A 57,181-nucleotide genomic window follows, 5' to 3' on the forward strand; every position below is an offset into this window, starting at 1 on the left:
GAAGGGCTGGAGCCAATAGGTATTCAAGGGTGGACACGCGGGCGAGACATGCTACCCGATTGTGAGGAGACGCGTCATAGGGATTGCCACGTAAATGCACTGAAACCTGCCTGAAAACCCGTTAAAGTACGCGTCCTATTCATACGGATTGCGTTCATTATGGGACTCCTGGTTTTTGTAACTGTCCTCTGGGCATTCTCATTCAGTCTGATTGGCGAGTTCCTCGCCGGACAGGTAGACAGCGACTTTGCAGTGCTCAGTCGTGTGTTACTGGCAACCCTGATATTTCTGCCGTTTACCCGCTGGCGTGGTGTGCCTGGAGGGTTGAAGCTGGGTGTACTGGTTACAGGCATGCTGCAGTTTGGCATTACCTATCTGTGCCTGTACCGCTCGTTCAGCTATCTGACTGTTCCGGAAGTTCTGTTATTCACAATATTCACGCCTCTGTATGTAACCCTGATTGACGATGCCCTGTCCCGCCGGTTTTCGCCGGTTGCTCTGGTTGCAGCAGCAATAGCTACGGTTGGTGCCGGCATAATACGTTACGACGGCCTGGGCGAAGATTTTATAACCGGCTTCCTGTTACTGCAGGTTGCGAATTTCACCTTTGCTGCAGGCCAGGTGGGCTACAAACACGTTATGCAGCACTACCCGACTGATGTGCCGGCGTATCGCACATTTGGCTACTTCTTTATCGGTGCGCTGATCATCGCACTGCCGTCTTTTATTGTGTTCGGCAACGCCGAGCGGCTTCCGTCAACGGCCCTGCAATGGGGCATCCTGCTGTGGTTGGGCCTGGCAGCTTCAGGGTTTGGTCTGTTCCTGTGGAACCGCGGTGCCTGCCGTGTTGATGCGGGCACGCTCGCTATTATGAATAATGTTCTGGTGCCTGCCGGACTGCTGGTCAATCTGCTGATCTGGAGCCGGGACGCTGACCTGTTGCGGCTGGCAATGGGTGGAGCTGTGATAGCGCTTTCACTCTGGGTAAATGCCCGTCTTCACCCCCGCGCCCGGTTGAACGGAGCAGCATGAGTGCGGGTGCCAGCCATAGTAGAGGGGCCGTTGCAGATAAATTCTTTTACCCGGTTTTACTTTTGACGAATATCAAAAATGTGGCTGTATGTATATTGTGTAACAAAATTTGCACTTCCCTTACAGCCATAAGTAACAGGCACATGATATGCGCACTAACCTACCCGTAACCCAGCATGAAGTTAAAATGCGCACGGGCGGCCGGCTAATTACCACCACCGACCTCAAAGGCGTTATTACCTACTGCAATGAAGAGTTCGCAGAGATTAGTGGCTTCTCTGAGACAGAGCTGATTGGTCAGGCTCATAACATCATTCGCCATCCGGACATGCCGCAAGCTGTGTTCAGGGATATGTGGCAGTACCTCAACGCAGGCAAGGCCTGGATGGGTATTGTTAAAAACCGTGCAAAGAATGGCGACCACTACTGGGTGAGCGCATACGTAACTCCTATCCGGGAAAATGGCCAGATGGTTGGCTATGAATCGGTTCGTGTAGAGCCGGCCCGGGACGACATAGTCCGGGCCGAGAAACTCTACGCACGGATAGCTGCGGACAAGTCAGTTCTGACCACAGGGAACCGTATACAGTCAGCATTGAAGTCCGGATGGCCCCTGCTTCTGTCTCTGGTTCTGAGTTTCATTGCACTTGGGGTTGAGAAATACTGGGTAGCTGCCGGGCTGATTGTAGCCGGCCATCTGTTGGGTGCATTCCTCGTTCAAAAGTCTTTGACTGACCGGCTCAGGCGTCTCATGGAGATTCGTCCGGGCGGCTATCATGATCCGGTTGTCGCCCGTACCTACAGCAATGAGTCGGGAATCTTCTCGCAACTGGCGCTCTTGTTGATCAGCGAGGACGCACGGATTCGCACTGCGCTTGCCCGTATAGATGATCAGGCAGAGCTGCTTTATGAGCAGGCCCGTGCTTCTCACGAATATATCAGCAGCGGTGCCCAGGCTATTTGCCGCCAGCGCGCTGAAACGGATCAGACGGCCTCGGCTATTACAGAGATGGCGGCATCCATTCAGGAAGTGACAGAGTCCATGCTGGGCAATGCCCGGGCAGCCGAAGAGGCCGATCGCCTTGCTGTAATTGGTAGTGAACGCAGCTCAGAAGCGCTGGTTGCGATCGAACAACTGGTTACCCGTGTGAATGGGATTGGTCAGACCATCAGCGCCCTGGGCGAGTCCACCAGAAGCATTGGTGAGGCTGCCAGTTTGATTTCCGAAATTGCAGACCAGACGAACCTGCTGGCTCTGAACGCGGCAATTGAAGCTGCCCGCGCGGGTGAGCAGGGCCGGGGATTCGCCGTTGTTGCTGACGAGGTACGTTCGCTGGCCAGCCGTACCCGGGAGTCCACAGTGCGTATTCAGGAAGTTATTGACGACTTCCGGTTACAGGTGGATTCGGCTGTTCAGGCCATGCAGGACGGAGAGTCAGTTGCCGGGCAGGGGCTGGAGAAAGTGCGTGAGGCCGAGAACTCTCTGCGAGACATAGTTACGTCCATCAAAACGATTTCTGACAGTTTTATCAGCATGTCGGCAGCATTTGAGGAACAGAATCAGGTATCTGAGGAAATCAATCGCCAGATTATCAATATCGCCGAACTTGCGGATCACAGTGAAGAGCAGGCTTCTTCAGCCAGACAGAGCAGCGATCACCTCAGTGCTATGTCCCGGGGGCTGAAGGGTCTGGTTTCGCGCTTTCTCAGGAAAACCGATTAAGCAGGCCGGATTCGTTGTTTGCAAGGAAGCTGTTGCCGGTGCTGGCATCCCCGCGCCAGTGCTGGCAGAATCTCCCCCCATTCGCCGGGGAGCACTTGCAGAGCAGCTCCTCCTATTCTTTGATTCAAAGCACAGATACATACCATGACTCAGTTCAATCCGGCCCCGGAGAGTGACTCCGGGGTGTCTCGCGGCCTTTGGTCTTCCCGTTTTGCCTTTATTCTCGCAGCCACAGGCTCGGCCGTTGGGCTCGGCAACATATGGAAGTTTCCTTATGTGACAGGTGAGAACGGGGGCGGAGCATTCGTTCTGGTTTACCTCCTGTGTATCGCCATTATTGGTGTGCCCATCATGATGGCGGAAGTATTTGTTGGTCGCAGTGGTCGTCATAACCCGATTACCAGCATGCGCCTGGTTGCTGTGCGTAACCTCAGCTCACCAGCATGGCGTATTTCTGCGATTATTGGCATGATCGCGGCTTTTGCAATTCTGTCCTTCTACTCTGTTATTGGTGGCTGGGCTGCTTCTTATATTGGCCATGCGGCTATGGGTGACTTCACCGGGGGTACTGCTGACTCTATAGGTGAACTGTTCAGCGCCCTTCTGGCCAGCCCTGAGCAACTTCTTGCCTGGCACACGTTGTTTATGGCACTGGTCATTCTGGTTGTATCCCGCGGTCTGAAAGGTGGTCTGGAGCGCGCAGTCACTATTCTGATGCCGGCGCTTTTCGTACTGCTTATTATTGCGGTGGGTTATGCCACAACTACGGGGCATTTTGGTGAGGCTGTGAGTTTCCTGTTTACCCCTGACTTTGGTGCGCTGACCATCAATGGTGTGCTGATTGCACTGGGTCATGCCTTTTTTACCCTCAGTCTGGGCATGGCCATCATGATGGCCTACGGTTCTTATCTGGGGAGTGATGTGGCTATAGGGCGCACTGCGGTCAGTATTGCACTGATGGACACAGTGGTTGCTCTCCTTGCTGGCCTGGCCATTTTCCCGGTGGTCTTTGCCAACGGACTTGAGGCCAGTGCCGGCCCTGGTCTTATCTTCCAGACTCTGCCTCTGGCGTTTGGCAACATGCCCATGGGCAGCCTGTTTGGAGCCCTGTTCTTTATCCTGCTGCTGTTTGCGGCCTGGACTTCCGGCATTTCTCTGCTGGAGCCGGTTGTTGAGTGGGTAGAGGAAAATTCAGGTATGGGGCGTTCAGGCAGTGCCATTGTCGTCGGCGTACTCTGCTGGTTGCTGGGTGTTGCGTCTATTCTGTCACTGAACGTGTGGTCTGATGTTACGCCATTGGCGATGTTCGAGCGTTTTGAAGGGAAAACCATTTTTGATTTGCTCGACTTCTTTACCGCCAACATTCTGCTCCCCTTGTCAGGGTTGCTGACGGCCATTTTTGTGGGCTGGTTTGTAGCGAAGGAATCACTGAAAGCCGATCTGGACCTGAGCGATGGTGCATTCGCGTTGTGGCTTACTTTGTTGCGCTTCGCGACTCCAGTAGCGGTAGTGATTGTGTTTATTTATAACCTGCTGGCTTAAAGCAGCGAAAAAAAGCCCGGCAGGCAGTGATGCTCTCCGGGCTTTTTTTATGGGCGGGATTTAGTCTTCTTCGTAATCTGTTGCGGTCCGCAAAGCTTGCAGATGGGGCTTGATGGCTTCGATATCGGCAGAAGGTATGTCAGTGGCTTGTTGCATTTGGCTTATAGAGGTTTTTATTGAATCCCGCATCAACGCCTTTTGCTCAGCGGTTATATGAGGGTTTTTCTCGACCTCGGCCAGCATGTTCTCCATCTCCTCCCTGAACTTCGGGCTCTGGTTCGATATTTCGAGCGCGATCCAGGCGCCGTAGATCCGGTCGCCTGTGGCTGCCCACTCTGATATGTCGCTGAAGCCATTGTCCTGAACAAGGTTCTCCAGGCGGTCGTACACCTCCTCGCCTTCGAGTTCTTCAATGGAGGAGGACAATATCCGGGAAAGATCAGGGGCTCTGGTGCTTTGCTGGTCAACCACCTCCTCAAACTCCGATTCCATAGCCTGGACTTTTTCCAGCGTCTTGATGAAAGCGCGGATTGTATTATCAGTAAGCTTCTCTGCGTGAGCGTTGAATGACATGAGGGATAATATCAGCGCCAGCATGACACTCAGCTGGCGTGCATGGGAGTAGTGAAAGTGGGGGGGGATTATGTGCATCGGGCTCTCCTTGTTAGCCTGTTTCCGGGTCCATCTGTCCGGAAGTCTTTTAATCGTTGATCCAGAATAACCAAAATACCAGGTATCTGCTTCCTGTTATGGAGTTCTGGTGTGACAGATTCGTGAAGTTTTCGCGTTAGACTGAGAACAGGAGTCCCAGCATGACGGGCTACTTTATTGTACAGCCAGACAAATGAGCCAGAACATCATGACACGAACAATACTGATTGTTGAAGACAACCCCGGGATAGGTGAGTTGGTTAGTATGCAGGTCAAGGACCTGGATATGGAGCCGGTTCTGGTGGGGCGTGGGGATGATGGCCTTGAGAGGTTTCGTCAGGGTGGTATAGATCTGGTTGTTCTTGATCTGATGCTGCCGGGGCTTGACGGCCTCTCAGTATGCCGGGAAATTCGTGCGATCCCGGGCTATGTTCCAGTGCTCATGCTGACCGCCAAAAGTACAGAGCTGGATCGGGTGCTTGGCCTGGAGATGGGGGCAGATGACTACCTGACCAAGCCTTTCAGCGTGGCTGAGCTTTCCGCCCGGATCAAAGCCTTGTTCCGCCGGGTAGATGCACTTTCTTCTCGCAGTTCCGAGCAGTCAGAAGCTGAAGAGGTGGATGTTGACGGACTCCGGATAGATCCTGTGCGGCGGCGGGTGTCTGTTCATGGCAAGGAAGCAGAGCTTACGGCCCGTGAGTTTGACCTGCTCTGGCATTTTGCCTGCCACCGGGGGCGTGTATTCAGTCGGGCACAGTTGCTGGATGCGGTGTGGGGGTATAACCATGAGGGCTATGAGCACACAGTGAATACTCACATAAACCGCTTGCGCAACAAAATCGAAACCAATCCGGCAGAGCCTCTGTACGTGCAGACGGTCTGGGGTGTTGGTTACCGGTTTATGGACTGATCCATGACACGACCTTTGTTCCAGACACTGTATGCGCGCCTGGCCCTTGGCCTGTTTCTGCTGCTGGTCATTGTTGGCGGGCTGTTTACTGTGCTCAGCCTCTACTCCGTACGTGAATACAGTGCAGCCGTGAGCCAGGAACTTAACCGTGATCTGGCCAGTAACCTGGTTTCAGACCGCAACCTGGTCACCGATGGGCAGATCAATCACAGCGAGCTTAAGCGCCTGTTCGATCTGTATATGAGCATCAATCCCAGTATCGAGATATACCTGCTGGATAATGACGGGCGCATTCTTTCCTATTCTGCAAGTCCGGCCAAAATCAAACGTAAGCACGTATCTCTGGAGCCTGTTCACAGGTTACTTGAGAACCCGGATGCCTACCCTCTACAGGGCGATGACCCGCGCAGTCATGACCGTCACAAGGTGTTTTCTGTCACTCAGGTACCTGACGCCGAGAATCCCACGGGTTATCTGTACGTTGTGCTGCGTGGCGAGGAATATGACTTTGCTGAAAGCATGGTACACAGTGATCGCTTGCTGCAGATGGGCGGTGGGGCTCTGGCAATCAGCCTCTTCGTCGGGCTTCTGGCAGGCCTTTTGTTTTTCCGGCTTCTGACACGACGACTGTCGCGGCTTACGGCCCGTGTGGAGGCTTTTGAGGCAGGGGTAAAGAATGCTGAAGACACGGACGCTGCGGGCGATGCTGGTGTTCCCGGTGATGATGTAGATTATCTGTCAGCCCGGTTTGATCAGATGGCAGCCCGCATTGCCGGGCAACTGGTGTTGCTCAAAGATAAAGATCATCAGCGCCGCCAGTTGGTGGCCCAGGTGTCCCATGATTTGCGCACACCGCTGGCGTCGATTCAGGGATATCTGGAAACCCTGGGGATGAAACAGCAGGAGCTGAGCCCTGACGAGCGCCGGCGGTTTCTGAACGTGGCTCTCGCTGAAACCCTTCGGCTCAGCAAGCTGGTCGACGAACTCTTCGAACTGGCTGCCCTGGATGCCCGCGAACGGCAACCTTTTGCAGAGCCGTTCATGCCGGCGGAACTGCTGCACGATGTGGTGCAAAAGCACAGGCCGAAGGCAGAACAGGCAGGTGTTACGCTTAATATCGTCACTGTTCAGCCGGCAATGGTGCATGCAGATATCGCGATGACGGAGCGGGTGCTGGATAACCTGATTGGTAACGCTGTGGATCATTCGCCGGCGGGTGCAGAGGTAAAACTGAGCGTGACAGCAGACAACTGCGGGGTTGAAATCTGCGTTCGGGATGCTGGCGAAGGAATCGGGCAACAGGATATTGATCACGTGTTTGACCCGTTTTATCAGGCGCCGGGTGCCAGCCGCAGTGGGCATGCCGGGCTGGGACTGGCAATCGCGCGCAGGATGGCAGAGTTGCAACAGGGCAGGGTCTCTGTAGAAAGCCAGCCTGGAGAGGGTGCAGAGTTCCGTTTCTGGTTGCCGCTCGCTGATTCAGCGGCAAAAGAATCCACAGAGTTATAGATTCGTAAGAATTAGAGAACGTTTTGGTGAAGTCACAGCGATAGGATGGCTTACGATCTTACTCTCAGGAGAGTTGTTATGAACCGAAAAACATTTGCTATGGTCGCCGCGCTGTTTATTGCGGCTACCAGTGCCTTCTATGCCGCTGTTGCCTCGGCTGAGAAGACCGGGGTCAGTGCCAGTGAGTATGCGCCATCAGATCCTGGCCTTAAGGTTGCGACCTTTGCTGGCGGCTGTTTCTGGTGTGTTGAAGCTGGGTACGAGAAGATCCCCGGCGTGGTAGAAGCCGTTTCCGGCTATGCCGGAGGAGATGAAACCAGCCCCACCTATAAGCAGGTGGCTTCCGGCAGCACCGGACACACAGAAGCTGTACAGGTTTACTACGACCCGAAAGAGATTACTTATGAAGGCTTGCTGCAGGGCCTTTGGAGAATAATGAACCCGACAGATGCCAACGGCCAGTTTGTTGACCGTGGCAGGCAATATCGCCCGGCGATTTTCTACCATAATGACGAGCAGAAGCGTCTGGCAGAAGTGGCGAAAAAAGAGCTGCAGGCCTCAGGTCTTTATGAGAAGCCGGTAACCATCGAGGTCACCCCCTTCAAGACCTTTTATGCCGCAGAGAAGTACCACCAGGATTACTACAAAAAGAATCCTGTACGCTACAAGTTTTACACCCATAACTCTGGCCGTTACCAGTTCATCGAGAAGGTTTATGGTGAGAACTATGAGCTTGATTTCAGCCAGTTCAAGCCAGATGGCATGACTTCGGATGCTATGGAAACAGGTTCCGGAGATGGCCATGCGGGCGTCAGCGGATTTGATCCGGAAACCTTCGTCAAGCCGGGATCAGAAACCCTGAAACAGCAACTGACCAGCACCCAGTATGAGGTAAGCCAGAACGACGGCACCGAACGGGCCTTCAGCAACCCGTACTGGGATAACAAGCGCCCCGGAATTTACGTGGATATTGTTTCAGGCGAACCGCTGTTCTCCTCACGGGACAAGTATAAATCCGGTACCGGCTGGCCCAGTTTTACCCGCCCGTTGAGCGCGGACATGGTTGTGGAGAAAGACGATAGCAGTTTTTTCATGACACGCACTGAAATACGCAGTCGTTATGCCGATTCACACCTGGGGCACCTGTTCAACGATGGCCCGGCACCTACTGGTTTGCGTTACTGCATGAACTCAGCGGCCATGAAGTTCATCGCTCTGGAAGACATGGCTGAGGCCGGGTACGGCGACTGGATCGCGGAAGTGGAAGCTTCGGAGTAAAAGCAAAGCCTGAGGCCTTCCTCAAACCCACAGGTCGCCAACCGGTGTTTGCGGGCTGAAGTGATGAAGTATCTGTGCCTGAAGCAACTCTGCAGTAGCAATGGCATCAATCAGGGCGTTATGGGCAGCATAGTGAGGCAGCCCATAACGCGTTCTGCTGTCAGCCAGACGGATGGATAGAGACTTTTTCCCCATCAGACTCTTCAGGAATGACGGGTGCCTGTCCGGGTGCAGGTGTGCCTCAATGGCCATGGTGTCTATCACCGGAAAACGAATCCCCTCACCAAGACGCCATTGCAGCGCCACATTCAGGAAACGTCGCTCGATATTCCTGAAGTGCACCACTGGAATGCGACCATTCAGGCTGGCAAACACATCCTCAAGTACTTCTGACAGGTCCGGAGCTTCATCAATGTCGGCGTGAGTGATGCCGTGAAAGGTAACTGATGTCTGGTGCAACGGCAGCCGGGGCCGGACCACCCAGTGTTTGGCCTGATCAAGCTGAATGGCATCCAGCGTAAAAGGCACCAGCCCGATGCTGACTATGGAATGCGCTTCTGCGTCGAGGCCGGTGGTCTCAAAGTCGAGCGCCACCATGGGAACCTCGGAGACAGGTGTTTGTGGAGAAGGACAGCCGGCTTCGTAAAAGTGCTTCAGTACCGGAGCCTTGGTGTGTCTGGCCAGAGCCTGGTACTGCTCTGGCCACGGCAGATGTTTGATTGCATCGGGTACAGGGTGGTGCTCAGACATTCCGGGTTACCTGGGTGTTGTAACGGAAGCGCAGAAATTTCTGGGCATTGCTGACAACCTGGAAAGCATCTTTGAGATGGCTACGCTCAAACGGTGACAGGTCTTCTGGCCGTACGTTGTTGTCTGGCTCTTCACCGGCTTCGATAGACAGTGCCTGATGGCGGATACGGACAATCGAGATAAATTCCAGTGCGTCTCTCAGATTGCCCAGGTCATCTTCAATAATAAGTTTGGTTTTGCTGATGCTCTTCAGGCGTTCGAAGGAATTCTGTGCCAGGGAGCCACAGGCCAGAGAGTGAATCCGGATCAGGTCAGACAGCGGTGCTGTCCCCCGTCGCTTCAGGTTGAAGGTTTTCTGGTGCTTGCCATCTTCCTCAAGCACGAATGTGCGGAAAAATCCGAGGGGCGGTGTCCGGTTGAGCGCGTTTCGCGCCATCATGGTCAGGAAGCGCTGGCTGTTGCTGGCTTTGTCTGCAACCAGGGCTTTGAGCTCCTCTGCAAACTCCGTGCGGCCATAAATACCATCAAGATCAAAGAAGATATTGCTGTTCAGGAGAGCTTCCGCTTTCGGGTTTTCAATCCAGTCGGTGAAGTAGTTCCGCCATACCTTCAATGGCTGACGCCATTTCGGGTTGGTGGCCATGATATCCCCGGTGCAGTAGGTGTAGCCGCACTCTGCAAGTCCGTCGGAAACAAATTTTGCCAGTGCCAGGAAGTAGGCATCGTGCTCTTCCGGTACAAAGCGGTCATCCAGAATCATGGCGTTGTCCTGGTCCGTTACGACCAGTTGCTCGTCCCGGGCCATGGAACCCAGAGCCATAAAACAGTAGGGCACAGGTGGCGGGCCCAGTTTTTCCTCGCCCAGCTCCAGAAGCCGCTGTGTAAAGCTGCGGCCAATGCCGGCCATGGCGCTGCCTATCATGTGCGAGTTGGCGTCTTCGTTGACCATACGAACGAAGCTGTCGCGAACGTCCCGGCTGATCTTCTTCAGGCCTTTTACATTCTGCTGGTGATAGATATTACTCACCAGATACAGGCTGCTCTGGCTTTCATATTTCACAATGTCTGCAAGCGCAACCACGCCCCGGACTTCGTGGCCGTCCATCACAGGAAGGTGGTGTACATTGTTATGCAGCATGGTGAGCATGGCTTCGAAAATATAGCTGCTGGCACGTATGGTTATCAGCCCTTCAGACATGATTTCGCTGACAGGTGTTTCCGAGGGCAGGGCTTCAGTCACTGCCCGGGTGCGAAGATCACGGTCAGTGATAATGCCTGCCGGACGTGCGTTCTCGCCTTCACCGTCCATCAGCAACAGCGCGGATACACCCTTATCTGTCATGATGCGTGCGGCTTCCTGTAGCCGCACGTTTGTCGGTGCCGAAATCGTTTTTCTGGAAATCAGGCGGGTAACACGGGATGTCATCAGTTCGTTGGATTTTTCCCTGCGTGACAGTGCCGAGCGTAACCGGCTGCGATCTTCAATTTCCACAAAGTCCGCAAAGTTCTCGTCGTTTTCAAATAGATAATGAAAGGTATCCGCTGGAATACGGTAAAGCAGGCTGTCTTCCAGAGCCTTTGCAGGAAACCGCACCTTGCGGTGCATGAGCAGACCAAACTGGCCGAAGATCTCGCCTTCACCTATACGGTTGTACAGTTCGCCGGAGCGCCGGAAGATCTCCACTGCGCCGCTGCGCACGTAATACATATAGGCACTGGCTTGTCCGGCTTCGAGTATCTGGGTTCCCGCCCGTACATAACTGATTTCAATGCTGGTCGTGAGCTGATTGACCAGCTCCTCCGGCATGTCGTCAAACGGCGAATGCTGGACAAGATGGTTACGGATGTCGATCAGTTCAGCCTGCATGCTGTCTCCAGATTGGAATAGAAATGGCCCTGGCAAAACTATAGCAGAAACCTGCGGTTGGGCGGCGGAGCCCGCGCAGAAAGCTAGTGCAGCAGCCCTGTCAGGTTTTTTGCTTTAGGGTACAGCCTCCGGTTAGCATTCGTGTCTGGTTTTCAGGGAGACACCCCAACATCATGCATACTCTGGTTCTTGGCGGCATCCGTTCGGGAAAAACCGCGCTTGCGGAGCGGCTGGTATCTGACACAGATAACTCAGTCGTATACCTGGCTACAGCAACTGCGGGGGATGACGAGATGCGGCTGCGCATCAAGCGTCACCAGCAGCAGCGTCCTGCTGACTGGGGGCTGGAAGAAGAGCCTCTTGCTCTGGCGCAGGTGCTGACACGCTATGGACAACAAAAGGCGGCGCCTTGTCTTCTGGTGGATTGCATGAGCCTGTGGTTGAGTAACCTGCTGCACGCAGGTGATGACACCTTTGCCCGGGAACGGGAAGCGTTTCTGAAGCAGGTGAGCTGTTACCCCGGCGAACTTGTGATCGTCAGCAACGAAGTAGGGCTTGGTATTATCGGAATGGACCCGCTTACACGCCGTTTTGCGGATGAGCTGGGGTGGATGAACCAGGCGCTGGCGACACGGTGCGACAGGGTGATCATGAGTGTTGCCGGGTTGCCCATGGTTCTGAAGCCGTGAAAACCGGGGCGGCTTAACAGGCTCCGTGCGCTACAAGACTCTGAAATGTCCCGTAATCCGAGACATCAACCTGAATCCTGCTACGGCAGGCATAGGGTGTGGTCAGGCTTGAGAACGCGTGTTCCAGCGGGATGTTCATGGTGTCAGCAACGATCATTCGTATGGTGCCGCCATGGCAGACGATCAGTACGTGCTGGCCTGCCATCTCTTGTTGCCAGTAATGCCAGCTTTCAATAACGCGCCGGTTGAAGTCCACAACCGGTTCACCACCCGGAGGTGTATTGTTCACCGGATCGGTCCAGAACCGGCTTAGTCTTTCCCCGTCACTCGCCATTACATTTTCCGCAGTGCGTCCTTCCCACTCTCCGAAATTGAGCTCTCGCAGTCGCTCATCCTTGTGCAGGGGGATTTCGTAGCGATCGGCCAGCTCCCGGGCAAAGTGAACGCAACGCAGCATGGGGGAGGTGACAATGGCATCCCAGGTATCGGCTTTGGTAATGGCACTACGCATCTGCTGCCAGCCGGTTTCGCTCAGCGGGTCGTCTTTGCTGCCGCGATACATGGGCCCGCCCTCGGGTTCCCCGTGACGGATGAGGTCGAATATCGTTGTGCTATCCATTGTTTTTGTACTATTCATTGCTCTTCTTTTTTACTGACACCGGCGTCTGCAAAGCTGGCCATGTCGTTGTGCAGATTACAGGCCAGTCTGAGCAAGGGAACTGCGACCGCTGCGCCGCTCCCTTCACCAAGGCGCATTCCCAGGTCAAGCAGTGGTTCGGCGCTCAGGGCATCAAGAACGGCCTGGTGGCCAGGTTCTGCAGAACGGTGGGCGAACAGGAGCCAGGGGCGGATGTCGGGTTGCTGGCTGACGGCAATCAGTGCTGCAACCGAAACAATATAGCCGTCAATCAATACCGGAATGGACCGTGCCGCACACCCGGCAATGGCACCTGCCAGAGCCGCAATCTCAAAACCACCGAAGGCTTTGAGAACAGCCATCGCATCCTCTCCTTTATCGTCGTTATCGTGGCGCTGGAGCGCACTGATAATAACTTCGGCTTTGTGGCGAACGCCGGCGACATCCATGCCGGTGCCGGGCCCCGCCAGCTTCATGGGATTCTTGTTCATCAGTGAACATGCAATGGCCGTTGCCGAGGTGGTATTGCCTATGCCCATTTCCCCGCCAATAAACAGCTGGCAACCTTTGTCAGCCGCCCGCTGAGCCGCAGAATCACCGTGATTCAGGGCTTCGGACACCTGCTGGGTGCTCATGGCATCAGTTGCCGAAAAGTTACGTGTGCAAGGGGCTATGCGGGCGTCAATAACGCCGGGCAAATCAGGAGCAACGTCCGATACAGTGCCAAGGTTCACAACCTCCAATTCCGCATCCAGGGATCTGGCCAATACGCTTATTGCCGCCCCCCCGTGGGCAAAGTTTGCAATCATTTGGGCAGTAACTGCTTGAGGGTACGCGGAAATGCCTTCTTCACAAATTCCGTGGTCACCGGCAAACACACTGATCTGGACCTGGTCCAACCCGGGCTTTTCTGTGCCCTGCAGGCCTGCAAGCTGAACGGCAACCGTTTCCAGCCTGCCCAGGGAGCCTGCTGGTTTGGTCAGCACACTCTGTCGTTGTGCGGCCAGCTCAAAAAAACGGGCTTCGGGTTGTCGGGGAGGGGTGGTCCAACTGCTGGGAAATGACATTGCACATACCTTCATACATCGACAGATCGAAACACAGGATCTGATTGCGGAGAGTGGAGCTCGAATTCAATATAAGGCGGGATCATACTCCGGCTGGGTGCAATCAGGTAGGCTTGAGGGCATCACTTTTTATTTGGTCTGGAACTTCCTGTGTTGTTATTTGCTCCGCTCATCGTGTGTGTGTCTGCTCTTGCCCTTGATTATCTGCTAGGTGAGCCCCGGCGCCTGCACCCGGTTGTCGGGTTTGGGCGATTGGCCACTGTTTTGGAAAAAAGGCTCAATACTGCACCTGACATGCCTTTACGGGCTCTTTTTTCGGGGATGCTGGCCGTTCTGTTGGCCACAGTGCCCATGCTGGCCCTGACCATCTGGGCTTCTGTGAGGCTGGATGGGCTGCTGTTGATGCTGGTACAGGCGGTAGCGCTCTGGCTCGCTGTTTCGCTCCGTGGGCTGTCTGAACACGGAAGGGCAGTGGCTGCACCGCTCGCTGAAGGTAACCTTGAAAGCGCCCGTGAGCAGGTCAGCCGCATTGTCAGCCGAAAGGCCAGTGAGCTTGACGGGCGCGGTGTGGCGGCTGCTGCTACGGAATCCATGCTGGAAAACGGAGCTGATGCCGTCTTTGCCAGTTTATTCTGGTTTCTGGTTGCAGGTATTCCCGGTGTGGTGATGCACCGGATGGTAAATACCCTGGATGCCATGTGGGGCTATCGTAACCCGCGGTTCCTGTATTTCGGCCGTGCTGCTGCGCGGCTGGACGATCTTATGGGTTGGATTCCCGCGCGGCTGACAGCACTTACCTATACGTTGTCAGGGAATCGCAGGCTCGCCTGGCAGTGTTGGCGAAAGCAGGCGCCACAATGGGACAGCCCCAATGCAGGGCCTGTCATGGCGGCGGGGGCGGGGGCCATGAATGTCCGGCTGGGAGGGCCTTCGCCGTATCCCTCCGGCGTTAAACAGCGCCCGACTCTGGGCGGCGCGCAGGAGGCGAACTCAACAACTATTGAAGCTGCGATCACACTGGTCAGGCATGGGGTCTGTCTCTGGCTTGTGGTGGTCTGGGTGGTCACAACACTTATTTTTGTAGTGGTGTATCTGTAATGATGCTGGAACATGGCGGGCGGCTGAATGAAGCTGCAGAACGCTGGGGTATTCCCCGCTCAGAATGGCTTGATTTGTCCACTGGTGTAAATCCGGTTGGCTGGCCGGTCCCGGTTTTACCGGCTGAGGTGTGGCAAAGATTACCGGAAGCCGATGACGGGCTTGAAGATATTGTCCGCCATTGGTCAGGTGCCTCGTCAGCCGCCGCCTGTGTTCCCGTGCCAGGCACTCAGGCAGCGATTATGGCTTTACCCCGGTTGCGCAAACCCTGTCGCGTCGGCATACCTGTACCGGGTTACAGGGAGCACGGTCATAGCTGGCGGCAGGCGGGTCACAGGGTTATCCCTGTAGGGTCAGAGCAGACCTGTGGTGGCTTTTCAGGTTGCGATGATCGCTGGCTTGACCAGCTCGATGTGCTGGTCTGGATCAATCCCAATAACCCCACCGGAAAAATCGTTCCGCCCTCCACATTGTTGCGCTGGCATCAGAGGTTGCAGAAGCGCGGCGGCTGGCTGGTTGTTGATGAGGCGTTTATGGACACTACGCCGGCGTTTAGTCTCTGTACTCACGCCGGACAGCCGGGTTTGATAGTTCTTCGTTCGCTCGGGAAGTTTTTTGGCCTGGCGGGGGTGCGGGCGGGATTTGTTCTTGCGGATAATCAAATCGCGGAACGCCTGAAACAAATGTTGGGCCCCTGGGCGCTTAGTGGGCCTGCCCGCTATGTGATGGGCAAGGCGTTGACCGATGAAGGCTGGCAGCGCGAGACTCGCATCAGCTTGCAGCGGAATGCCGGCTCTCTGCGAGAAGTGCTGCAGAAAGCCGGGCTCACTCTTATGGGTGGCAGTGCCTTGTTTCAGACAGTCCGTACAGACAACCCGAAGATCCTGGCAGATCAACTGGCTGCCCAGGCGGTGCTGGTCAGAGTTTTTGATCAGCCGGGAATGCTGCGGTTTGGCGTGACGGCAGATGAGATGCAACTGCGACGATTGACAGAGGCACTTGTGGCCCGGACTTGTGATTAGTCATTGACCAGACATTAACTCATTGTTAGCCTTGGCATTCGTTTGTAGGTGCTGTTGTAGCGCAATCATCGTCGCTGCCACAGTGAAACGGGAAGCCGGTTAAAGTCCGGCACTGCCCCCGCAACGGTAAGTGAGAGAGCGGCGAAGAGAGATGCCACTGTGCGCAAGCATGGGAAGGTTACGCCGGTCAGATTTATAAACTCACAAGTCCGGAGACCGGCCTGTAAACACACCGAGCGCTGCGGAGGGCAGTTACGGTGGGTAAACACCGGCCTGTTATACGGATTTCCCCACCTCAGAAAAAGCTTCATCCTGGTCTCCTGCCAGAATCAGCCTCCCTTTGCAGAGCACCTAACAATTGGCCATGCGGGTGCGCGTGGTGAGTCTGTGAGTGCATTGAATGAAAATTCCCCTGTCAGTTTCCAGTGTTCTGGTTATCCCTTTTGCATTTAGTCCCCTCTCAATTGCGGTCGCGCAAGAAGCTCAGGTTTCCCGGTTAGACCCGATTGTTGTCACAGCAACCCTCGGCCCCAAGACGGTGGGCGAGAGCCTTGCATCCGTTACTGTGGTGGATGAAGAAGAGATTCGTTCGAAAGCCCCGGCTGATTTTTCAGATCTTCTGCGTGGTCAGCCAGGCATCAGTGTGACCGGTAACGGTTCTTTCGGGAAAACCACGAGTGTGTATACCCGTGGCGTCCAGAATGCCGGTACGGTTTTACTTGTTGACGGTGTGAAGCTGCATTCTGCAACTGGCGGCGGTGCACCATGGCAGTATTTCCCGACGGAACTCATTGAACGAGTGGAAATTGTGCGGGGTCCCCGCAGCTCACTCTATGGCGCAGATGCCATGGGTGGGGTGGTACAGGCGTTCACACTGGATCCCGGGCAGGGCACGCAAGGCTGGGTTGAGGCAGGTGCAGGGAACTTTGATACCCAAAAGGCCAGTGCAGGTGCGTCTGGCTCGGTTGGAAATACAAGCTTCAGCCTGAGCGGTCTGCATAAAGAAAGCGACGGCACAGCAATTGTTGAAAACGGGGAAGACAAGGGGTTCCGTAATACCGCCGGGCTTGGCCGGGTAGTGCACGCTCTGGAGAACGGTGGTGAAGCGAGCATCATGCTGATGCAATCTGAAGGGAACACAGAATACGAGGGCGGTAATATTGATTACATGATCCGTACCATTGGTCTCGGACTGATGACACCGCTGAGTGAAAGCTGGCAAATGGGCGTCCAGTTTGCGGAATCACGTGATGAGTCGGATTCGTTCAGCGCTTATGGTGAAAGCACCTATAACACCCGGTTGCGAGAAGCCAGGTGGGATAATACCTTTTCTTTCGATGTCCATGAGCTGGTTGTGGGTACTGAGCTGCAGCAGGATGAGGTCAGCAGTTCACAAGCCTATAATGAAACCTCCAGAACCAATACGGCACTGTTCAGTCAGCTGCGCCTGAATTTTGGACCAGTTGACGCGCAACTGAGTCTTCGCGGCGATGACAATGAAGCATACGGAACCAATGAAACCGGCGGTTTGGCCCTGGGTTACAGTATTGACCGGTCTCATCGCCTGCGTGCCAGCTACGGCACCGCGTTCAGGGCTCCCACGTTTAATGACTTGTACTGGCCCCTGGCATTTAACTACCAGGGCAATCCGGACCTGGAGCCGGAGGAGTCCGAAAGCTATGAACTTGGTGCCAGCGGTAACTATCAAAGATGGTTTTGGAATCTTGCCGTGTATCAGATGGATGTAGATAACCTGATTGGTTCTGGAACGATCGGGGGGGTAAGTACACGGGTTAACGTTGATGAAGCGAGAATTCGTGGTGCAGAGTTTGGCGGCGGTTATGAACATAACGGCTGGCGAGCAGGGGTGGCACTGACGTATATGGACCCTGAAGACCGTGAAACCGGTAATCAACTGGCGCGCCGCACCAGGCAGTCTGCCCGTATTGATCTGGACAAAGACGTTAATAACTTTACGTTTGGTGGCTCTGTCATAGCTGAGGGTCATCGCTATGATGACGCGGCCAATACCGACCGTCTGGCCGGGTTTGGAACCTTTGATCTGCGCGCTGGCTGGAATTTCGCACCCAGCTGGAGCAGCCGCCTGACCCTTGCCAACGTGCTCGATAAGGAATACTCAACTGCGAGATATTTTGATGGTCGGGAGTACATTGCCGCAGGTCGAACAGCCATGTTGTCGGTTCGTTACGACATACAGTAAACCTCGAAGACGGGAGTAAGTGTGTGAGTGTTCACCGGCTGAGCGTCAGAGTTGCACTGGGCTTTTTGATAGTGATGGTAGTGCAGACTCTCTCAGCCGGCGAGATACAACGTTGTGCTGTTGATGATGTGGGCCAGGAACTCTGCATCCCTGCTCCTGCTCATCGTATAGTCACTTTGTCGCCGGGGGCGACGGAACTTATATTTGCGGCCGGCGCCGGTGACAAGGTCGTTGCGGTCGTTAATTACAGTGATTATCCCCCGGAAGCACTCAAACTGCCCTTGGTTGGCAGCCACACCCGGGTGGACATGGAAGCGCTGCTGGCCCTCAGGCCGGACCTGGTGATTACCTGGGTAACGGGTAATCCACCGGCTCAGATGGAGCTGATCGATGAGCTGGGTATTCCCACGTTTGCGATCGAGCCCCGCACCTTTGAGGGGGTTTCCAGTGTTATTGAGCGGTTGGCTACCCTGGCGGGAACCGAGCAGGAAGGCCTGGCTGAAGCCGAGCGTTTCCGCGTGGGTATTACCGCTTTGGCGGAGCAGTACCGCAATGCCAAGCCAATACCTGTTTTTTATCAGGTCTGGGAGCAGCCTCTGATGACCATCAACAACGACCACCTGATTGGTAAGGTGCTTCAGTTGTGTGGTGGAGTAAATGTATTCGGCGACATGCCGCGGCTGGTTCCCCGAATCAGTGCGGAGGTTGTGTTGCAGGCCGATCCCCACGCCATTCTCACGGGAAGTGTTGAGGGTGTCAGTGATGATCAGCTGGATAGCTGGAAGCAGTATTCGGAGCTGACTGCCGTTAAAAAGAACAATCTCTTTTTTGTGCCAGCCTCACCCATTTCACGGCCTACGCCCAGGTTACTTGAAGCCACAAGAATTGTTTGTGATTATCTGGATAGTGCACGTGAGCGTTGATAACACAAGGATGAACTGTCAGGTAGCTGAGCGATGATCCGCCCGTTGCTGAGCCTTGGATTTCTGGCTTTGGCCGCAGTTGTGCTGGCTTTGTGCCTGGGTAGCGTGACTGTCCCGCTGTCTGGGATCTGGCAGGTCATCCAGGGTGAAGGCAGTGCGCTGAACCGTGCGTTGTTATTGGATTTGCGCCTGCCCCGTACTCTTGCGGCGCTTGCGACAGGGGGGCTGCTGGCAGTGGCTGGCGCGCTGATGCAGGTGTTGTTGCGCAATCCTCTGGCCGACCCCTACGTGCTCGGGCTATCTGGTGGTGCTGCAGTAGGCGCACTACTGGCCATGCTGGCAGGAATGGGGACGATCCTGATATCCGGGTCCGCCTTTGCTGGCGCCATGCTGGCAACCCTTCTGGTCTTCGGTCTCGCCCACGGCACCGGCAGCTGGACCCCTTCCCGCCTGTTGCTGACTGGTGTGGTAGTGGCGGCTGGCTGGGGCGCTGTGATTACGCTTATGCTGGCAATCACGCCCTCATACAAACTCCCCGGTATGCTTTACTGGTTGATGGGTGATGTCTCATACGCCCGCACGCCCTGGCCTGCGTTGATTGTTCTGGTTTTTTCCGTTGTGCTGATTATGCCTCTTGCCCGTAATCTTAATGTGCTTGCGCGGGGGCCTCTGCAGGCCGCTGCACTGGGCGTCTCAGTGCGCCCGCTGGAATGGACGATTTACCTTCTTGCCAGCCTGCTGACAGCTACTGCAGTGACCACCGCTGGCAGCATCGGGTTTGTAGGCCTGATTGTCCCCCATATGCTCCGGCTGGTTCTGGGGAATGATCAGCGCATTATTCTGCCCGCCAGTGCTCTGGCTGGCGGGACCTTGCTGGTGCTGGCGGATACACTTGCACGTACGGCGATTGCCCCGGAGCAACTGCCTGTTGGCGTAATCACCGCATTATTAGGCGTGCCCACATTTCTTTACCTGTTACACCGGAGCCGATGATGAGCAGGCTGCGCAGTCGCGATCTGGTCATAAATGTACCGGGCAGATCAGATGGCTATTCTCTGAACCTGACCATTGAACCCGGCCAGACCTGGGGTGTTCTCGGTCCTAACGGCGCCGGGAAAACCACCTTGTTACATACACTTGCCGGTCTGCTGCCTGCCCGCCGTGGTGAGGTGGTACTTGATGAGATTCCTCTGAAAGATCTGAAGCGACGGGATATTGCCCGGCAGATGGGCCTTGTTTTCCAGGAGCGCCAGGATAGTTTTCCGGCAACGGTTATGGAAACTGCGCTTATTGGTCGTCATCCGTGGTTGTCGCCCTGGGTGAGCGAGCAGGGTGAAGGTCTGACTCTGGCGGAGCAGGCGTTGGTAGCACTGGACGTAGAACATTTGTCCGACCGGTTGCTGACCACATTGTCAGGTGGTGAGCGTCAGCGCGTTGCCATCGCCACATTGATGACTCAAAACCCTGGTATATGGCTGCTGGATGAGCCTACCAACCATCTGGATCTGCATCATCAGGTCAAGGTGATGAACCTGCTTCAGGCGCAGGCTCATTCCGGAAAAGCTGTTTTTATGTGTTTGCACGATCTCAATCTGGCTGCTCGATGGTGTAGTCATGTTCTGCTGCTATACACCAACGGCGACGCCTGCTGGGGGCCTGCAGATTCAATGCTGGTACCTTCGGCTCTCGAGAAGCTTTATAACCAGAAACTCATCACCGTAGAGGCCGATGGCGCGCCCATATTTGTACCAGTGCGTCCCGGGCCGACACCCTGAACAGGGCTAATTAATGACTATACCCGTACCCGCAGTGATGATTACGGCCCCGGCCTCCGGGCAGGGTAAATCCATGGTGACTGCGGCCTTGGCCCGGCTGCACCGGAATGCCGGCCGCAAGGTGCGGGTGTTCAAGCATGGTCCGGATTATCTCGACCCTATGATGCTTGAGGTGGCATCAGGCCAGCCGGTATACCAGCTGCACCCCTGGATGACCGGTGAACACGAATGTCGCTGGCGCGTGGCGGAAGCCGCCCGTGAGGCTGGCCTGATTCTGATTGAAGGGGCGATGGGGCTGTTTGATGGCGACCCGTCCAGTGCTGATCTTGCCAAACTGCTGGGTATTCCAGCGTTGCCGGTGATTGACGCTGGCGGCATGGCGCAGACCTTTGGCGCTCTGGTGCAGGGACTGGCCCATTTTGACCCGGAGTTGTCGGTGTATCAGGTCATCGCCAACAAAATCGGCAGTCCCCGCCATGGCGATATGCTGAAAGAAGGCCTGCCGCAGGGCATCAGTCTGCTGGGTGCCATTCCCCGAAGTGAGGCAATGCACATTCCGGATCGGCACCTGGGGCTGTTGCAACCGGCTGAACTGGACAATCTTGATCAGCAGCTTGATGCGGCGGCTGCGGTGCTCGAAGCTGCTGGCCTTGCTGAGTTACCCAAGGCTGTTACGATTGCCCCGGTTGAGCCAGTCAAACCAGAGGCTTTGCTTAAAGGCGTGCGCATTGCGATTGCCCGCGATCTTGCGTTCAGCTTTATCTACCGTGCGAACACAGACCTGCTAACGGCCATGGGTGCGGAGCTGTACTATTTCTCCCCGCTGGCGGATTCGCAGCTACCCCAGGCAGATGCCCTTTGGCTCCCCGGTGGTTACCCCGAACTTCATGGCAGTACTCTGGCCAACAATATCGCTATGACTGAAGCGATCCGCGAATTCTATGAGTCCGGCAAGCCGATACTTGCAGAGTGTGGCGGGCTGATGGCCTGTGCTGAAGAGTTGTCCGATAAAGAAGGCGTTGTGCACCAAATGCTGGGGCTGATCCCCGGCCGTTCGACCATGGAAAAGCGCCTGCAGGGCATAGGGTTGCAAAGCGTGACCACCGATGAAGGTGAGTTGCGAGGCCACACCTTTCATCGCTCCTCACTGGATACGCCCTGGCAACCTGTGGCGCGGGCCTGGAAACAGGCAGGCACAGTTGGGGAGGCCGTATTCTGTGAAAAAGGTCTGGTCGCGAGCTACTTCCACGGTTACTTCCCATCGGCACCCGCTCTTGTTGCTGCGCTGTTCCGAGGCCAGCCACTGACATTTCACACTGATACGGAGAAGACACATGCGTGATCGCGCAAAAGACCCGGAACGTCATGCTAAACGTATGGCCGCCAAGCAGAAAATCATGCACGAGCGAATTGCGAGCGCCCAGAATGAACAGGGCGTATTGCTGGTACTGACCGGCCCCGGTAAAGGCAAGAGCAGCTCCGGCTTCGGTATGGTTGCCCGGGCCCTTGGTCACGGCATGAAAGTGGGCGTTGTGCAGTTCATCAAGGGTGCGTTCAGCACCGGCGAAGAAGCCTTCTTCCGTGATCTGCCCGGAGTGGATTATCACGTTATGGGGCAGGGCTACACCTGGGAAACACAGAACCGGGAGCAGGATGTTGCCTCCGCCACTGCTGCCTGGGAGATCGTTGCGGGCATGCTGCAGGATGAAAGCTATGATCTGATTTTGCTGGATGAGCTGAATATTGCACTGAAGTATGAATATCTGGACCTGGACAGAGTACTGGACGACCTGCAAGCCCGGCCTGCCATGCAGCATGTGGTCGTCACTGGCCGTAACGCGCCGCAGGAACTGATTGATCTTGCAGACACAGTCACTGAAATGGGTGTGGTAAAACACGCCTTCAAGGATCAGGGCATTAAAGCCCAGAAGGGTGTCGAGCTCTGACCATGGCCACAACACTGATGATTCAGGGCACCACCTCAGACGCGGGTAAGACTACCGTGGTTGCGGCTTTGTGTCGCTGGCTTGCCCGGCAGGGTGTTTCAGTGGCTCCGTTCAAGCCGCAGAATATGGCCCTGAACAGTGCAGTGACCACAGACGGTGGCGAAATTGGCCGTTCTACAGCGCTACAGGCGCTGGCTTGTGGCCTTGAACCCCATAGTGATATGAATCCAGTGTTACTGAAGCCGCAAAGCGACTGTGGCGCTCAGGTGATTCTGCGCGGACAGGTACACGGCAATATGGATGCGCTGGATTATCACGCATACAAAGCCGAAGCCAAGGTTGCGGTCATGGACGCCTGGCGTGCACTCAGTGAACGCTATGACGTGATCATTGCCGAGGGCGCTGGCAGTCCTGCGGAAATTAACCTGCGCGCCAACGACATTGCCAACATGGGCTTTGCAGAAGCGGCTGATTGCCCTGTGTTATTGGTCGGTGATATTGACCGGGGTGGTGTGTTTGCCCAACTGGTGGGTACGCTGGAGCTGATTTCCACAACCGAAAAAGACCGTACTGAAGGCTTTATTATCAACCGTTTCCGCGGTGATATCAGCCTGCTGGAGTCCGGTCTGGAGTGGCTCACTGAGCGCACCGGAAAGCCGGTGGTTGGTGTACTGCCGTACCTTCATGGCCTCATCGTGGATTCCGAAGACAGTATTGGTACCGCTGGAACCTGCGAAGCCGAGGCGCTGAATGTGATTGTGCCGGTGCTGCCGCGCATCAGTAATCACAATGATTTTGATCCCTTGCGCCTGCACCCGGGTGTAAATCTTCAGTTCATCGGCCCGGATCAGCCCATTCCGGCGGCTGATCTGATTATCCTGCCCGGTAGCAAAAGCACCCGCACTGACCTGGCCTTTCTGCATGCTCAGGGCTGGGCGCAGGCAATTCGCAAACACTTGCGCTACGGCGGCAAGGTATTTGGTATTTGTGGCGGTTTTCAGATGCTGGGAGAGAGTGTTGACGATCCGGAAGGGCTGGAAGGCCAGAAGGGCACAGCTGAAGGTCTCGGACTGCTGGAAATGACCACCACCATGGTTGCCGGCAAACAGCTGAGGAACGTCAGCGGCACCCTGATCTTTCTGGCGGCCGACTCCAGCGGGAAAAGTGCGGTTTTCAAAGGCTACGAAATGCACAACGGTGTGAGCGAGGGCGCGGCGCTTCTGCGACCGTTGGGGCGGATGAATGACAACAACGAAGGTGCCATGAGCGCCGACGGCCAGGTGGCCGGCACTTACGTGCACGGAATATTTGACGAGCCGACTGCGTGTGAAGCCCTGCTGCACTGGGCCGGGCTGAACCGTTCAGGCGCCGCTGTAGACTACCAGCAGCACCGTCTTGCCCAGCTTGACCGGCTGGCGGACCAGGTTGAGCAGCATCTGGATACAGACTGGCTGCGCGAGTTGCTGGGGCTATAGGTAATCGCGACTGCGGATGGAAAGGTGCGGCAGCCAGAGGCTGACACACAGGCCGGGTTGTCCGTCAGGTCGTGCATTCAGGGTGAGCTGACCGCCATGAAGCTCTGCAATCCGGCGTGCAATTGCCAGCCCAAGCCCTGCCCCGCCACCGTGCCGCTGGTCGAGGCGGACAAAACGGCTGAGCGCCCGCTCCCGGTCTGCGGTTGCAATGCCTGGGCCCTGATCGCATACAGTAACGTGATAGCCGTTACCGGAGGCCTCCAGACGGGTTTCTATCCGGGTGTGCTGAGGGCTGTACTGAATCGCGTTGGCCAGCAGGGATCGCATCAGGGTATTGATCAGGGCGTCGTGACAACTTACCAGAGCCTGGCCGGCATCGTTATGCAGCACTGGCTCGATATGCTTTTTCAGCGCCAGGGGTGTCACATCCGCAATACTTTGTTCGATGATCCCGGACAGGTCGTGGTTTTGGGGTGAAAAGCCGGCGCCTGAGTCTACCCGGTTCAGCAGCAACATTTGCTCCACCAGATGTGTCATGCGGTCAACTGACTGAATCAGTGGCTGGAATTGCTGCGGATCTTTGTCCCAGGCTTTTTCCAGATTCAGTCGCAAAGCTGCCAGCGGTGTCCGCAGTTCATGGGCTGCATCGGCTGAAAAGCGGCGTTCCCGTTCCAGAGCCAGGTTCAGACGCTTGAGCAGGCTGTTCACGGCTTGTACCAGACCAGCTACTTCCTTGGGTGCCTGTCTGTCATCAAGGGGGTGGATGCGTTCCGGAGCCATATGGCGTATGGGCTGTTCCAGCCGGCGCAGGGGGCGGAACCCGATATGAATGGCGGCACCGGCAGCCAGCAGCAGGAGCGGCAAGGCAACCAACAAAGGCAGAACGTTGCCCAGGGCCAGTTCCTGGCTCAGTTCCTCGCGAATATCTTCCCGTTGGGCTGTCCGGATCCAGAAGTCGGTAGCTGGGTCCTGGAGCGTGAACGTCCGCCAGTTGTACCCCCGGGATTCGGCCCATGAGTAGCCTGGCGTCAGGCCTTCGGTGTCATCGGCCTTAAGGGTGTCCAGCAGAGGCGTGCGGTCGGGCGTCCAGACCTCAAAGGCCAGCTTCTTCTCGTATTTGTGCCCCGCGCCGCCGGGCAGAATTTCGCCATTATCTGCTTGAGACTCAACGTCCTTGTCGAGTGGCAGCGCCAGTGTTTCACTGAGGGTTTGCGATAACAGCTCGAGGGATTGCGTGTCTGCAAGGTGGCGAACCAGCCCCTGGACAATCCGTGTGCTCTGCGCCAGTTCGGCGTCGAACAGCTCTTCCAGTTCATGATTGCTTTCAATGTAGCTCAATGTAGCGGCTATCAGGGCAAATAGCAGAACTGTGGAAGTAACCAGTAGTGTGAGGGTGCGGGTCAGGGACATTCCGGAGCTCCACAAGCTGCCTGGCTGTCCAGCAGATACCCAACGCCGCGGATAGTGCGGATTGTGGTTTTGCCGATCCGGCGCCGGAGATGGTGGATATGCACTTCCAGAGCATTGCTTTCAGCTCCCGGCTCCCAGCCATAGAGCTGTTCTTCCAGACGCCGGCGAGTGGCAACCTGGTCGGGATGGCGCATCATGTACTGGAGAATCTGGAATTCACTACGGGGCAAGGTGTCTGTCGCTGAACCGACGGTTAGCTGGGCAGAAGCCGGGTCAAGCGTGATCTGGCCTAGGGTCAGTGCATCGCTGGTTGTCGATGACCTGCGACGGGTAACGGCCCGGATCCGGGCTTTGAGTTCGGCCATGGCAAACGGCTTGGTCACGTAATCGTCTGCACCAGCATCCAGGCCCTGCAGTTTTTCTTCCAGTTCAGCGCGGGCAGTCAGGATGATAATGGGTAGTTGGTTGCCTTGTTGCCGGGTCTGCCGGACAATCTCAAGGCCATCGACCCTTGGCAGGGTCAAATCCAGTATGGCCAGGTCAAAATGATCGTCTGCCAGGGCATTCAGCGCCTGTTGACCATCATCCAGCCAGTCTACGGTGTGCTGATCTGCCCGCAGCATGTCCAGCATGGTGCTGCCCAGAAGGTGGTCGTCTTCTACCAATAATATGCGCATCAAGCGGGATCCGTGTTGGGGGAAGCCTGTGCAAATTCACACTCGCCAGACTGTATTCTACACCGGCTTTCTTAAGCCACCCTTAACTGGTGCTGGCAACCGGTGATAGCGGGGAACCTTAACGTGGCTTAAGAATTCTCTGCTCCAGCCTTAAGTCTGACTTAAGGGTTGCGCTCTAATCTGATCGCTCACTATATCGGGAGTCTTGCCCGAAAGCTGTTGGAGAGCGTTTATGACCGACCCGCTAACTATGTCCACACACTGCCCGCCAGATTCACCGGAGCTGGTTCCTGCCCTTCGTTGTGCAGGGCGCTGGTTGAGCGAGATTACCCCCGATACTTTACTGGCGGCTACGGTTACGGAGTTCATCCGGCGACGGTTTCTGCAGGCCTATGGCGCCGAGCCCTCACTGCGGATTCCGCTATTGCTGGCTCTGACATCAGCACAGGGCGCGTTGCTGGCTGCGGTGGGCGTTCGAAGTGCTGCGCAGGAGCGTCTGTTTCTTGAGGATTATCTGACAGTTCCTGTGGAATCTGTGATGCCGGTGCCGGATATAAGGCGTAACCGGATTGCAGAGATTGCCCATCTTGCAGGTGTTGAGGCCGGTGTCAGCCGGCACCTGTTTGCTTCCCTGACCGTCTGGCTTCATGCCGCTGGTTACGACTGGGTTGTCTGCACTGGAACCGATCAGCTGCAAAACAGTTTCCACCGTATGGGGATTGCTACCCGTGTGCTGGCGAGGGCTGATCCGGCGAGTTTGCCGGATGGTGGTGCCGGTTGGGGTCGTTACTATGACCATCAACCCGTGGTGATGGCCGTTAAAGTAGCTGACAGCCTCAGCGCCCTGCGACAAACGGGGCTTCTGCGACGGATTGAACCGGTGCGTCCTGATACAGGTTCAGATGTTTCCGGACAGGGAGGCTTGTATGGCTACCTTGCCTGAACTTCTTAAGGGCCGGGCAATGGCACACCCTTCGCGCATTGCGTTGCGCGAGCCGGAAGCAGAATACAGTTATAGGCAGATGGTGCAGGCGGCAGAGACAGTCGCCGCGCAACTTGAATTGAGAGGCATCAGGCGAGTCGGTATATGCGGAGACAACACTCTGGCCTGGATACTGGCGGATCTTGCCTGCCTGTTCGCTGGTGTTGTTTGTGTACCCGTGCCAGGCTTTTTTTCTGAATCCCAGACGGCCCATCTGATCAGGCAGGCCGGGTTGAACGGCTTGTTGCACAGCGAATCAGTCAATGAAAGCGATACCCTGGGGCACGGTATCTGGCTGCGTACATTGCCTGCTGCAACGGTGACGGCCGGAATGCCGGTCGATACGGCCAAAATCACTTTCACCTCGGGTAGCACCGGCACGCCAAAAGGTGTGTGTCTGTCAGTGGAGCAGATGACTGCAACCACGCTTGCCCTGAAAGAGCGGCTGGCAGGCATCGAGTTGCAAACACATCTGTGCATCCTGCCTCTGGCCACGCTTCTGGAGAATATCGCCGGGGTTTATCTGCCGTTACTCATGGGCGCTTCAGTGAAGGTAGAACCACTGGCCAGTCTGGGGATGACCGGGAGCAGTGGTCTTAATCTGGGCAGGCTGGTTGAGGGAGTCAATCGGAATAGCCCCCAGTCGTTGATTCTGGTGCCAGAACTGGCCATGGCGCTGGTCGGAGCCGCAGAGCAGGGCCAGCTCAACAGCAGCTCACTGCGGTTTCTGGCCGTTGGTGGCGGCAGGGTTTCAGCGGAGCTGTTGAGCCGTGGCAGGGCCGCCGGATTACCACTATACGAAGGCTACGGTTTGTCGGAATGCAGCTCTGTTGTAGCACTGAACGTGCCGGCCGCCGGGCGTGAGGGCAGTGTGGGTAAGCCATTGTCCCATGTCGATATCAGGGTGGGTTCTGACGGTCATATTCTCGTTCGTGGCAATACGCACCTGGGCTATCTTGGCGAAGATCTGAAACAGGATGACTGGCTGGATACCGGTGATCTGGGCGCACTCAGTACGGATGGCTTCCTGTCGGTCAACGGGCGCTCCAAGAATCTGCTGATCACCACCTTCGGCCGCAATATCAGCCCGGAGTGGCTGGAGAGTGAGCTGGTTCAGGGGCTGGGTATTCCCCAGGCTGTGGTGTTCGGCGATGGTGAGCCTCAGCCAATGGCGCTGATTACGGTGACAGATGGGCGCTCACCCTCCGTCCTGGCTGCTTCATTGCGGCAGCTCAACCAGCATCTGCCGGATTATGCTCGCCTGGCCACTGTGTATGTCCGCCGGCAACGGCTAAACCAGGCCGAAGGCTTTATTACCGCGAATGGCCGTCCGGTACGGGCATGCATTCAGGATCATCTGCCGACTCTGTTGGCGCAAGCTTTTCCCATATTCCTTTCAGCACCATGGATCAACCAGCCAGGAGAATCTCATATGGCATTTTTTGACAGATTGCAGCAGGAAACCGCTGAAGCACGCGCCCATGTTACTGGTGCGCCCGTTGTTAAAGCTATCGGCGAGGGCAGTTTCAGCCTTGAGTCATATAACTGGTTCCTGACCCAGGCTTTTCACCACGTCAGGCATACAGTGCCATTGATGATGGCCTGTGGCGCAAGGCTACCTCAGCGGCTGGGGTTCGTCCGCAAAGCACTGGTTGAATACATCGATGAGGAGTATGGCCATGACGAGTGGATACTGAATGATCTGGAGGCCTGCGGTGCCGACAAGGAAGCAATCCGCGGGGGGAAGCCGGACCTGTCCATCGAACTGATGGTGGCCTATTTGTATGATCAGATCAGCCGGGGTAATCCGGCGGCATTCTTTGGCATGGTTCAGGTGCTTGAGGGCACCTCGATCGAGCTGGCTACACCCCTCGGAGAGCAGATTCAGAAACTCCTTGGGCTTCCGGATCAGGCTTTCAGTTATCTGTATTCCCATGGTGCTCTCGACCAGGATCATTTCGAGTTTTTCCGCAACCTCATGGACGGCCTTACCGACCCGAGTGATCAGCAGGCGGTAATTGATGCGGCTCGCGTAGTTTATCGGCTATATGGCGATATGCTGCACAATATTCCTTTGCCGGATCGCCGTCAGGAGCAGAGCCATGAGGCTGCATGATCGTGTGTTTCTGCTGTTGGGCGGAACCGGCGGGATTGGTAAGGCACTGGTGGACTCACTGGTTCAGGAGGGGAGTCGTGTCGTTGTGGCTTCCCGGCACCCGGAGAGCATCGGCCACCGGGAAGGGGTTGTTCCGGTGTCCCTGGACCTGGCAGCCAGCGATCTGGATCAACAGCTGGAGCGCCTGACGGAGGCCTACCCGGATATTGATGGTGTGATCCATTGTGCCGGGCAGAATCGCTTTGCCGGGCTGGCAATGATGTCTGTTGCAGAGTTCGATGCCCAACTTAATGTGAATCTGCGTTCTGCGGTACTGGTCGCCAGGCATTTCGCTCCCCGGTTCGAGAAGGCTGGCAGCAGTGCCCTGGTGTTTGTAGGCTCGACCTTTGGCAGCATTGGCTTTCCCGGATACACCGCCTATTGTGCTACCAAATTTGGCCTGAGGGGGTTCACTGAGGCTCTGCGCCGTGAGCTGGCGGACACCTCCGTGCAGGTGGTTTATATAGCGCCGCGGGCCACAGATACAGATATGAATCCGGAGGCAGTTAATGCGCTGAATCGTGCACTGGGGAATCGTGTTGACACGCCAGAAGCAGTGGCGGCGGCCATTATCAAAGCTATGAAGCGCGATGAGCGCCGCCGGTTCCTTGGCTGGCCCGAGAAGTTATTTGTGGTCATCAACGGGATACTGCCACGTGTTGTTGATAAAGCCATGCTGAAACAACTGCCGGTGATCCGGCGGTTTCTCTACGCCAGAACAGAATCATGATTTGCGTGTTTTTTTTAACGCTTCGAAACCGGTGATCACATCCATCAGTTCGCTGGTGATTTCTGTTTGTCTTACCGATCGAAGCTCGCCTTTTACGTCTTCGATACGTTCATCCACGGACTGCTCGGCCTGCTGCATCAGAGCGAGGCGGGCGGAGTTTTCGGTGACCATGGCCTCTGCCGAGGCGCGGAAAACGCTGGCGAAGATATGGCTGCGAATCAGCGATGACAGCAGGGCTTCGGCACCCATTGTGTAATCCGGAAGCGAACGGGAATCCCAGTGTTCCTGGCGCTGTAACAGCGCAGGTTCCAGAGGCAGAAGCCTTAGTGTCACCGGCTCCCGCATACCCTGCTCGCCGCGCTGGGTAAACGCCAGGGTGACGTCCAGATGATACAGCGGCTGGCCCCGGCTGAAACGGTCTATGCGGGTAACAATGTCACCTGCGAGCCGGCCGATGCCGTCGGCTGATGCCGGTGGTAGCAGAACAGCGTCTGATGCCAGGCCCTGATCATCGAGAGCATCGTTCATCTGTGCTCCGATGCAGAGAAGCCGATGCTTGCCGGTGATTTTTGCCTGGCAATGCTGTTTTACCACCTCGGCCAGAATCTCATTGTAATTGCCGCAGAGGCCGTGGTCGGAGCCGAAGACGATAACCAGGTGCTCCAGTGCCTCGTCCTGCCGCAGGGTGATTTTTCCGGTACGGTAGGCGAAGGCAGCGAACCCCTGAAGTATGGTCTGGTGATAGGCTTCGATTGAGCGGGCAGCGTGTTCATAGGGCGTCGCGTTAATCGCAGACAGAGTCTTCATGGTGTGGACGATGCCGCGAATGCTTTTCAGTGTATCGCTGTGACGGGTCAGGGTTTCAAGCGTCTGGGCCATTGCAGACCTCGCGTGCGGTAGCAACGATCAGTGCCCGGTCTTCGTCGCTTAACCCTTTGTTTTCACTGATGCGCTCGTCAATCACCTGTAACTGCTTTTGGGCAGCGGCACGGATACGTGTCATGGCGCCGGCCAGTTGTTGTTCTGACATGGCGTCAAAAAGGCCTTCCATTGCTGCGATCAGGACGGCCAGTTGTTCGGCCGCAGGCATGGGGTCACGTTCGGCCTGGCGCAGGGCATTGCGTACAGCTGCGCCACGGGTCAGGCGTGCACGCGTGGCATCGTCCAGCCGTGTACCAAAGCGTGCAAAGTCTTCCAGTTCCTCAAACTGCGACAGGGTTACCCGCAGGTTGCCGGCCACTTCGCGCAGAGCACGGGTCTGTGCCTTACCGCCTACCCGGGAGACAGACAGCCCCAGATCAACGGCAGGGAACTGGTTTTTGCGTACCAGCCGTGGTGACAGATAAATCTGGCCATCCGTTATGGAAATCAGGTTTGTCGGGATATAGGCCGACAGATTCTCTGCCTGGGTTTCCACCACCGGCAGGGCGGTAATCGAGCCGCCACCAGCTTCTTCTGTAAATTGCCCGGCCCGTTCCAGAAGGCGGGCATGAACGTAGAAAATATCGCCGGGAAAAGCCTCTCGCCCTGGTGGCCGCCTTAGCAGCAGTGATAATTCCCGGTAGGAGCGGGCGTGGTGTGTCAGGTCATCAAAAATGACCAGTACGTCCTGGCCCTGATCGGAAAAATACTCCGCCATAGCCATGGCGGCATAGGGCGCGATGTAGGCCAGCCCGGGTGTTTCTTCATCGCCGGCTGACATAACCACGCTGCGGGCCATCATGTTGCCCTTTTTCAGCGCCCCGATCGCCCGGGAGACTGCGTCCCCCCGTTGACCAATGGCGCAGTAGATGCAGGTAACGGCGGAACGCACCTGATTGAGTATGGTGTCTATGGCAATGGAGGTCTTCCCGGTCTGGCGGTCCCCGATGATCAGCTCCCGCTGGCCGAGGCCCACGGGTACGGCGGCATCAATGGCTTTGATGCCGGTGGCCAGAGGCCGGAAAATGGCTGAACGGCTGAGAATGCCTGGCGCTTCCGCCTCAATGGGATGCTCGGCTACTGCTGCAATTGGCCCCAGACCGTCCCTTGGGCGGCCCATGGCATCTACCACGCGCCCAAGTAACGCAGGGCCAACCGGTACGCTCACCACCTTACGAGTGCGCCTTACATCTTCGCCCAGAGTAATGAGCTCTGAAGGTCCGAGCAGGATCACACCGAGCCTTCCAGGCTCCAGATCCAGGGCAATGCCCCGCACGCCGCAGTCGAACACCAATAGTTCATCCGCCAGTGCACGGGCCAGGCCGGTGACGACCGCAACTCCGTCGCCCACTTCTGTGACGGTTCCGACTTCGGTCATTACCGGTGCGGGCGCGGGTGTTGCCAGCAGGGCTTCCCGCCAGCTGTCAAAGGGGTCAGTTACAGGCAGTTCAGAACGGTTCTCCATCTTGGTTTATCTACCCCTCTCAGGCATTACCTGGCTGAATCCGGCCGGACGCACCGGCGGCGAGGCGCTCGCTCAAAAGCGCATCAAATGCCTCAGTGTAACTGTCGACCGTCCAGGCAACCTGGGCGCTGCCGACACGCAGAACCAGGCCGGGTGCCTGTTTCTGGTCGGTTTCAAAACGCAGGCTTGTGCCTGGCAGCAGGCTTTCAATATCGGCTTGAATCTGTGTCTGTGCGGCCTCCGGCAAGGTGTCGCGTGTGGTGGCTACGGCTTCTTTGCTGTTACCGGCGGCGTCGGAGAGCTCGCCGGCAATCGGACGCAGGCGTGCGCTGACGTGGCGGGCAATCGCTTCCTCCAGTGATTCGTCCGCAAGGTCCCGAAGAGCTTTCCGGGTCAGTTCCAACAGGGTTTCTTCTCCGGCGCGCTGCAGTTGGGCGGTGAACTTCTGGCGTTCACGCTCAAGGTGTTTGTGCCAGTCTTTCTGCTCCTGTTCAAGTTTGGCTCGAGCCTCGGCCAGCAGAGTGTCACGCTGGTTTTCTGATTCCCTGAGCGCCCGTTCGACCACTGCATTCTGGTCGGATAACAGCTGTTTTCGCTGTTGTTGGTAGGCTGCTTCAGCTGCCTGAGCTTTTTTCTGAGCCTCCCCGGCTTCGGCCATACTACGTGCGATCTCAGCCTCCCGGGCATCAATACCGTCGAGGATCGGACGGTAGAGAAAGCGTTTCAGTAGCCAGACCAGAACCAGAAAGTTGGCGATCTGCGCAATAACGGTAATCCAGTCAATGGACATGATCGGTTCTAGCCTCCTGGGGCAACCTGTACAGCGGCCCAGAACGGGTTGGCGAAAATAAGAATCATGGCTACCACAAAACAGTAAATGGCCGTGGATTCGATCATCGCCAGGCTTACGAACAGGGTTCGGGACAGAGTTGGCGCAGCATCCGGTTGCTGGGCCATAGCGGCAATTGCGGCGGCGGCCGCCCGGCCTTCACCGAGTGCCGGGCCGAGAGCGCCGAAGGAAACGGTCAGGCCTGCCGTGAAAATTGATATGACTGCGATAATGGCAAAATCTGTCATGGCTTGTCCTCGTGCTTTTTCAATGAAGGGTCAGGCTCTGCGGTGGCAGATGAGATGTAAACCGTGGCAAGCATGGCGAATATATACGCCTGAATCATGCCGGTCAGTAATCCGAGCATGTCCATGGCCACGGGAAAGAAAAATGGCGCGATGGTCAGAAGAATAGCGGCAATAACCGCGCCACTCATTATGTTGCCGTAAAGGCGGATAGCCAGTGATATCCCCCGGGAGAACTCGCCGATAATATTGAATGGCAGCATGATGACCGAAGGCTGGATAAACGTTTTCAGATAGCTTCCCAGCCCGCCATTGGCAATGCCGAATACCGGTACCGCCACCAGCACTGATAAAGCCAGAGCCGCTGTGGTGGATAAGGATGAGGTAGGTGGCGAAAATCCCGGTATCACCAGCATCAGGTTTGATAAGGCGATAAACAGGAACAGTGTGCCGGAAAAATACATGACATGGCGGGCAGAGTTGCGGGTAACTTCCTCAATCTGGCCCTGAATCAGTTTAACGATCACTTCCAGCGCCGTACGCCAGCGATTGGGGGGCACATCGGCACGGAGGTTGCGGGTAATCAGCATGGAAGTGCCTACCAGCAACGCCATAACGATCCAGGTATTAACGATGGTGGCGTTAATATCCCAGCCTGCCAGAGTGAAAACAACGACATCATCGGGAGTCAGCTGCATTATGTGCCCTCCTGTCCTGTGGTGGCGGCCGCTTTGCCCGTTCTGGCCCAGAGTACGGCCATCAGCCGTGCCAGAAAAAACGCCAGCGCATAGCCGGCTACTGCCCAGTTACTTCCTGCGGTTGAGGTTACCCAGAAACCAACGGCCAGGAGTATCGCAATCCTGCTGAAGGAGCTGAGCATAAGCCATAGCCCGGGTTTTCCGGAGCTGAGGGCTCGCTGCATTCCCCAGGCCAGGCCCGCAAAGAACAGGGCGCTGACAGGAATACCTACTGATAACCCCAGCAGAGCTGCATGCCAGTTGACTGTTATCACTGTTTGTCTCCTTTCTGGTCCGGACCTTCTTTGCCTATCCAGCTCCAGGCAATAATAGCTCCGACCACAACACCACCCAGAATAAGCGCGATGGGCCAGGAAAAGTCCTGGGGTGCTACCCGGTTCAGCCATAAACCCAGAAATGCCCCCCCCACTGTTGGTACAGCAATCGACCAGCCAACAATCCCGAATGCCCCCAGCCCCCGCAATGGACTCAGGCCCGGAGAACTGCGCGCCAGCTTCATGCGCTCGGCAGTGCGCCGGATGTTTTCTGCTGAGCGATCGTCGTTCCTGTTCACACTGTGGGTTTCCGCAAGTCGCCAAAGTGCCGGACGATGCCGGCTTCAAGGCGGGACAGTGCTGACCTGGCCACTCGTTCTTCTTCATCTACTTCGATAAACGCGGCCTGTATGGTTTCGTTCAGAGAGTTAAGGTCCTCGCCCTGAACACCCCGGCGTATGGCAATATCCACTCGATGGCCTTTTTTCATCAGCACACCTTCATCAATGCCAAAAAAGAGTTCTTCGCCGTCGGCTGAAGTGAGAACAAGTACCGAGGGCACCAGCGCCGTAACGAAGTCGACATGGTTGGGAAGCATTCCGAAAGCGCCGTTCTCCGCCGTGGCAAATAGCTGCTTTACTGTGCCTTCATAGAGTGTGCGGGTAGGTAGTCGAAGCGCTACCTGCATGGTGTCGGCCAGGCTCATGACCTCACCTCCAGATCCTTCAGGGAACCAATCATATAATAGTCGGTTTCGTTATCGTTGAACTCGGTCTGGTTCAGAATGGTTTCACAGCCATCGAGGGTATCTTTGATGGGCACACGTTTGCCGCCGGTACCGGTAAAAGAGCCGGTGGTAAAAAACGGCTGGGTAAGAAAGCGTTCGAGCCGCCGGGCTCGGGCAACCGTGGCCCGATCAGCGGCTGAAAGCTCCTCCATGCCCAGCATGGCAATGATGTCGCGCAGATCCTCATACTCTGCCAGAGTGCGCCTCACTGCCCGGGCGATATCGTAATGGCGCTGGCCAACCACGGCGGGCGTCAGCATCACCGAGGCGGAGCCCAGGGGGTCGACCGCCGGGTACAGACCCTCGCTGGCGCGCTTGCGGGAAAGTACCACTGAGGCAGAGAGGTGCGAGAAAATATGCGCTGCCGCCGGGTCGGTGAAGTCATCGGCGGGTACGTAGACTGCCTGGATGGATGTTATCGCTCCATTGCGGGTCGAGGTTATGCGCTCCTCAAGAGAGGCCAGTTCGGTAGCCAGGGTAGGTTGGTAGCCAACCCGTGAAGGCATGCGCCCCATCAGTCCGGAAACCTCTGAGCCGGCCTGCACAAAGCGGAAAATATTGTCGATAAGAAGCAATACGTCCTGTTTCTGGTCGTCGCGGAAATACTCAGCCATGGTGAGCGCGGTTTTGCCCACAAGAAAACGTACACCCGGAGCTTCGTTCATCTGGCCGAACAGCATGACGGTTTTGTCCCGCACACCGGCATCGCCCATTTCACGGTAGAGTTCTTCCGCTTCCCGGGAGCGTTCGCCAATGCCACAGAACAGACTGACTCCCTGATAGTGCTGAACGGTGTTGTTGATCAGTTCGGTGATCAGAACAGTTTTCCCGACCCCCGCGCCACCGAAGAGCCCGGTTTTTCCGCCGCGCTCGATGGGCGACAGCAAATCAATCGCCTTGATTCCGGTTTCCAGAATGTCGCTGTGGACAACGCGGTCTTCGAGGGCCGGAGGAGGTTGATGAATGGAGCGCCTTATTGTCGTGGCAGGAGCGGGCTTATCATCAATTGGCTCGCCAAACACATTGAGCATTCGGCCCAGTACGGTATCACCTACGGGAACCTGAATGGGCGCGCCCGTTGCCTGTACTGGCATTCCCAGACCCAGCCCGCGCACGGGGGCCAGCGCCATGCAACGTACTGCGCCGTTCTCAAGCAGTGAGCTGACCTCCAGGTCAAGATTGCCAGCCCGAAGCAGGTCCTGGATGCGGGGGGCGACGCCGGGGAATTTAACATCGACAACGCCTCCGCGAATGCCCACGATCTGGCCGACTCTGCCAGAGTCCTGCATGGAATCCCCTTTGTTAACATCCGGATTAGACATGATAACGTGCCTGAACGTTTAGGAGTTTCAAGAGCCTGCTCGTGTAATGAGCGTACCTGCGTGTCCGGCCAGAATAGCGAGAGCGTCTTCCAGGCGGCCAATGCCGCTGATGCCCCCGGTATCCGCGAAATCTGCGCCGGCTGTTACCTTTGGCCCCATGGAACCGGCCGGCATATCCAGTCTTCGCGCCTGGTCTGCTGTAATTTTGTGTATTGGGGCCGCAGCCTGAGTGTCCAGGTCGCGATAAACCGCGTCTACGTCAGTCAGCAATAACAGTGCGTCGGCACCTAACTCACGTGCAAGCAGGGCACTGGCAGCGTCCTTGTCGATAACCGCTTCAACACCGGTCATGCTACCATCATTACGACGCAGCACCGGGATGCCGCCACCTCCAGTACAGATCACAATTACGCCCTGATCCAGTAGCAGTTTCAGCACATGAATATCCGGAATTTCTTTGGGAACCGGCGATGGCACTACTCTGCGCCATTTGTCGCCATCGGCTGCAATGTGCCAGCCGGCGGCGGCAGCTCTGGCTTCTGCCTCTGCTTTACTATAGACGGGACCGATGAATTTGGTCGGATTTGCAAAGGCCGGGTCATTCCGGTCAACCACTACCTGGGTGAGCAACGTTGCCACAGGGCGGTCATGGTCAAGGGCGTTTTCGATTTCCTGTTCGATCATATAACCGATCATGCCACCGGTCTCAGCGCCCAATACATCCAGAGGATAAGCTTCCTCAGGTTTGTAGGCGGCACCCTGCAATGCCAGCAGGCCCACCTGGGGACCGTTGCCATGGGTAATAACAAGCTGATGTCCGGCCCGCACCAGTCCGACCAGTGATTTTGCTGCGGTTTGGACATTGGCGCGCTGAGTCCTGGCCGTCAGTGGCTCTCCGCGTCTTAACAGGGCGTTGCCGCCCAGAGCTGCAACAATCAGCATAGGGTGCATCCTTTATCTACAATCAGCTCCGGAGTCAGGCCCCGAGCGTGGCTACCAGCACCGCTTTGATGGTATGCATACGGTTTTCTGCCTGATCGAACACAATCGATGCCGGGCTCTCGAAAACCTCTTCAGTTACTTCCATGGCATCAATGCCAAACTCTTCCTCTATCTCTTTGCCTACAGTTGTTTCGGTATTGTGGAAGGCGGGCAGGCAATGCATGAAACGGGCCCTGGGATTACCGGTTTTTTTCATGGTTTCAGCGTTCACCTGGTAAGGCATTAACAGCTTGATGCGCTCTCCCCACTTTTCCTTTGGTTCGCCCATGGACACCCACACATCGGTATAAACGAAGTCGGCTCCTGCCAGGGCTGCATCCAGGTCATCGGTGATAGTGATGCGTGCTCCTGTTTCCCGGGCTATCACCTGAGCTTCGTCCTGTACTGACTGTCTTGGCCAGCAGGCTTTCGGGGCGCAAAGACGAACATCCATACCCATCTTGGCACCACCGATCAGCAAGCTGTCGCCCATGTTATTGCCGGCATCGCCCAGAAATGCAAAAGCCACCTGATGCAGGGGTTTCTCAGTATGCTCCTGCATAGTGAGGAAGTCGGCAAGAATTTGTGTTGGATGGAACTCATCGGTAAGGCCGTTATAGACAGGCACTCCGGCATACTTTGCCAGTTCTTCGACAATTTCCTGACCGAAACCACGGTATTCGATGGCGTCATAAACGCGCCCCAGCACCCGGGCCGTGTCTTTTACTGACTCCTTATGCCCTATGTGGTTACCGGTGGGCCCGAGGTAGGTGACTCTGGCCCCCTGGTCATAAGCGGCGACTTCGAAACCTACCCGTGTGCGGGTGGAGTTCTTTTCGAAGATCAGGGCTATTTCCTTGCCGTTGAGCTGGGGCACCTCGGTGCCGGCGTATTTGGCAGTTTTCAGATCCGCGGAGAGCTGTAGCAGGAATCTGATCTCCTGCGGGGAGAAATCGCGCAGGGTCAGAAAGTGCCGGTTTTTCAGATTAAACGCCATGGGTTTTGTCCTGTGCTATCAGATGGGATCGCGCATTGTCGGGCAGCTCATGCATCGTCCGCCGCCCCTGCCACGCCCCAGTTCTGCACCGGGAATGGAAAGCACTTCAATACCTGCAGCTTTGAGTGCTGCATTGGTATCATCGTTGCGGTCGTAGCCCACTACCACGCCTGGGCTAAGTGCCAGCACATTGTTGCCATCGTTCCACTGCTCGCGCTCACGCTCGGCAGGGCTGTCCCCACCGGTGGGGACAATCTCTAGAGACTGGTAACCAAGAACGTCTGCAACGACATCAAACAGCGGCCGGGGATCCTGGCGGAAAGACAGATGTTTTTCGCCTTCGCCAGGGCGCAGGTCATAGCAGACAACCTCGTCAGCCACCTCTTTGAAGGTGGTGACAACGTTTCCGCCGCAAAAGGTAAAGATGGTGTCGAGATGCATGGCGGAGCGGGATTTAGGGATCTGGCAGGCAATCACTCTTTCTACCGTGCCTTTCTCAAAGAGCGCGTTAGCCAGTTGCCCGACAGCCTGAGGTGATGAACGCTCTCCCATACCAACAAGAAGGGTGCCATTGCCTACGGGCATGACATCTCCGCCTTCGAGTGTTGCAAGCCCATGCTCCTGTGTAGGGTCACCCCAGAGCACATCGACCTTGCCGGCAAATTTCGGGTGGAAGCGGTACACGCCGGCCATTAACAGGGTTTCGGGCTTGCGGGCGGCCCAGTACATGGGGTTCAGAGTGACACCGCCATAGATCCAGGCGCTGTTGTCTCTTGTAAACAGGTAGTTTGGCAAGGGTGGCAGCACAAACCCGTAATGCCCCAGGTGGTTGCCAAAGAGCCCTGTGGGGTCAAAGGGCAGGTCGGCCACTTCAAGCCCGCCAATCAGGTAGTCAGCAAGCTTGCTGCCCGGAAGCTCATCCATCCAGGCGCGCAGATCGGAAATCATCCCGACACCGATCTGGTTCCAGGTAATGCGGTGATCCAGAATCCATTTGCGGGCTTCAGGGATGTTCAGGGTTTCTGCCAGTAATTCGTTGACATCCAGTACCTCGACACCTCTTTCTCTCATGACGCTGACAAATACATCATGATCTTTCTGCGCCTGTTTGACCCAGAATACGTCATCAAATAACAGGGCGTCGCAGTTGGAAGGCGTCAGCCTCCGGTGGGCCAGGCCGGGGCGGCAGACAATGACCTGTCGCAGAGTTCCGGTTTCGGAATGTACTCCAAGCGTATGTTCAGACATAACTCAGTTCTCCGCTAAACCAGTGCAGCTGCACTGATGACCAAAGTGATAAAAATGGTGAGGATTAACAAAAGAGGCCAGATGAACGCGATCCAGCGATCATAGGACACACGACCGATAGCCAGGCCGCCGACCACCACTGCAAAGGTGGGGTTGATCAGGTTTACCAGGCCATTGGCGGACTGATAGGCAGTGACGACCAGATCACGCCCTACATTCGCGAAATCCGCGAGCGGCGCCAGGATCGGCATTGAAAGAACCGCCAGCCCGGAAGACGAAGGTACAAAGAAGCTCATGCCTACCTCAATCCAGAACATCAGGTTGATAAAGGCCAGTTCGGGCAATCCGCCAAGAGATGTTTCTGCGCTGTGCAGAATGGTATCCGCAATCATGCCCTGGTCCATGATCACCACAATGCCTCGCGCCAGGCCAACGACAAGAGCGACACCCAGAAGGTCGCGGGCACCATCAACAAAGCTGCCGGTGAGCTTCTTCTCGCCAAGGCGCGCGATAATGCCGATCACCACGGCCGAACCGAAAAACAGAGCGCCCATGCGGGCCATCCACCAGCCCTGTGAGGATACGCCCCAGATCATGGTGACGAAGGTTGCGGCAAATATAAGAAGGGCCATTACCTGAGTTCTGTTAAGCGTGGAATCCATAACGTTGTCATCATGCTTGCTCAGGAAGAGCTTGCGGTGGGCGTCCCATTGCCTGAATACGACAGAGCGTGATGGATCCGCCTTGACGCGAAGGGCGTAACGCATAACGTAAGCCGCACAGATCAACAGCCCGCCAATGAGCAGGATAAAGCGAACGACCATACCATCAGTAAACGGGATGTCGGCGGCGTTTGCTGCGATAACTGTGGCAAACGGGTTGATGGTTGAGCCCAGCACGCCGATACCGGCGCCGATCAGAATAATGGCCACCCCCGTTACAACATCGTATCCGGCAGCCATCATCACCGGAATCAGAATGGCATAGAAAGCCAGAGTTTCCTCAGCCATGCCATAGGTTGTGCCGCCTATGGCAAATAATGTCATCAGGATTGGTATCATCCAGACCTCATGGCCCTTGAGATGGCGCATGGCACTGCGTATACCTGTGTCGATGGCACCGGTGGCATTCATTACACCAAGGAAGCCACCCAGGAAAATGACGAACAGGGCGACATCGATTGCATTGGCCACGTAACTGTCAGGATCATAGAACCCTGCCGTGGGTGCGAGCATGATGTCCATAAAGCCCTGAGGGTTGGGGTCGACCGTCTGATAGGTGCCTGGTACGGCGACTTCGCGTCCGACTTCTTCATTCATCGCCCGGTCATATTGGCCAGCGGGTATAATCCATGTCAGCGCAGCAACGAATATGATCAGCAGAAACAGAATGGTATAAGCGGTTGGAAACCGCGTTGCCAGATCCCGCTCGGGGCTCTCTGAAGGGTTGTCTGAAGGGGGAGCAGAAGGTTTTCTGGGGGCCTGGTGCTTTTCACTCATGGTGTTTCTCCTGAATCCTCACGGACAGCTACGCAAAAAGCCAGAACAAGTTCGTGTCCTGGCTATGAACGCTCTGACTCCTGCCCGGCCGGGTGGTCAGACGGTATTCGGATCAATGAGCGGTGATTGTAGATCGAAGGTGGTTTGGCGGAGTTGAGTCAGATCATTATTAATGCAAGTGCGATATGGATTTATCGGGCCCTGCCAACACTCATAACGACGAGGTTCTATGCGCTTTTCAGATATTCATGAGCGGGCAATTGCACGTAAAGGCGGCGTTGACGCGCTGAACGCGCTACTGCCAAAACTGCCGCCGGTTGCTGAGCTGGAGGCGCGAACGGACGATCGCTACCTCTCGGAGATTACTCGCTGCGTGTTTAAAGCCGGGTTTGTGTGGCGTGTGATTGATAACAAATGGGCTGGTTTCGAAGCGGCCTTTCACGGTTTCGTACCCGCCTATTGGCAACAGGTACCACCGGATGTTCTGGAAGCCCTGGCCAGCGACGAACGTATTGTGCGCAACATGCAGAAGATCCGTACAGTTCCGGAGAACGCCCGCATGATTGTGGATGCTGCTCGCGAACATGGCAGCTTTGGTGCTTTTCTGAGGCACTGGCCGTCAGAAGATGAGGCTGGCCTGTTGTTGTGGCTTAAGCGCAACGGTTCCCGTCTGGGGGGTAACAGTGCCCAGTATTTTTTGCGCCTTGTTGGCTGGGACGGCTTTATTCTGTCTCATGATGTTGTTACAGGGCTTCGCCACGCGGGTCTTCTGGATGCTTCACCCACCAGCAAAAGCGGGTTGCAGCAAGCACAGGCGGCTTTTAACGGCTGGCATCAGGAAACGGGCCTGCCTTACTGCCAGTTGTCACGCATTTTGTCCTGTTCCGTGGAGAGCTGAGGCGCTCTTCGCGGCCTATATGCCAAGCAAAAGCACCAGTTCACAGAATACAACGCTCGCTCCGAGAGTATCGCCGGTGTAACCGCCTAATTGTCGCTGAAGGTACCACCCCCACAGCAATGCGATGGTTATTATTGCAGTGAGTGCGGCCAGCCAGAGCCCCGGTAGCCACAGACTGAAAACAAGAGCGACCAGAGCGGTAAACAGACAACTGGCCAGCAAACGTTTGCGCGAGAAGCTTTCCGCCACAGGTTTGCTCTTGCTTTTTTCCGGGTCGGTTACGTAAGGCATAAAGGCCATCAGCAGCAATGGGGTTATGCGGCTGATGCAGGGCACCACCAAGAGCGCAAGCCAGATGTTACTGGTGTCCAGAAGAAGCGCAGCCTTCAGAGCCAGAGCCATTACCAGGGCTACAGTACCGTAGGTCCCTATGCGGCTGTCTTTCATTATTTCCAGACGTTTTTCAACGGTATAACCGCCGCCCAGAGCATCTACGCTGTCTGCAAGGCCGTCTTCATGAAATGCTCCAGTAATGAGCAGGTGGAAGCAAAGCACCAGCAAAACACAGATCAGCGGGCTCCACGCCAGACTGAGCAGAGTGAATAGCCCTGCGTAGAGCATGCCGAGCAAAAGGCCCACCATTGGAAAATACAGGCTGCACTGGTTCATCAGTTGCTGCGAGTAATTGATGCGCACTGGCATGGGAATGCGGGTGAGAAAGCCAACGGCCAGCCAGAAGGCCTGCCATTCATTGGTCAATGTTCTGGATTCAGTAGGCATGGATGACTCGGTTCAGCTGAGGATGTTCTCTCTGGCGATGATGCGCCGGCTAAAGGGAAAGTCAGGAAGGTATCACGGTCAGGAATCTTTTTCCTGACGGAAAAACCCTCCCTGGCATCAGTGACGCCAGGGAGGGTTTTCATTACTGCGGGTGCCAGAAGGGCGCTTAGAGCTGTTTTGTGCAGTAGTAGAAATCCACACAGTCATACTCGTCAGAGCTTACGCGCAGATCTGCTTCTGCAGCAGTGGCGGCAGGCGGAACGATAACGCGATCGCCGGGCTGCCAGCCTTCCGGAGTGGCGACTCCGTGTTCATCGCTGGTTTGCAGGGCGTCCAGCAGACGCAGAAACTCAGGAATTGAGCGACCGTTGCTCATCGGGTAATACACCATCGCCCTCAGCACGCCTTTGGGATCGATCAGGAAAGTGGCACGAACTGCCGATGTGTCTGCAGCGCCGGGATGAATCATGCCGTAAGCGCGGGCAACATCCATTTTAAGGTCGGCAATAATCGGGAAGGGGATCTCGACGCCAAACTTCTCTTTGATGTTACGCATCCAAGCGATGTGTGAGTGGTGGCTGTCGATAGACAGACCCAGCAGCTCGCAGTTGCGCTTGTTGAACTCGGGAGCCATTTTGGCGAAGGCCATGAACTCGGTAGTACAAACTGGGGTGAAGTCGGCCGGGTGTGAGAAAAGTACCAGCCATTTGCCCTTGTAACTGTCGAGGGTTTTTACGCCGTCAGTTGTGGGGGCGTTGAATTCAGGCGCGCGTTCGTTCAGGCGTGGCAGGCCGAATACAGGATTGTCAGATTGTTCCATGGTTAAACTCCTTGGCGGTTGTTGATGATTCAACTATAGACCGTTATCTATATAATGGAATAAGCATATTCCAATTGGGTCCATGGGCGATTCCAATTAACTCCTGCTGTTCCGGATCCTCCCGACGCGCCCGCCCTGTACATACATGGATTCACCGGTTTTGATATAGTCGGGTATAGCTCTGTGGGCTACACGTTTTATGATCAAACCAATTCATGCCCGAAAGGCGAGTGGTTAATGACAAAACAGTCCGGCCAGGGGCCGCACAATACCGACTCTGAATATTTTTTCAGAAAGCTGGCTTCGGGCATCCCGGGTGTGCTTTTTACCTATTGGCTGAGTGCCGATAGTGAATTGCACAGATACCTGTTTGTCAGCGATCAGGTGCAGAGTCTTCTGGGACTTGACCCTGCTGATCTGCGGAAAAAAGCGGGTGCAATGTTTTCTGTCATTCACCCGGAGGACATCAGCGGCGTCAGCGCCAGTATTGACGGGTCTGTCAAAACCCTCATGCCCTGGAGATATCAGGCCCGCCTGAAAGTGGTAGCTGGACACTACGAGTGGTTTGAAGTCCATGCAACGCCCGAGCGCCAGGCTGATGGAAGCACTGCCTGGTATGGCCAGTTTTACAGTATCCAGCACTATAAAGAGCTTGAGTTCACTCTCCGGGAGCGTGAGGCTGAGTCAGCCTTCCAGGCTGATTTCCAGAAAGTGATCGCCAGCCTGTCTACCGAGTTCATTAATCTGAGCTTCGGCACTATTGATCAGTGTATTTCTGAATTACTGAGAACGATCGGCAGTTTTTTTGCGGTTGACCGGGCGTACGTGTACGAGTTTTCCTCAGACTACCGCGTTATGGACAATACTCACGAATGGTGTTCGCCAGGCGTACCGTCTCTTATTGATACTCAGCATGATGTGCAGACTGAGGATTTTGAGTGGTGGCAAACCAAGGTCCGTGAGATGGTCAGTGGCAACCGGGTCGTTTTTGTTGAAGCTTTGGAGCAGTTGCCTGATGGTCCGGAGCGCACACTTCTGGAGCAGCAGAGTGTCTGTTCAATGTTCTGCGTGCCGATCCGGGTCCGGGGTGTTGTTACCGGCTTTTTTGGCGTGGACTCTCTTCGCGAGCGGGCCTGGCGTGAGGATCAGGCAGATCTTCTTATTATAGTATCGGGCCTGCTCTCAGGCGCACTTGAGCGCCACAGGCTTGAAAGCGAGCTGCTCAACCAGTCTATTCGCGATCCCCTGACCACTTTGCATAATCGCCGGTATCTGATGCCCCGGCTTAATGAAATGCTCAGCCGTGTTAGCCGCTATGGAGAGCATTTTACCATTGCGATTTTTGATCTCGACCGGTTTAAACAGATCAACGATTCCCGGGGGCATCTGGGCGGGGATTTCTGCCTGCGCAGGTTTGCTGACATATTGCTGGAACAGACCCGTGAAACCGATGTGGTGGCGCGATATGGAGGAGAAGAGTTTGTTGTGGCATTCAGCGGTGTGATGGAGGCGGATGTGCGGGACACGGTTAGCCGTATTATTTGTTCGGTGCGTGATTACGATTTTGTTTTTGAAGGCCATACATTACCTCTGACAGTCAGTGCAGGTATTGCTGCGATCGGGGAGCTTGGCGGCATTCCGGCCTCGCCAGACCCGCTGATCCAGCTGGCGGATCAGCGGGTCTATTACGCGAAGCAGGCCGGCCGCGACTGTCTTGTTGATGCATCAGGAGTATCGCGCAGATAGGAAAAGAGAATTTCACCTAATATTCCGTTTTGGTATATCCTTAGAATTATATCTAAAGGGGCCGTCCCAACGGAGGTGAACACTGTGAGCAACAAACCGATTGTTCAGCATTTTTTTGATGAACCCACCAATACATTCAGTTATGTCGTCCGTGATCCCGGCAGCCAGGCCTGTGCGATTCTTGATTCGGTGCTCGATTTTGACTACGCCGCAGGAAAAACCGATGTGCGTTCTGCGGACGAAATTGTCGAATACGTGCGCTCTGAGAACCTGAAGGTTGAGTGGATTCTGGAGACTCATGTTCATGCGGACCATTTGTCTGCGGCGCCTCATCTCCACGAGAAACTGGGTGGTAAAACCGGCATTGGTGCCCATATCTGCGATGTTCAGGAGATTTTTGGCAAGGCGTTTAACGCCGGTACCGAATTTGCCCGTGATGGCAGTCAGTTTGACCGGTTGTTCCGGGATGGAGATACCTTTGCAATTGGTGGCCTTGAAGGTCGCGTTATGCATACTCCCGGCCACACACCTGCGTGCCTGACCTATGTTATCGGTGACGCTGCCTTTGTTGGCGACACTCTCTTCATGCCGGATTACGGGACGGCGCGCTGTGATTTTCCCGGCGGTGATGCCCGTGCACTTTACAGGTCTGTTCGCAAGGTGCTGTCGTTGCCGGCAGAGACCCGTATTTTCCTGTGCCATGATTACAAGGCGCCGGGCAGGGACGTTTATGCACACGAGACAACCGTAGCGGAGCAGCGCGCGGCCAATGTTCACGTGCATGACGGTGTGACTGAAGACGAGTTTGTAAAAATGCGCACGGAGCGCGATGCGACTCTCGATATGCCGCGGCTGATACTGCCCTCAGTACAAGTGAATATGCGGGCGGGAGAAATGCCTCCGGCAGAGGATAACGGGCAGGTGTATCTGAAAATCCCGGTCAACCTGTTCTGAGCGCCTGATGAACTTTAAACGCTACCTGCCTGTTCTCCAGTGGGCTCCGCAATATGGCCGAAGCCAGGCCACCAGTGATCTGGTGGCTGCGGTTATTGTGACTGTAATGCTGATTCCCCAGTCTCTGGCCTACGCTCTGCTGGCCGGCCTGCCTGCTCAGGTCGGGCTGTATGCCAGTATTCTTCCGCTGGTAATCTACGCGATCTTCGGAACAAGCCGAACGCTCTCTGTGGGGCCTGTGGCCGTGGCCTCCCTGATGACCGCCGCTGCGCTGGCGCCGCTGGCTGAAGCGGGAAGCCCTGAGTACGTCGCAGGAGCAATTCTTCTGGCTGTTATGTCCGGGCTGATGCTCACAATGATGGGCATTCTCCGGTTGGGATTCCTTGCCAACTTTCTCAGCCATCCGGTTATCTCCGGTTTTATCACGGCTTCGGGAATTGTAATTGCTGCCAGCCAGCTCAAGCACATCTTCGGGGTACAGGCGACCGGCCAGAATCTTCTGACGATTGGCCATTCGCTGATGCAGTCGATCGGTGATACCAATATGGCAACCCTGGCGATAGGTGCGGGAGCCTTGTTGTTTCTTGTGTTTGCGCGAAAGCAGCTTAAACCTCTTCTGATACGTTCAGGTATGGGCGCGCGCGCAGCGGATATCGTCACCAAAACTGCGCCGATTCTGGCCGTGCTCGTAACTACGCTGGTGGCCTGGCTGTTCGGGCTGGGTGATCAGGGTGTACATCTGGTGGGTCATGTTCCTTCGGGTCTTCCGGAGCTGACGATGCCCACAATGGACTTGGGGCTTTGGCAGCAGCTGGCGGTCAGCGCACTGTTAATCAGTGTGGTGGGTTTCGTTGAGTCGGTTTCTGTAGGGCAGACTCTCGCAGCAAAGCGGCGTCAGCGGATTGACCCGGACCAGGAGCTGATTGGTTTGGGAACCGCCAACCTTAGTGCGGGGTTTTCCGGAGGGATGCCGGTAACAGGCGGGTTTTCCAGGTCGGTGGTTAATTTTGATGCCGGGGCGGAAACCCCGGCTGCAGGTGCATATGCGGCTGTCGGGATTGCCCTTGCAACCTTGTTTCTGACGCCTGCTATTGCCTATTTGCCGCAGGCAACCCTCGCTGCGACCATCATAGTTGCTGTAGCGACGCTGATTGATTTTCCGGCGCTGGGACGCACCTGGCGGTATTCGCGGACGGATTTCGGGGCTATGCTGGCCACCATTGTGCTGACACTCGCACATAGTGTTGAAGCGGGCATCATCTCAGGGGTGGCGCTCTCCATAGGTTTGTTTCTGTATCGTACCAGCCGGCCCCACAGCGCTGTTGTTGGCAGGGTTCCCGGCACAGAGCACTTCCGTAATGTGCTTCGCCATGATGTGGAGCTATGCCCGAAAGTCACTTTTCTGCGCGTGGATGAAAGCCTGTATTTTGCCAATGCGCGTTTTCTGGAAGAGACGGTGATGGATCTGGTTATTTGCAAGCCGGAGCTGAAAGATCTGGTTCTGGTGTGTCCTGCCGTCAACCAGATAGATGCGTCCGCACTGGAAAGCCTGGAGGCGATAAATGAACGTCTCAAGGATGCCGGGGTGCGCCTGCACCTTTCTGAGGTGAAAGGGCCAGTCATGGATCGGCTAAGGGGAACCGAGCTGGTTTCTCATCTGGGCGGCCAGGTATTTCTCAGCACCTATGAAGCCTGGCAGGCTCTTACCGACAGTCACATGCCAATAAAACATACCGCCTGAAAGGGGAGGCACTGCGTTCCTCCTGTTTTCCGATGACACAGATCATTGGCTGTTCGGGAGTCTGCGCCGTTATCATTGGGAATGTTCCGGATTTTAATAGGCGTAGTGCTATATGGGCATGACCGATAATTTGCTATCTACCGGGCAGTGGGTCGTAACTCTGGCCCTGTTCCTGTTGATTCTTGTGCAGGCCGCCCGGTCTGTGCGCTGGCGAGACCTGGTTTCAGACAATGCCCTGCAGCATTCTTTTTTCGGTGCTGCAGTGGCCCTGGGTTTTATCTGGCAGCTGCGGGCGGGTATCTACCCCGGGTTAGCAATTCATATCTTTGGCATTACTGTGGTCACACTGATGCTGGGCTGGGGTCTGGCGGTATTTGCCGGGCTCCTGGCTCTGGCTATTACGGTGGTAACGGGCCGGGAGCCGGTGATGATGTTCGCCGCCAATGGCTTTGTGACCGTTATGATCCCCGCTCTGGTTACTCAGGGCATCATGCTTTGGGAAAGGCACCGGGATTTCAGCAATTTTTTTGCCTATATTTTTGTTTGTGGTTTTTTCGGGGCCGGCCTGTCAGTCGTCGTCGCCGGGCTGGTGATGTGCATGATGCTCTGGCTTAGCGGCGTATATGAATTTTCAGAGCTGGTTCATGATTATCTTCGATACCTGCCGCTGTTCATGATCCCTGAGGGCTTTGTGAATGGGGCGGTTGTTACCGGCATGATGGTGTTTCATCCGGACCGGCTGACAACCCTGGACCAGCGGCGGTATCGTTAACAAAACAGTGCTCCCCGGGTTTTGGTCACCAACCTGGCGCGCTGGCGCATACCGGTTTTTCAGCGGCACTGTTTTTCTTGTGCCACAGCTGCATCCATTCCTGTATTTCGCCTGCCGGCATCGGGCGCGCAATTCCGTAGCCCTGAGCGTAATCGCAGCCTAACTTGCGCAAAGCGTGAGCATGGGCCATGGTCTCAACACCTTCTGCCAGAATCGGGTGGGAGAACCTCTGGCCAAGAAAAATCACGCTCTCCACAATAGCCCTGTCGCTTGTATCATTGAGCATATTGAGCACAAAACTCTTGTCAATTTTTACCAGGTCGACTGGCAGCGTGCGCATGTAGGTTAGTGAAGCAAACCCTGTTCCGAAATCATCCAGAGCAACACGAAGTCCCAGTTCCTGGCACCGGGTAAGCACGTTGCTGGCTCGCCGGATATCATCAAGTGCAGTTGATTCAAGAACTTCCAGGGTGATCTTCCCGGGCTTTACCCCCGGGTGGCTGTGCAGGTAACTCTCCAGATAGCGCGTGAAGCTCTGGTCCATCAAGTGTCGCGCGCTGATGTTGATGCTGATTGACAGATCATGGCCGGCTTGGTGCCAGAGGTTCATCTGGGAAATAGCCTTTTTCAGAACCCATTGGCCCAAGGGCACCTCCAGGTGACTGTCTTCCAGTGTGGGAAGAAAAGCTGCCGGGTGTAGCAATCCTTTATAGGGGTGCTTCCAGCGGATAAGCGCCTCAAAACCCACTACCTTGCAATCCGCTATGCGCACCTGAGGCTGAAAATAGAGCTCAAACTCCTCGTTTTCGAGAGCCCGGGTGATTTCAGTAAGCTGTTTACGACGTTGCTGCCGGTGTTCGTTCAGTTCCGGGTCAAAAAAGTGCAGCAGGTTCCGCCCTTTCTCCTTGGCAGAGTACATGGCCTGGTCGGCATGGCGGATCAGCCCTTCAGCATCTGCATTATCAGCGGGGTAGCGGGTGATGCCGAGGCTTGCGGTGAGGGTGATCGGCCCCGTACCTGTGCCTGGGTCAACTGGCTCATTGATAATGGACAATATACGCTTATAGATAACGTCATGATTATCACTCTGAAGAATCAGGCCGAACTCGTCGCCACCAATCCGGGCAGCGGTATCGCCACTGTGCAGGGCTTGTGCCAGACGGCGAGCAAGCACGCGCAGTATCTGGTTGCCAACGGTTTGCCCAAAACTGTCATTGATCGCCTTGAAGCCGTCGAGGTCCAGATAACAGACTGACAGAGTCTTTTGCTGTTGATCTGCGTGTGTTCGCGCTCTGGCCAGACGGTCTTCCAGTCGCTGGCGGTTGGGCAGGCCGGTGAGTTCGTCATAGTTGGCGGCCCAGTCCAGCTCTTTGGCATGGTTTTTCAGTGCGGTAATATCGGTGAACGTTGCGACATGGTAGTAGCGGCCGGGCTCATTAAGGTGCACGCGGCTGATTGATTGCAGTTCGACAAACTCTTCGCCGTTTTTTCGTCGGTTCCAGATTTCGCCGCGCCAGTGGTCATTTTCCTGAATACTTTGCCACATGGAACGGTAGTAGTCAGGTGAGTGACGGCCAGAACTCAGGATCGACGGGTTGAGTCCCAGCACGTCCAGACGACTGTATCCGGTAATGCGGGAGAAGGCCGGGTTCACATCCAGTATCCGGTTGTTGTGATCGGAAATGATGATGGCTTCGTGGCTGCGGTCAAATACGCTGGCTGCAATGCGCAAACCGCGCTCGCCTTGTTTGTGATCCGAGATGTTGTTCATTATGGCGATGAACCCGGGCTTTACGCCCTGTTCTGCGCCGACAGGAATACAGTTGAGATGGATCCAGAATGGAGCGCCGGAGCGGGTGTATAGCAGAACGTCTTCTTCAAACGGATCCCCCTGACACAGTTTCCGGGTGATACGGGCCCTTGTGTCCGGGTCTGTAGCCGGGCCATTAAGAAGGTCGTTCGGGCGGGTTCCGGAAATATCCTTTAGCAGGTAACCGGTATGTTCTTCAAAACCTGGGTTGGCCCACTGAATAATCCCTTCTGCATCAAGGATAAGTACCATGTTGGGTGTGACACTGGCAACCAGTGAAAGGAGCTCTGGATCAATCTCGGAGCAAGGCGTCTCGGGTTCCGGAATATCTATATCTGACATAATTAGATCTGTGCTCCGGCCACAAAAAGTGCGACTGTTCTCCCTGTCCTGATAGATTGATCCTGATATTGATTTATACGCGTTGCATCGGTCGCTTGCCAGCGTGCTTTGTGAAAAAGCAGCCGCGCAGAATACCCATGCAAACGGAAATAAGATTGATATATGTCAATTTTTTGCCTGGTAGTTCAGTTGCGCCAACGGGAATGCTTTTGCAGCTTTCTTTGCAGGGTTCGCCGGTGCATGTGCAGAGCCCTGGCGGTGGCAGAGACATTGCCCTCATGCTCATTAAGCACCCGCTGAATGTGCTCCCATTCCATTTCTTCCACTGACGGCGGCTCATGTCGCAGTTCCGGGGATGTTGCCAGGGCTTCAAAGCCACTGATGAGCTGATGCACGGTAACCGGTTTGCATAAGTAATTGACGGCGCCCCGGCGCATGGCTTCAACCGCTGTGGCAATGCTGCCATAGCCTGTCAGCACAAGGACGTCGAGCCCGGGTATTCTGGTGAGGAGTTCCGGCAGGAGCTGAAGGCCGCTCTCGCCCGCAAGGTTCAGGTCCAGAACGCACTTTCCGAAGCCCTGGGTGTCGAGGGCGTGGAGTGCTTCGGCATGGGAGTGAGTACCTGTGGCTTCAATTCCCTGGCGCTTCAGCGCTCGCTGGAGTATCTCCAGAAAGGCAGCGTCATCGTCAATAAGCAGCCAGCGTTCGTTTGTGGTCATTTGCTCCCTCCGGCGTTTGTTTTATCCGCCCCGGCTTCCGGCAAATCGATGATCATGGTCGTACCATCCTGGTCAACTCGTGCTTTCAGGGTGCCTCCCAGGCGCTGAATTGTGGCGTTTGAAAGGAAGAGGCCAACGCCCAGACCGCTCTCTGAGCCCACGATCTGTTCGCCCGGGGTCTCCTGCAGAGTATCCTCCAGGCCGTCTCCGTGGTCTTCCACCACTATTTCGATTCTGCTGGAAGTTGCTCTGTGTACACTGACAGCTACCCATGTCGGGCTGGCAGTAAGAGCATTGGCCAGAAGATTGAGGATGGCCTGGTCCAGAGTGGCATCTACCGCAACCTGGCAATCCGGAAGCTCTGCCGACCAATCTATGGGTGCCGCTGGCCACAGGAGTGTGGCCGACTCTCTCAGCCGTGCCACCCACTCCTGCACCGGGAGGTTTTCCAGCTGCGCGGTTTTAGCTTGAATGGCTGCGTTGGAAAGCTGCTGCAGGTGTTTGCCACAAAGAGCAAGCTGTCGTTCCATCAGGTTCAGGTCTTCAGCAAGGTCGGGGTCGGGAAACGCTGAGCGGATCTCGTCGACCAGCAATGTCATGGTGTTCAGAGGCGTGCCCAAACGATGGGCAACGGCGGCGGCAGAAAGCCCCAATGCAATGATCTGTTCATCGCGCAGGCGCGTCTCCCGGATGCTTGACAGCTGCTCCTGTTGCTGGCGCAACCTTCGTGCGAGAGCCCCTACTACCAGCAAAAGGATCACAGCTGTAATAGCAAAGGTGACCCACATCCCGACCAGGTGTAACTGCGCCAGATTGGCATGGTTGTGGTCATGGGTAAGCGGAGAATGCCAGACAACCAGGGCCGTGTAGACCGCAATTCCTGAAAGCGTAAGAGCAATGCTCTGGCTAAGGGGAACCAGAATGATCGCTACGGCTATAGGCAGCAGCAGTAAGGAAACCAGAGGGTTAGTATAGCCGCCGGTGAGGAACAGCCAGGCACCTATCAGGGCCAGGTCAAGGGCGAGACCGGCACTTACGCTTGCCGGCGAGCGTGGTGGTCGTCGGGTAAACCAGAGCCAGCCGAGAGTAGCGAGAACGCCATAGAGCAGGCATATAGCGAGTGCTTCAGCGCGGTGTGCAAGTGTAACAACGGTTTCTGCTACCGCAAGGGCGGTAAGCTGGAGGCCAACGACTGCCAGGCGCATGGCCAGCAGGTAGCGCGCAGCTTGTTGGAAGCCTGTTTGAGAGTGGGTCAGCCATTTCATGATACAGATTCTAACAGGGCAGAGCAGGCAGGGGTGAATCCTGCGAATACTTTGAGTAAGTTCCCGGCATTAAAAAGACGGTTGCTCATCCGTGAAATAACAAACCAGATTCTGGCTGACAACGTCGCCCGTCAGCTGCAGAGAACCTTCTCTAAGATCAAAGGTTTGCAGTGAATTCTCCGGAGTGATTTTTGAGATGTCAGCCGGGGTGCCGGGGAGAAGTTCTGGCTGATAGGTGCAGTTTCTGCCATTGGGGAACAGGGCAACATAGGCGATTCCGGTTTCCACCAGATCCTGAAAAAAGTGTGAGCCGTAGGAAAGGTCGGGAACCATGTCACCCTCCATTTCTGCCACTTCAATCAACACGGATACCCCGGCTATATCGGCAAAACGGACAGGCACGCCCAGTTCCGGGCTGCTGGTTCCCCAGCGGCCGGGGCCAATAAGCATGGTTTTTCCATCTGCTGTGCGTACCTGTTCGCCAATAAGGCGGGCAACCTCGTAACGTTCGCTGACGCTTAACCGGCTGTATACGGCTGCATCCACACGGATAACCCGTTGGATGCGGAGGTTTATATTGCCGCCCATGAAGTGGCCACGGGTCTGGAAAAAAAGTTGTCGGCCGGGTATTTCGGAAGGTATAGCCGCCGCCGCAGATTCACCAATGGTTGCCAGTGGGCGGCACTGTACAAGATTAAACGCCGGTTCACCGGCATCGTCCAGGCGCAGGGTAAACTCCACGTCCACCGGATGCAGGTAGCCGGCTTCGAGTGTTTTCAGCAGGCTGGACAGGCGAGAGATAAACCTGCTGCCGCGGACCAGCGCCTGGAACGTCAGTCGCCACACTGGTGCATGGAGGTTCAGCTCCTCTGCCCGCCGGCTTGCGGGCTGATCTATTTCCCCAAGATATTTTAGTGGCAGGTCCGGAATTTCCTGAGTGAGCAGGCTTAAAGGAAGCGTGTTCAGCTTTCCTTCATTCAAATCCAGCACATCGAGAAGATGCTGGGAAAAGCGGTAGCTTTCATCCTGATTGCGAAAGGGCTGGCGGCTGGGGAAGTCCAGGGCCATTACGCACGCATGATCACCTTCAATACGGTCAACTGCCCGGGTACCCAGGCCCATAACCAGGCGGACCATACCGGCTTCAGAATCCATGCTGGTATCCCAGGCGAATGTATTGCGGGAAACCCCGACGCCGGCAGCATCCGGCAGGTAGTAACGCCCGTGGAAGCGACCATTGACCCGCTGAATCAGCAGCGCCATGGGCTCTTCTCTCTGATCCAGCCCCCGTTGCTTCCGGTACACCAGTGCATCCTTGCTCATGGTTGAGGCGTAAACCTGCCGGATGGCATCTTCCAGTGCTGAAAGCCGAAGTTCCGGAGGGCCCTGATTTACCAGGAAAATACTGTCGTATTTGCCCGCAAATGCATTTCCGAAGCCGTCCTCCTGAAGGCTGCTTGAGCGCACCAGAATCGGGTATTGGCCATAGTGATCCAACAGGCGCTCCAGCTCGGCCCGGATTTCCGGGGGGAAGCTGCCGGTCATCAGGCTTTCATGAAGCTCCGCTGCTTCAGTGAAATAACCCTCTGGGGACCTTTGGCGCATGATTGCCGGCCAGAGTCCGTTATGAACAAGAAAGGAATAATAGCTGTCTGAACCGAGATAGCTGGAATCGTGGGGTTCCAGGGCCTCCTGCCAGATGTCGGGCTGATTGGTGAGCAGGATACTGCGAGCGAGCAACATACCGGCAGCCTTGCCGCCAATGTAACCGCTGCCGATCATTCTGGCACGTATGGCAAGCAGGTCCTCGAGGGAGAGATAGCGTCTGGCGAGCTCCAGCATACGCGGGTCCCTGCTTATCAGGACGTTCAATACGCGATCTTTGATATCGGCAATCTGTGTTTCTTTATTGCTCTCAAGGGCGTCTGCTACCTGCAGGAACAGCCTGTCCCAGTAATCGAGCAGCGGTTGGCGGTTAAGCTGGGCCAGTTCCAGCCCGGCCTGAAGTCGGGTGGCGTCACTGCTGTCTGTTATGGGGACAAAGCGTCCCTGGTGCTCCCGGTGCGGAAGAAACATGGTAGGAGACTGCCTGCGCCAGGCTTTGATGGGCTGGATCTGAACGTCGTCGCCCAAACGGTGAACATCCACCATTACCTGGGTCGTTCTCCGGATACGGTCAAGCGTGGTGCGGGAATGCCGGTCGGGATAGAGGGCAAACCAGGCGACAGTATCGAGTTCAAAGAGGAATGGGCAGACTACCCGGAAAAAATTACCCACCATGGCATCCGTGGCCCAGGCATTGAGCAGGTCGCTCAGGCAGTCGCACACGTAGAATGCGCCGCGGCCATGCTCTTCAATCAGGCGCCAGACTTTGCCGGTAAAGGCTTCAAAGCCGCCCAGAGCATCGATGTTCTCAATGTGAATGTTTGCTTTCGCGGACACCAGCGGAGGATGCTGGCCAAAACGAAGGTAGATGATACGGCGCCCGGCGGACGCCGCAGACTCAATAAACGGCGTAACGAACCGGCGATAGTCGTCCAGGTCGGTAACCCGCCAGACAACATTATCGCCAATTCTGAGGCCGTCAAGCACATCGTCAAGCCCCGGAAGGCCGGTAGAAACCCTCATGTCATCCTGTGAGTTTCCGCCGGCTGGGGTCACGATTTGCTGCTCCGTCGTCAGATAACGCCCATGGCATCCATGGCGCGAGCTACTTTGATGAACCCGGTGACGTTGGCCCCAAGCACGTAGTTACCCTCGGATCCAAACTCTGCCGCCGTCTCATAACAGCTCCTGTGGATCTCGATCATGATGTCCTCAAGGCGTTTTTGAGTATAGTCAAAAGACCAGGAGTCACGGCTGGCGTTCTGCTGCATTTCCAGTGCTGAGGTTGCTACGCCACCAGCGTTGGCTGCTTTGCCCGGGCCGTACATCAGTTTGGCTTGCTGGAAGATAGCGATACCTTCCGGAGTTGTCGGCATGTTTGCGCCCTCAGCAACGGCGATGCAGCCATTCTCAACCAGTGTCTTGGCATCGTTGGCGTTCAGCTCATTCTGGGTGGCACACGGGAGTGCGATATCACAGGGTACCGACCAGATACTGCCACCCGCAACGTATTTTGCGTCCTTGTGGAACTCTGTGTATGCGCTGATACGGCGGCGTTCAACTTCTTTGATGCGCTTGAGTGCGGCCACATCAATGCCTTTTTCGTCCACGATGATACCGCTGGAGTCGGAACAGGCAACGACTTTGGCGCCCAGTTCATGTGCTTTGGCAATCGCGTAGATTGCAACGTTACCTGAGCCGGAAACGACAACTTTTTTGCCTTCTATGGAGTCGCCGCGGGCTTTCAGCATTTCGCTGGTAAAGAACACAACGCCGTAGCCGGTTGCTTCGGTACGTGCACGGCTGCCGCCCCAGTCCAGTCCCTTGCCGGTGAGTACGCCGGATTCATAGCGGTTGGTGATGCGTTTGTACTGGCCGAACAGGTAGCCTATTTCGCGTCCGCCTACACCAATATCTCCGGCGGGAACGTCGGTATACTCGCCCAGATGGCGGTACAGTTCGGTCATCAGGCTTTGGCAGAAACGCATGATTTCGTCATCGGAGCGGCCTTTGGGGTCAAAGTCGCTGCCGCCTTTGCCTCCGCCGATGGGCAGGCCCGTCAGTGCGTTCTTGAAGATCTGTTCAAATCCCAGAAATTTGATGATGCCCAGGTAGACAGAGGGGTGAAAACGCATGCCGCCCTTGTATGGCCCAAGGGCACTGTTGAACTCTACACGGAAGGCGCGGTTGATATGAATCTCGCCTTTATCATCCTGCCAGGGCACACGGAAAATAATCTGGCGCTCCGGTTCACAGATGCGTTGAATAATCTTCTTCTCAGCGAATTCAGGATATTTCACCAGAACCGGCCCCAGTGTTTCCAGAACCTCGTGAACAGCCTGGTGAAACTCGCT

Annotated in this window: 51 protein-coding genes and 1 riboswitch (1 of these 52 cut by a window edge); of the genes, 24 read left to right on the plus strand and 27 right to left on the minus strand. The window is 55.9% G+C overall.

Going from position 1 to position 57,181, the window contains the following annotated elements; all coding sequences use genetic code 11:
- Positions 1-159 precede the first annotated feature (159 nt).
- From CPA50_RS12255 to CPA50_RS12265, 3 genes are all read left to right on the plus strand, one after another.
- Positions 160-1,032 (plus strand): carboxylate/amino acid/amine transporter, encoded by an 873-nt coding sequence (locus CPA50_RS12255; protein ID WP_096782796.1) that lies wholly within the window; start codon positions 160-162, stop codon positions 1,030-1,032.
- Between the two features lie 148 nt (positions 1,033-1,180).
- Entirely contained in the window at positions 1,181-2,755 is a 1,575-nt protein-coding gene (locus CPA50_RS12260; RefSeq protein ID WP_096782797.1) for a PAS domain-containing methyl-accepting chemotaxis protein, read from the plus strand.
- Positions 2,756-2,899: 144 nt separating this feature from the next.
- A complete protein-coding gene (locus CPA50_RS12265; protein ID WP_096782798.1) occupies positions 2,900-4,297 on the plus strand; it encodes a sodium-dependent transporter in 1,398 nt (465 codons plus the stop codon).
- A 60-nt stretch (positions 4,298-4,357) separates the two neighbouring features.
- On the opposite strand, the gene CPA50_RS12270 is transcribed toward CPA50_RS12265, so the two are convergent.
- The gene (locus CPA50_RS12270) at positions 4,358-4,948 is read right to left on the minus strand and encodes a hypothetical protein (protein ID WP_096782799.1); all 591 of its coding nucleotides are present in this window, start codon (positions 4,946-4,948) and stop codon (positions 4,358-4,360) included.
- Between the two features lie 208 nt (positions 4,949-5,156).
- Here CPA50_RS12270 and CPA50_RS12275 point away from each other — a divergent pair, with 208 nt between their 5' ends.
- The 3 genes from CPA50_RS12275 (at position 5,157) to msrB (ending at position 8,645) form a co-directional block, all read left to right on the plus strand.
- Positions 5,157-5,858 carry a response regulator transcription factor gene (locus tag CPA50_RS12275; RefSeq protein WP_096782800.1) on the plus strand — a complete coding sequence of 234 codons (702 nt, stop codon included), beginning with the start codon at positions 5,157-5,159 and terminating at the stop codon, positions 5,856-5,858.
- Positions 5,859-5,861: 3 nt separating this feature from the next.
- The gene (locus CPA50_RS12280; RefSeq protein ID WP_096782801.1) at positions 5,862-7,367 is read left to right on the plus strand and encodes a sensor histidine kinase; all 1,506 of its coding nucleotides are present in this window, start codon (positions 5,862-5,864) and stop codon (positions 7,365-7,367) included.
- 78 nt (positions 7,368-7,445) lie between these two features.
- Positions 7,446-8,645: a peptide-methionine (R)-S-oxide reductase MsrB gene (gene msrB, locus CPA50_RS12285; protein WP_096782802.1), complete on the plus strand. Its 1,200-nt coding sequence runs from the start codon at positions 7,446-7,448 to the stop codon at positions 8,643-8,645.
- Between the two features lie 21 nt (positions 8,646-8,666).
- On the opposite strand, the gene CPA50_RS12290 is transcribed toward msrB, so the two are convergent.
- Positions 8,667-9,395, minus strand: a complete 729-nt coding sequence (locus CPA50_RS12290; RefSeq protein WP_096782803.1) for a 3'-5' exonuclease — start codon at positions 9,393-9,395, stop codon at positions 8,667-8,669.
- Positions 9,388-11,262: a DUF294 nucleotidyltransferase-like domain-containing protein gene (locus tag CPA50_RS12295; RefSeq protein ID WP_096782804.1), complete on the minus strand. Its 1,875-nt coding sequence runs from the start codon at positions 11,260-11,262 to the stop codon at positions 9,388-9,390. The genes CPA50_RS12290 and CPA50_RS12295 overlap by 8 nt, the downstream gene beginning before the upstream one ends.
- A gap of 173 nt (positions 11,263-11,435) precedes the next feature.
- Here CPA50_RS12295 and cobU point away from each other — a divergent pair, with 173 nt between their 5' ends.
- Positions 11,436-11,951, plus strand: a complete 516-nt coding sequence (gene cobU / locus CPA50_RS12300; protein ID WP_096782805.1) for a bifunctional adenosylcobinamide kinase/adenosylcobinamide-phosphate guanylyltransferase — start codon at positions 11,436-11,438, stop codon at positions 11,949-11,951.
- A 13-nt stretch (positions 11,952-11,964) separates the two neighbouring features.
- Here cobU and CPA50_RS12305 read toward each other — a convergent pair whose 3' ends face one another.
- The gene (locus CPA50_RS12305; protein WP_227519623.1) at positions 11,965-12,588 is read right to left on the minus strand and encodes a histidine phosphatase family protein; all 624 of its coding nucleotides are present in this window, start codon (positions 12,586-12,588) and stop codon (positions 11,965-11,967) included.
- Positions 12,585-13,655, minus strand: coding sequence for a nicotinate-nucleotide--dimethylbenzimidazole phosphoribosyltransferase (gene cobT / locus CPA50_RS12310; protein ID WP_096782806.1), 1,071 nt, complete (start codon positions 13,653-13,655; stop codon positions 12,585-12,587). The genes CPA50_RS12305 and cobT overlap by 4 nt, the downstream gene beginning before the upstream one ends.
- A 150-nt stretch (positions 13,656-13,805) precedes the next feature.
- Here cobT and cbiB point away from each other — a divergent pair, with 150 nt between their 5' ends.
- From cbiB to CPA50_RS12355, 9 genes are all read left to right on the plus strand, one after another.
- Positions 13,806-14,753, plus strand: a complete 948-nt coding sequence (cbiB, locus tag CPA50_RS12315) for an adenosylcobinamide-phosphate synthase CbiB (protein WP_227519624.1) — start codon at positions 13,806-13,808, stop codon at positions 14,751-14,753.
- Positions 14,753-15,775 (plus strand): threonine-phosphate decarboxylase CobD, encoded by a 1,023-nt coding sequence (cobD, locus tag CPA50_RS12320; protein WP_319823117.1) that lies wholly within the window; start codon positions 14,753-14,755, stop codon positions 15,773-15,775. The genes cbiB and cobD overlap by 1 nt, the downstream gene beginning before the upstream one ends.
- 29 nt (positions 15,776-15,804) lie before the next feature.
- A riboswitch (cobalamin riboswitch) is annotated at positions 15,805-16,015 on the plus strand.
- Between the two features lie 160 nt (positions 16,016-16,175).
- On the plus strand, positions 16,176-17,996 hold the full coding sequence (locus tag CPA50_RS12325) for a TonB-dependent receptor domain-containing protein (protein WP_096782807.1): 1,821 nt from the start codon (positions 16,176-16,178) through the stop codon (positions 17,994-17,996).
- Positions 17,997-18,019: 23 nt separating this feature from the next.
- Positions 18,020-18,919, plus strand: coding sequence for a cobalamin-binding protein (locus CPA50_RS12330; RefSeq protein WP_227519625.1), 900 nt, complete (start codon positions 18,020-18,022; stop codon positions 18,917-18,919).
- A 33-nt stretch (positions 18,920-18,952) separates the two neighbouring features.
- A complete protein-coding gene (locus tag CPA50_RS12335; RefSeq protein WP_096782808.1) occupies positions 18,953-19,912 on the plus strand; it encodes a FecCD family ABC transporter permease in 960 nt (319 codons plus the stop codon).
- Positions 19,912-20,694, plus strand: coding sequence for an ABC transporter ATP-binding protein (locus tag CPA50_RS12340; protein ID WP_096782809.1), 783 nt, complete (start codon positions 19,912-19,914; stop codon positions 20,692-20,694). Before CPA50_RS12335 ends, CPA50_RS12340 begins: the two co-directional genes overlap by 1 nt.
- 13 nt (positions 20,695-20,707) lie before the next feature.
- Positions 20,708-22,036 (plus strand): cobyrinate a,c-diamide synthase, encoded by a 1,329-nt coding sequence (locus CPA50_RS12345; RefSeq protein ID WP_096782810.1) that lies wholly within the window; start codon positions 20,708-20,710, stop codon positions 22,034-22,036.
- A complete protein-coding gene (gene cobO / locus CPA50_RS12350) occupies positions 22,029-22,640 on the plus strand; it encodes a cob(I)yrinic acid a,c-diamide adenosyltransferase (protein WP_096782811.1) in 612 nt (203 codons plus the stop codon). Before CPA50_RS12345 ends, cobO begins: the two co-directional genes overlap by 8 nt.
- Positions 22,641-22,642: 2 nt before the next feature.
- A complete protein-coding gene (locus CPA50_RS12355) occupies positions 22,643-24,115 on the plus strand; it encodes a cobyric acid synthase (RefSeq protein ID WP_096782812.1) in 1,473 nt (490 codons plus the stop codon).
- Here the strand turns inward: CPA50_RS12355 and CPA50_RS12360 are convergent.
- Positions 24,110-25,525: an ATP-binding protein gene (locus CPA50_RS12360; RefSeq protein ID WP_096782813.1), complete on the minus strand. Its 1,416-nt coding sequence runs from the start codon at positions 25,523-25,525 to the stop codon at positions 24,110-24,112. The two genes, CPA50_RS12355 and CPA50_RS12360, sit on opposite strands and share 6 nt — an antisense overlap.
- Positions 25,516-26,202, minus strand: a complete 687-nt coding sequence (locus CPA50_RS12365) for a response regulator transcription factor (protein ID WP_096782814.1) — start codon at positions 26,200-26,202, stop codon at positions 25,516-25,518. Before CPA50_RS12365 ends, CPA50_RS12360 begins: the two co-directional genes overlap by 10 nt.
- A 232-nt stretch (positions 26,203-26,434) precedes the next feature.
- On the opposite strand from CPA50_RS12365, the gene CPA50_RS12370 reads away from it, so the two are divergent.
- From CPA50_RS12370 to CPA50_RS12380, 3 genes are read left to right on the plus strand one after another with little or no spacing between them, the layout of a single operon-like run.
- Positions 26,435-27,145 (plus strand): thermostable hemolysin, encoded by a 711-nt coding sequence (locus tag CPA50_RS12370; protein ID WP_227519626.1) that lies wholly within the window; start codon positions 26,435-26,437, stop codon positions 27,143-27,145.
- A complete protein-coding gene (locus CPA50_RS12375; protein WP_096782815.1) occupies positions 27,129-29,300 on the plus strand; it encodes an AMP-binding protein in 2,172 nt (723 codons plus the stop codon). Before CPA50_RS12370 ends, CPA50_RS12375 begins: the two co-directional genes overlap by 17 nt.
- Positions 29,287-30,069 (plus strand): SDR family oxidoreductase, encoded by a 783-nt coding sequence (locus tag CPA50_RS12380; protein ID WP_096782816.1) that lies wholly within the window; start codon positions 29,287-29,289, stop codon positions 30,067-30,069. The genes CPA50_RS12375 and CPA50_RS12380 overlap by 14 nt, the downstream gene beginning before the upstream one ends.
- Here the strand turns inward: CPA50_RS12380 and CPA50_RS12385 are convergent.
- The 13 genes from CPA50_RS12385 to CPA50_RS12445 are packed head-to-tail and all read right to left on the minus strand — an operon-like array spanning position 30,064 to position 41,375.
- On the minus strand, positions 30,064-30,948 hold the full coding sequence (locus CPA50_RS12385) for a F0F1 ATP synthase subunit gamma (RefSeq protein ID WP_096782817.1): 885 nt from the start codon (positions 30,946-30,948) through the stop codon (positions 30,064-30,066). The two genes, CPA50_RS12380 and CPA50_RS12385, sit on opposite strands and share 6 nt — an antisense overlap.
- Positions 30,932-32,455: a F0F1 ATP synthase subunit alpha gene (locus CPA50_RS12390; RefSeq protein WP_096782818.1), complete on the minus strand. Its 1,524-nt coding sequence runs from the start codon at positions 32,453-32,455 to the stop codon at positions 30,932-30,934. Before CPA50_RS12390 ends, CPA50_RS12385 begins: the two co-directional genes overlap by 17 nt.
- Before the next feature lie 19 nt (positions 32,456-32,474).
- Entirely contained in the window at positions 32,475-33,245 is a 771-nt protein-coding gene (locus CPA50_RS12395) for a F0F1 ATP synthase subunit B (protein WP_096782819.1), read from the minus strand.
- Between the two features lie 8 nt (positions 33,246-33,253).
- Positions 33,254-33,532 carry a F0F1 ATP synthase subunit C gene (locus CPA50_RS12400; RefSeq protein WP_096782820.1) on the minus strand — a complete coding sequence of 93 codons (279 nt, stop codon included), beginning with the start codon at positions 33,530-33,532 and terminating at the stop codon, positions 33,254-33,256.
- A complete protein-coding gene (locus CPA50_RS12405; RefSeq protein ID WP_096782821.1) occupies positions 33,529-34,227 on the minus strand; it encodes a F0F1 ATP synthase subunit A in 699 nt (232 codons plus the stop codon). The genes CPA50_RS12400 and CPA50_RS12405 overlap by 4 nt, the downstream gene beginning before the upstream one ends.
- Positions 34,227-34,541, minus strand: a complete 315-nt coding sequence (locus tag CPA50_RS12410) for an ATP synthase subunit I (RefSeq protein ID WP_227519627.1) — start codon at positions 34,539-34,541, stop codon at positions 34,227-34,229. The genes CPA50_RS12405 and CPA50_RS12410 overlap by 1 nt, the downstream gene beginning before the upstream one ends.
- Positions 34,538-34,840, minus strand: a complete 303-nt coding sequence (locus tag CPA50_RS12415) for an AtpZ/AtpI family protein (protein WP_096782822.1) — start codon at positions 34,838-34,840, stop codon at positions 34,538-34,540. Before CPA50_RS12415 ends, CPA50_RS12410 begins: the two co-directional genes overlap by 4 nt.
- Positions 34,837-35,247, minus strand: a complete 411-nt coding sequence (locus CPA50_RS12420) for an ATPase (RefSeq protein WP_096782823.1) — start codon at positions 35,245-35,247, stop codon at positions 34,837-34,839. The genes CPA50_RS12415 and CPA50_RS12420 overlap by 4 nt, the downstream gene beginning before the upstream one ends.
- The gene (gene atpD, locus CPA50_RS12425) at positions 35,244-36,617 is read right to left on the minus strand and encodes a F0F1 ATP synthase subunit beta (RefSeq protein WP_227519648.1); all 1,374 of its coding nucleotides are present in this window, start codon (positions 36,615-36,617) and stop codon (positions 35,244-35,246) included. The genes CPA50_RS12420 and atpD overlap by 4 nt, the downstream gene beginning before the upstream one ends.
- Before the next feature lie 60 nt (positions 36,618-36,677).
- Positions 36,678-37,592 (minus strand): carbamate kinase, encoded by a 915-nt coding sequence (gene arcC, locus CPA50_RS12430; protein WP_096782825.1) that lies wholly within the window; start codon positions 37,590-37,592, stop codon positions 36,678-36,680.
- 34 nt (positions 37,593-37,626) lie between these two features.
- Positions 37,627-38,628 (minus strand): ornithine carbamoyltransferase, encoded by a 1,002-nt coding sequence (locus tag CPA50_RS12435; protein ID WP_096782826.1) that lies wholly within the window; start codon positions 38,626-38,628, stop codon positions 37,627-37,629.
- Between the two features lie 18 nt (positions 38,629-38,646).
- Entirely contained in the window at positions 38,647-39,876 is a 1,230-nt protein-coding gene (locus CPA50_RS12440) for an arginine deiminase (RefSeq protein WP_096782827.1), read from the minus strand.
- Between the two features lie 14 nt (positions 39,877-39,890).
- Positions 39,891-41,375 carry a YfcC family protein gene (locus tag CPA50_RS12445; protein WP_096782828.1) on the minus strand — a complete coding sequence of 495 codons (1,485 nt, stop codon included), beginning with the start codon at positions 41,373-41,375 and terminating at the stop codon, positions 39,891-39,893.
- Positions 41,376-41,604: 229 nt separating this feature from the next.
- Here CPA50_RS12445 and CPA50_RS12450 point away from each other — a divergent pair, with 229 nt between their 5' ends.
- Positions 41,605-42,273, plus strand: coding sequence for a DNA-3-methyladenine glycosylase I (locus CPA50_RS12450; protein ID WP_096782829.1), 669 nt, complete (start codon positions 41,605-41,607; stop codon positions 42,271-42,273).
- Positions 42,274-42,288: 15 nt separating this feature from the next.
- On the opposite strand, the gene cobS is transcribed toward CPA50_RS12450, so the two are convergent.
- Both cobS and CPA50_RS12460 read right to left on the minus strand, forming a co-directional pair.
- Positions 42,289-43,053 (minus strand): adenosylcobinamide-GDP ribazoletransferase, encoded by a 765-nt coding sequence (cobS, locus tag CPA50_RS12455; protein ID WP_096782830.1) that lies wholly within the window; start codon positions 43,051-43,053, stop codon positions 42,289-42,291.
- A 166-nt stretch (positions 43,054-43,219) separates the two neighbouring features.
- Positions 43,220-43,873 carry a peroxiredoxin gene (locus CPA50_RS12460; RefSeq protein ID WP_096782831.1) on the minus strand — a complete coding sequence of 218 codons (654 nt, stop codon included), beginning with the start codon at positions 43,871-43,873 and terminating at the stop codon, positions 43,220-43,222.
- Between the two features lie 237 nt (positions 43,874-44,110).
- On the opposite strand from CPA50_RS12460, the gene CPA50_RS12465 reads away from it, so the two are divergent.
- The 4 genes from CPA50_RS12465 (at position 44,111) to CPA50_RS12480 (ending at position 49,086) form a co-directional block, all read left to right on the plus strand.
- The gene (locus tag CPA50_RS12465) at positions 44,111-45,619 is read left to right on the plus strand and encodes a diguanylate cyclase (RefSeq protein ID WP_096782832.1); all 1,509 of its coding nucleotides are present in this window, start codon (positions 44,111-44,113) and stop codon (positions 45,617-45,619) included.
- Between the two features lie 84 nt (positions 45,620-45,703).
- Positions 45,704-46,573, plus strand: coding sequence for an MBL fold metallo-hydrolase (locus tag CPA50_RS12470; protein ID WP_096782833.1), 870 nt, complete (start codon positions 45,704-45,706; stop codon positions 46,571-46,573).
- 7 nt (positions 46,574-46,580) lie between these two features.
- Positions 46,581-48,314, plus strand: a complete 1,734-nt coding sequence (locus CPA50_RS12475) for a SulP family inorganic anion transporter (RefSeq protein WP_096782834.1) — start codon at positions 46,581-46,583, stop codon at positions 48,312-48,314.
- 112 nt (positions 48,315-48,426) lie between these two features.
- Positions 48,427-49,086: an energy-coupling factor ABC transporter permease gene (locus tag CPA50_RS12480; RefSeq protein ID WP_096782835.1), complete on the plus strand. Its 660-nt coding sequence runs from the start codon at positions 48,427-48,429 to the stop codon at positions 49,084-49,086.
- A gap of 25 nt (positions 49,087-49,111) precedes the next feature.
- On the opposite strand, the gene CPA50_RS12485 is transcribed toward CPA50_RS12480, so the two are convergent.
- From CPA50_RS12485 to gdhA, 5 genes are all read right to left on the minus strand, one after another.
- Positions 49,112-51,238, minus strand: a complete 2,127-nt coding sequence (locus tag CPA50_RS12485) for a GGDEF and EAL domain-containing protein (protein ID WP_096782836.1) — start codon at positions 51,236-51,238, stop codon at positions 49,112-49,114.
- Between the two features lie 185 nt (positions 51,239-51,423).
- Positions 51,424-51,957 carry a response regulator transcription factor gene (locus tag CPA50_RS12490; protein WP_096782837.1) on the minus strand — a complete coding sequence of 178 codons (534 nt, stop codon included), beginning with the start codon at positions 51,955-51,957 and terminating at the stop codon, positions 51,424-51,426.
- Complete coding sequence (locus CPA50_RS12495; protein WP_096782838.1) at positions 51,954-53,222, minus strand: sensor histidine kinase; 1,269 nt, start codon at positions 53,220-53,222, stop codon at positions 51,954-51,956. The genes CPA50_RS12490 and CPA50_RS12495 overlap by 4 nt, the downstream gene beginning before the upstream one ends.
- 69 nt (positions 53,223-53,291) lie before the next feature.
- Positions 53,292-55,883: a PEP/pyruvate-binding domain-containing protein gene (locus tag CPA50_RS12500; RefSeq protein ID WP_227519628.1), complete on the minus strand. Its 2,592-nt coding sequence runs from the start codon at positions 55,881-55,883 to the stop codon at positions 53,292-53,294.
- A 17-nt stretch (positions 55,884-55,900) separates the two neighbouring features.
- Positions 55,901-57,181, minus strand: partial view of an NADP-specific glutamate dehydrogenase gene (gene gdhA / locus CPA50_RS12505; RefSeq protein WP_096782839.1) — the 3' portion only. 69 nt of this gene lie beyond the right edge of the window; the window shows 1,281 of its 1,350 coding nt (coding positions 70-1,350); the start codon falls outside the window, past its right edge — the gene reads right to left on this strand; the stop codon is at positions 55,901-55,903.

Origin of the sequence: Marinobacter sp. ANT_B65, from assembly GCF_002407605.1 — a bacterium.
GTDB lineage: Bacteria > Pseudomonadota > Gammaproteobacteria > Pseudomonadales > Oleiphilaceae > Marinobacter.

Excerpts from the sequence above, each read along its gene's own strand:
- CPA50_RS12270 (WP_096782799.1), bottom strand. The coding sequence starts at position 4,948 with ATGCACATAATCCCCCCCCACTTTCACTACTCCCATGCACGCCAGCTG.
- CPA50_RS12375 (WP_096782815.1), top strand. The coding sequence starts at position 27,129 with ATGGCTACCTTGCCTGAACTTCTTAAGGGCCGGGCAATGGCACACCCT.
- CPA50_RS12280 (WP_096782801.1), top strand. The coding sequence starts at position 5,862 with ATGACACGACCTTTGTTCCAGACACTGTATGCGCGCCTGGCCCTTGGC.
- CPA50_RS12335 (WP_096782808.1), top strand. The coding sequence starts at position 18,953 with ATGATCCGCCCGTTGCTGAGCCTTGGATTTCTGGCTTTGGCCGCAGTT.
- CPA50_RS12260 (WP_096782797.1), top strand. The coding sequence starts at position 1,181 with ATGCGCACTAACCTACCCGTAACCCAGCATGAAGTTAAAATGCGCACG.
- CPA50_RS12345 (WP_096782810.1), top strand. The coding sequence starts at position 20,708 with ATGACTATACCCGTACCCGCAGTGATGATTACGGCCCCGGCCTCCGGG.
- CPA50_RS12255 (WP_096782796.1), top strand. The coding sequence starts at position 160 with ATGGGACTCCTGGTTTTTGTAACTGTCCTCTGGGCATTCTCATTCAGT.
- CPA50_RS12365 (WP_096782814.1), bottom strand. The coding sequence starts at position 26,202 with ATGCGCATATTATTGGTAGAAGACGACCACCTTCTGGGCAGCACCATG.
- CPA50_RS12420 (WP_096782823.1), bottom strand. The coding sequence starts at position 35,247 with ATGAGCCTGGCCGACACCATGCAGGTAGCGCTTCGACTACCTACCCGC.
- CPA50_RS12465 (WP_096782832.1), top strand. The coding sequence starts at position 44,111 with ATGACAAAACAGTCCGGCCAGGGGCCGCACAATACCGACTCTGAATAT.
- CPA50_RS12395 (WP_096782819.1), bottom strand. The coding sequence starts at position 33,245 with ATGTCCATTGACTGGATTACCGTTATTGCGCAGATCGCCAACTTTCTG.
- CPA50_RS12485 (WP_096782836.1), bottom strand. The coding sequence starts at position 51,238 with ATGTCAGATATAGATATTCCGGAACCCGAGACGCCTTGCTCCGAGATT.
- CPA50_RS12460 (WP_096782831.1), bottom strand. The coding sequence starts at position 43,873 with ATGGAACAATCTGACAATCCTGTATTCGGCCTGCCACGCCTGAACGAA.
- CPA50_RS12385 (WP_096782817.1), bottom strand. The coding sequence starts at position 30,948 with ATGGCCCAGACGCTTGAAACCCTGACCCGTCACAGCGATACACTGAAA.
- CPA50_RS12380 (WP_096782816.1), top strand. The coding sequence starts at position 29,287 with ATGAGGCTGCATGATCGTGTGTTTCTGCTGTTGGGCGGAACCGGCGGG.
- CPA50_RS12405 (WP_096782821.1), bottom strand. The coding sequence starts at position 34,227 with ATGCAGCTGACTCCCGATGATGTCGTTGTTTTCACTCTGGCAGGCTGG.
- CPA50_RS12265 (WP_096782798.1), top strand. The coding sequence starts at position 2,900 with ATGACTCAGTTCAATCCGGCCCCGGAGAGTGACTCCGGGGTGTCTCGC.
- CPA50_RS12440 (WP_096782827.1), bottom strand. The coding sequence starts at position 39,876 with ATGTCTGAACATACGCTTGGAGTACATTCCGAAACCGGAACTCTGCGA.
- CPA50_RS12275 (WP_096782800.1), top strand. The coding sequence starts at position 5,157 with ATGACACGAACAATACTGATTGTTGAAGACAACCCCGGGATAGGTGAG.
- atpD (WP_227519648.1), bottom strand. The coding sequence starts at position 36,617 with ATGCAGGACTCTGGCAGAGTCGGCCAGATCGTGGGCATTCGCGGAGGC.
- CPA50_RS12355 (WP_096782812.1), top strand. The coding sequence starts at position 22,643 with ATGGCCACAACACTGATGATTCAGGGCACCACCTCAGACGCGGGTAAG.
- CPA50_RS12340 (WP_096782809.1), top strand. The coding sequence starts at position 19,912 with ATGAGCAGGCTGCGCAGTCGCGATCTGGTCATAAATGTACCGGGCAGA.
- cobT (WP_096782806.1), bottom strand. The coding sequence starts at position 13,655 with ATGTCATTTCCCAGCAGTTGGACCACCCCTCCCCGACAACCCGAAGCC.
- CPA50_RS12295 (WP_096782804.1), bottom strand. The coding sequence starts at position 11,262 with ATGCAGGCTGAACTGATCGACATCCGTAACCATCTTGTCCAGCATTCG.
- CPA50_RS12360 (WP_096782813.1), bottom strand. The coding sequence starts at position 25,525 with ATGTCCCTGACCCGCACCCTCACACTACTGGTTACTTCCACAGTTCTG.
- CPA50_RS12390 (WP_096782818.1), bottom strand. The coding sequence starts at position 32,455 with ATGGAGAACCGTTCTGAACTGCCTGTAACTGACCCCTTTGACAGCTGG.
- CPA50_RS12475 (WP_096782834.1), top strand. The coding sequence starts at position 46,581 with ATGAACTTTAAACGCTACCTGCCTGTTCTCCAGTGGGCTCCGCAATAT.
- cobU (WP_096782805.1), top strand. The coding sequence starts at position 11,436 with ATGCATACTCTGGTTCTTGGCGGCATCCGTTCGGGAAAAACCGCGCTT.
- CPA50_RS12435 (WP_096782826.1), bottom strand. The coding sequence starts at position 38,628 with ATGGCGTTTAATCTGAAAAACCGGCACTTTCTGACCCTGCGCGATTTC.
- CPA50_RS12305 (WP_227519623.1), bottom strand. The coding sequence starts at position 12,588 with ATGAATAGTACAAAAACAATGGATAGCACAACGATATTCGACCTCATC.
- CPA50_RS12495 (WP_096782838.1), bottom strand. The coding sequence starts at position 53,222 with ATGAAATGGCTGACCCACTCTCAAACAGGCTTCCAACAAGCTGCGCGC.
- arcC (WP_096782825.1), bottom strand. The coding sequence starts at position 37,592 with ATGCTGATTGTTGCAGCTCTGGGCGGCAACGCCCTGTTAAGACGCGGA.
- CPA50_RS12490 (WP_096782837.1), bottom strand. The coding sequence starts at position 51,957 with ATGACCACAAACGAACGCTGGCTGCTTATTGACGATGACGCTGCCTTT.
- CPA50_RS12450 (WP_096782829.1), top strand. The coding sequence starts at position 41,605 with ATGCGCTTTTCAGATATTCATGAGCGGGCAATTGCACGTAAAGGCGGC.
- CPA50_RS12370 (WP_227519626.1), top strand. The coding sequence starts at position 26,435 with ATGACCGACCCGCTAACTATGTCCACACACTGCCCGCCAGATTCACCG.
- CPA50_RS12290 (WP_096782803.1), bottom strand. The coding sequence starts at position 9,395 with ATGTCTGAGCACCACCCTGTACCCGATGCAATCAAACATCTGCCGTGG.
- cobO (WP_096782811.1), top strand. The coding sequence starts at position 22,029 with ATGCGTGATCGCGCAAAAGACCCGGAACGTCATGCTAAACGTATGGCC.
- CPA50_RS12480 (WP_096782835.1), top strand. The coding sequence starts at position 48,427 with ATGGGCATGACCGATAATTTGCTATCTACCGGGCAGTGGGTCGTAACT.
- CPA50_RS12400 (WP_096782820.1), bottom strand. The coding sequence starts at position 33,532 with ATGACAGATTTTGCCATTATCGCAGTCATATCAATTTTCACGGCAGGC.
- CPA50_RS12445 (WP_096782828.1), bottom strand. The coding sequence starts at position 41,375 with ATGAGTGAAAAGCACCAGGCCCCCAGAAAACCTTCTGCTCCCCCTTCA.
- msrB (WP_096782802.1), top strand. The coding sequence starts at position 7,446 with ATGAACCGAAAAACATTTGCTATGGTCGCCGCGCTGTTTATTGCGGCT.
- CPA50_RS12325 (WP_096782807.1), top strand. The coding sequence starts at position 16,176 with ATGAAAATTCCCCTGTCAGTTTCCAGTGTTCTGGTTATCCCTTTTGCA.
- cobD (WP_319823117.1), top strand. The coding sequence starts at position 14,753 with ATGATGCTGGAACATGGCGGGCGGCTGAATGAAGCTGCAGAACGCTGG.
- cobS (WP_096782830.1), bottom strand. The coding sequence starts at position 43,053 with ATGCCTACTGAATCCAGAACATTGACCAATGAATGGCAGGCCTTCTGG.